This is a genomic window from Geodermatophilus sp. DSM 45219, from assembly GCF_900104025.1.
Lineage (GTDB): Bacteria > Actinomycetota > Actinomycetes > Mycobacteriales > Geodermatophilaceae > Geodermatophilus.
In genome coordinates, this window is record NZ_FNIQ01000004.1 from 113,775 (window position 1) to 170,008 (window position 56,234).

Annotated in this window: 58 protein-coding genes, 1 tRNA gene and 1 pseudogene (2 of these 60 cut by a window edge); 30 read left to right on the plus strand and 30 right to left on the minus strand. The window is 71.9% G+C overall.

The genetic code is table 11. From position 1 onward, the window contains the following. On the minus strand, positions 1-24 hold the 5' end (the start) of the coding sequence (gene pepN / locus BLR12_RS13470; protein WP_091378904.1) for an aminopeptidase N. 2,529 nt of this gene lie to the left of the window's left edge; the window shows 24 of its 2,553 coding nt (coding positions 1-24); it begins with the start codon at positions 22-24; the stop codon falls past the left edge of the window. Positions 25-178: 154 nt separating this feature from the next. Here pepN and BLR12_RS13475 point away from each other — a divergent pair, with 154 nt between their 5' ends. Further along, a complete protein-coding gene (locus BLR12_RS13475) occupies positions 179-841 on the plus strand; it encodes a mycothiol-dependent nitroreductase Rv2466c family protein (RefSeq protein WP_091378907.1) in 663 nt (220 codons plus the stop codon). Here BLR12_RS13475 and BLR12_RS13480 read toward each other — a convergent pair. Both BLR12_RS13480 and BLR12_RS13485 read right to left on the minus strand, forming a co-directional pair. After that, positions 828-1,595 (minus strand): MBL fold metallo-hydrolase, encoded by a 768-nt coding sequence (locus tag BLR12_RS13480; RefSeq protein WP_255363483.1) that lies wholly within the window; start codon positions 1,593-1,595, stop codon positions 828-830. The genes BLR12_RS13475 and BLR12_RS13480 overlap by 14 nt on opposite strands. Beyond that, a complete protein-coding gene (locus tag BLR12_RS13485) occupies positions 1,592-2,272 on the minus strand; it encodes a DUF429 domain-containing protein (RefSeq protein WP_091378911.1) in 681 nt (226 codons plus the stop codon). Before BLR12_RS13485 ends, BLR12_RS13480 begins: the two co-directional genes overlap by 4 nt. A gap of 26 nt (positions 2,273-2,298) precedes the next feature. Here BLR12_RS13485 and BLR12_RS13490 point away from each other — a divergent pair, with 26 nt between their 5' ends. Further along, complete coding sequence (locus tag BLR12_RS13490) at positions 2,299-2,793, plus strand: ribose-5-phosphate isomerase (protein WP_091378914.1); 495 nt, start codon at positions 2,299-2,301, stop codon at positions 2,791-2,793. 12 nt (positions 2,794-2,805) lie between these two features. Here BLR12_RS13490 and BLR12_RS13495 read toward each other — a convergent pair whose 3' ends face one another. Then, positions 2,806-4,047: a GNAT family N-acetyltransferase gene (locus tag BLR12_RS13495; protein WP_091378916.1), complete on the minus strand. Its 1,242-nt coding sequence runs from the start codon at positions 4,045-4,047 to the stop codon at positions 2,806-2,808. Between the two features lie 218 nt (positions 4,048-4,265). On the opposite strand from BLR12_RS13495, the gene BLR12_RS13500 reads away from it, so the two are divergent. From BLR12_RS13500 to BLR12_RS13510, 4 genes are all read left to right on the plus strand, one after another. Then, positions 4,266-5,903: a hypothetical protein gene (locus tag BLR12_RS13500; protein ID WP_091378919.1), complete on the plus strand. Its 1,638-nt coding sequence runs from the start codon at positions 4,266-4,268 to the stop codon at positions 5,901-5,903. Between the two features lie 53 nt (positions 5,904-5,956). Further along, positions 5,957-6,346, plus strand: a complete 390-nt coding sequence (locus tag BLR12_RS24535) for a bifunctional UDP-sugar hydrolase/5'-nucleotidase (RefSeq protein WP_176832506.1) — start codon at positions 5,957-5,959, stop codon at positions 6,344-6,346. Next, entirely contained in the window at positions 6,289-6,828 is a 540-nt protein-coding gene (locus BLR12_RS24540) for a 5'-nucleotidase C-terminal domain-containing protein (RefSeq protein WP_176832507.1), read from the plus strand. The genes BLR12_RS24535 and BLR12_RS24540 overlap by 58 nt, the downstream gene beginning before the upstream one ends. 140 nt (positions 6,829-6,968) lie before the next feature. Next, positions 6,969-7,943: a sigma-70 family RNA polymerase sigma factor gene (locus BLR12_RS13510; RefSeq protein WP_091378923.1), complete on the plus strand. Its 975-nt coding sequence runs from the start codon at positions 6,969-6,971 to the stop codon at positions 7,941-7,943. Positions 7,944-8,050: 107 nt separating this feature from the next. On the opposite strand, the gene larE is transcribed toward BLR12_RS13510, so the two are convergent. Continuing rightward, positions 8,051-8,902, minus strand: a complete 852-nt coding sequence (gene larE, locus BLR12_RS13515; RefSeq protein WP_091378926.1) for an ATP-dependent sacrificial sulfur transferase LarE — start codon at positions 8,900-8,902, stop codon at positions 8,051-8,053. A 44-nt stretch (positions 8,903-8,946) separates the two neighbouring features. Then, positions 8,947-10,242: a nickel-dependent lactate racemase gene (gene larA, locus BLR12_RS13520; protein WP_091378929.1), complete on the minus strand. Its 1,296-nt coding sequence runs from the start codon at positions 10,240-10,242 to the stop codon at positions 8,947-8,949. Positions 10,243-10,391: 149 nt separating this feature from the next. Between larA and larB the strand changes: the two genes are divergently transcribed. The 4 genes from larB to BLR12_RS13540 all read left to right on the plus strand — a co-directional run bounded on the left by larB (position 10,392) and on the right by BLR12_RS13540 (position 13,039). Continuing rightward, a complete protein-coding gene (gene larB / locus BLR12_RS13525; protein WP_091378931.1) occupies positions 10,392-11,102 on the plus strand; it encodes a nickel pincer cofactor biosynthesis protein LarB in 711 nt (236 codons plus the stop codon). Beyond that, entirely contained in the window at positions 11,099-12,322 is a 1,224-nt protein-coding gene (larC, locus tag BLR12_RS13530; RefSeq protein WP_091378933.1) for a nickel pincer cofactor biosynthesis protein LarC, read from the plus strand. The genes larB and larC overlap by 4 nt, the downstream gene beginning before the upstream one ends. 118 nt (positions 12,323-12,440) lie before the next feature. Then, a complete protein-coding gene (locus BLR12_RS13535; RefSeq protein ID WP_091378935.1) occupies positions 12,441-12,668 on the plus strand; it encodes a toxin-antitoxin system YwqK family antitoxin in 228 nt (75 codons plus the stop codon). A gap of 29 nt (positions 12,669-12,697) precedes the next feature. Further along, positions 12,698-13,039, plus strand: coding sequence for a hypothetical protein (locus BLR12_RS13540; protein ID WP_091378937.1), 342 nt, complete (start codon positions 12,698-12,700; stop codon positions 13,037-13,039). 708 nt (positions 13,040-13,747) lie between these two features. Here the strand turns inward: BLR12_RS13540 and BLR12_RS13545 are convergent. From BLR12_RS13545 to BLR12_RS13560, 4 genes are all read right to left on the minus strand, one after another. Continuing rightward, entirely contained in the window at positions 13,748-15,097 is a 1,350-nt protein-coding gene (locus BLR12_RS13545) for a dihydrolipoyl dehydrogenase family protein (protein WP_091378939.1), read from the minus strand. Between the two features lie 296 nt (positions 15,098-15,393). Then, positions 15,394-16,065 (minus strand): haloacid dehalogenase type II, encoded by a 672-nt coding sequence (locus BLR12_RS13550; RefSeq protein WP_091378941.1) that lies wholly within the window; start codon positions 16,063-16,065, stop codon positions 15,394-15,396. A 244-nt stretch (positions 16,066-16,309) separates the two neighbouring features. Further along, positions 16,310-16,849, minus strand: coding sequence for a carboxymuconolactone decarboxylase family protein (locus BLR12_RS13555; protein ID WP_091378943.1), 540 nt, complete (start codon positions 16,847-16,849; stop codon positions 16,310-16,312). A gap of 333 nt (positions 16,850-17,182) precedes the next feature. Beyond that, complete coding sequence (locus tag BLR12_RS13560; protein ID WP_176832508.1) at positions 17,183-17,896, minus strand: Crp/Fnr family transcriptional regulator; 714 nt, start codon at positions 17,894-17,896, stop codon at positions 17,183-17,185. Between the two features lie 87 nt (positions 17,897-17,983). On the opposite strand from BLR12_RS13560, the gene BLR12_RS13565 reads away from it, so the two are divergent. Beyond that, positions 17,984-18,808, plus strand: coding sequence for a discoidin domain-containing protein (locus tag BLR12_RS13565; RefSeq protein ID WP_091378948.1), 825 nt, complete (start codon positions 17,984-17,986; stop codon positions 18,806-18,808). A 327-nt stretch (positions 18,809-19,135) separates the two neighbouring features. Here BLR12_RS13565 and BLR12_RS13570 read toward each other — a convergent pair whose 3' ends face one another. Beyond that, entirely contained in the window at positions 19,136-19,987 is an 852-nt protein-coding gene (locus BLR12_RS13570; RefSeq protein ID WP_143018773.1) for a FadR/GntR family transcriptional regulator, read from the minus strand. Positions 19,988-20,251: 264 nt separating this feature from the next. On the opposite strand from BLR12_RS13570, the gene BLR12_RS13575 reads away from it, so the two are divergent. From BLR12_RS13575 to BLR12_RS13590, 4 genes are all read left to right on the plus strand, one after another. After that, positions 20,252-21,733, plus strand: a complete 1,482-nt coding sequence (locus BLR12_RS13575; RefSeq protein WP_176832509.1) for an amidase — start codon at positions 20,252-20,254, stop codon at positions 21,731-21,733. 84 nt (positions 21,734-21,817) lie between these two features. After that, on the plus strand, positions 21,818-23,110 hold the full coding sequence (locus BLR12_RS13580; RefSeq protein WP_176832510.1) for a cytosine permease: 1,293 nt from the start codon (positions 21,818-21,820) through the stop codon (positions 23,108-23,110). A gap of 20 nt (positions 23,111-23,130) precedes the next feature. After that, positions 23,131-24,561, plus strand: coding sequence for an amidase (locus BLR12_RS13585; RefSeq protein WP_218120661.1), 1,431 nt, complete (start codon positions 23,131-23,133; stop codon positions 24,559-24,561). Between the two features lie 662 nt (positions 24,562-25,223). After that, on the plus strand, positions 25,224-25,559 hold the full coding sequence (locus BLR12_RS13590) for a histone-like nucleoid-structuring protein Lsr2 (protein ID WP_091378958.1): 336 nt from the start codon (positions 25,224-25,226) through the stop codon (positions 25,557-25,559). 142 nt (positions 25,560-25,701) lie between these two features. Here the strand turns inward: BLR12_RS13590 and BLR12_RS13595 are convergent, their stop codons facing one another. Next, complete coding sequence (locus BLR12_RS13595; RefSeq protein ID WP_255363484.1) at positions 25,702-25,971, minus strand: hypothetical protein; 270 nt, start codon at positions 25,969-25,971, stop codon at positions 25,702-25,704. Between the two features lie 548 nt (positions 25,972-26,519). Between BLR12_RS13595 and BLR12_RS24045 the strand changes: the two genes are divergently transcribed. Beyond that, the gene (locus BLR12_RS24045; protein ID WP_143018774.1) at positions 26,520-27,305 is read left to right on the plus strand and encodes an HNH endonuclease signature motif containing protein; all 786 of its coding nucleotides are present in this window, start codon (positions 26,520-26,522) and stop codon (positions 27,303-27,305) included. Positions 27,306-27,579: 274 nt separating this feature from the next. Here BLR12_RS24045 and BLR12_RS13600 read toward each other — a convergent pair whose 3' ends face one another. Continuing rightward, the gene (locus tag BLR12_RS13600) at positions 27,580-28,464 is read right to left on the minus strand and encodes a hypothetical protein (RefSeq protein WP_218120662.1); all 885 of its coding nucleotides are present in this window, start codon (positions 28,462-28,464) and stop codon (positions 27,580-27,582) included. Between the two features lie 171 nt (positions 28,465-28,635). Further along, positions 28,636-29,028 (minus strand): VOC family protein, encoded by a 393-nt coding sequence (locus BLR12_RS13605; protein ID WP_091378963.1) that lies wholly within the window; start codon positions 29,026-29,028, stop codon positions 28,636-28,638. Positions 29,029-29,559: 531 nt separating this feature from the next. On the opposite strand from BLR12_RS13605, the gene BLR12_RS24865 reads away from it, so the two are divergent. Both BLR12_RS24865 and BLR12_RS25545 read left to right on the plus strand, forming a co-directional pair. Next, entirely contained in the window at positions 29,560-29,805 is a 246-nt protein-coding gene (locus BLR12_RS24865; RefSeq protein ID WP_218120663.1) for a hypothetical protein, read from the plus strand. Between the two features lie 7 nt (positions 29,806-29,812). Further along, a pseudogene (locus BLR12_RS25545) lies at positions 29,813-30,121 on the plus strand (alpha/beta hydrolase fold domain-containing protein); the annotation flags it as partial. A gap of 151 nt (positions 30,122-30,272) precedes the next feature. Here the strand turns inward: BLR12_RS25545 and BLR12_RS24550 are convergent. After that, a complete protein-coding gene (locus tag BLR12_RS24550; RefSeq protein ID WP_176832511.1) occupies positions 30,273-30,920 on the minus strand; it encodes a VOC family protein in 648 nt (215 codons plus the stop codon). A gap of 345 nt (positions 30,921-31,265) precedes the next feature. Here BLR12_RS24550 and BLR12_RS24555 point away from each other — a divergent pair, with 345 nt between their 5' ends. Further along, positions 31,266-31,448 carry a hypothetical protein gene (locus BLR12_RS24555; RefSeq protein WP_091378972.1) on the plus strand — a complete coding sequence of 61 codons (183 nt, stop codon included), beginning with the start codon at positions 31,266-31,268 and terminating at the stop codon, positions 31,446-31,448. A 576-nt stretch (positions 31,449-32,024) separates the two neighbouring features. Here BLR12_RS24555 and BLR12_RS13630 read toward each other — a convergent pair. Both BLR12_RS13630 and BLR12_RS24870 read right to left on the minus strand, forming a co-directional pair. Beyond that, positions 32,025-33,059, minus strand: a complete 1,035-nt coding sequence (locus BLR12_RS13630; protein ID WP_255363485.1) for a polysaccharide deacetylase family protein — start codon at positions 33,057-33,059, stop codon at positions 32,025-32,027. Positions 33,060-33,427: 368 nt separating this feature from the next. Continuing rightward, positions 33,428-33,754 (minus strand): site-specific integrase, encoded by a 327-nt coding sequence (locus BLR12_RS24870; protein WP_218120664.1) that lies wholly within the window; start codon positions 33,752-33,754, stop codon positions 33,428-33,430. A 68-nt stretch (positions 33,755-33,822) separates the two neighbouring features. Here BLR12_RS24870 and BLR12_RS13640 point away from each other — a divergent pair, with 68 nt between their 5' ends. Beyond that, positions 33,823-34,014, plus strand: a complete 192-nt coding sequence (locus BLR12_RS13640) for a hypothetical protein (protein WP_091378978.1) — start codon at positions 33,823-33,825, stop codon at positions 34,012-34,014. On the opposite strand, the gene BLR12_RS24560 is transcribed toward BLR12_RS13640, so the two are convergent. From BLR12_RS24560 to BLR12_RS13665, 6 genes are all read right to left on the minus strand, one after another. Then, positions 34,003-34,064: transfer RNA gene (locus BLR12_RS24560), tRNA-OTHER, on the minus strand. The genes BLR12_RS13640 and BLR12_RS24560 overlap by 12 nt on opposite strands. Positions 34,065-34,563: 499 nt before the next feature. Beyond that, complete coding sequence (locus BLR12_RS13645; protein WP_091378981.1) at positions 34,564-36,351, minus strand: thiamine pyrophosphate-requiring protein; 1,788 nt, start codon at positions 36,349-36,351, stop codon at positions 34,564-34,566. Continuing rightward, the gene (locus tag BLR12_RS13650; RefSeq protein WP_091378984.1) at positions 36,348-37,025 is read right to left on the minus strand and encodes a DsbA family oxidoreductase; all 678 of its coding nucleotides are present in this window, start codon (positions 37,023-37,025) and stop codon (positions 36,348-36,350) included. Before BLR12_RS13650 ends, BLR12_RS13645 begins: the two co-directional genes overlap by 4 nt. Positions 37,026-37,132: 107 nt before the next feature. Then, positions 37,133-37,294: a zinc ribbon-containing protein gene (locus BLR12_RS13655; RefSeq protein ID WP_091378987.1), complete on the minus strand. Its 162-nt coding sequence runs from the start codon at positions 37,292-37,294 to the stop codon at positions 37,133-37,135. A gap of 39 nt (positions 37,295-37,333) precedes the next feature. After that, complete coding sequence (locus tag BLR12_RS13660; RefSeq protein WP_091378989.1) at positions 37,334-37,516, minus strand: hypothetical protein; 183 nt, start codon at positions 37,514-37,516, stop codon at positions 37,334-37,336. Between the two features lie 86 nt (positions 37,517-37,602). Further along, a complete protein-coding gene (locus BLR12_RS13665) occupies positions 37,603-38,817 on the minus strand; it encodes a zinc-dependent alcohol dehydrogenase (protein WP_091378992.1) in 1,215 nt (404 codons plus the stop codon). 181 nt (positions 38,818-38,998) lie between these two features. Here BLR12_RS13665 and BLR12_RS13670 point away from each other — a divergent pair, with 181 nt between their 5' ends. Further along, positions 38,999-40,054 carry an NAD-dependent formate dehydrogenase gene (locus tag BLR12_RS13670; protein ID WP_205730236.1) on the plus strand — a complete coding sequence of 352 codons (1,056 nt, stop codon included), beginning with the start codon at positions 38,999-39,001 and terminating at the stop codon, positions 40,052-40,054. Positions 40,055-40,094: 40 nt separating this feature from the next. Here the strand turns inward: BLR12_RS13670 and BLR12_RS13675 are convergent, their stop codons facing one another. Together BLR12_RS13675 and BLR12_RS13680 are read right to left on the minus strand one after the other, a co-directional pair. Continuing rightward, positions 40,095-40,508: a PPOX class F420-dependent oxidoreductase gene (locus tag BLR12_RS13675; protein ID WP_091378997.1), complete on the minus strand. Its 414-nt coding sequence runs from the start codon at positions 40,506-40,508 to the stop codon at positions 40,095-40,097. Between the two features lie 76 nt (positions 40,509-40,584). Further along, a complete protein-coding gene (locus BLR12_RS13680) occupies positions 40,585-41,727 on the minus strand; it encodes a glutathione-independent formaldehyde dehydrogenase (RefSeq protein WP_091379000.1) in 1,143 nt (380 codons plus the stop codon). A 162-nt stretch (positions 41,728-41,889) separates the two neighbouring features. On the opposite strand from BLR12_RS13680, the gene BLR12_RS13685 reads away from it, so the two are divergent. Both BLR12_RS13685 and BLR12_RS13690 read left to right on the plus strand, forming a co-directional pair. Beyond that, a complete protein-coding gene (locus BLR12_RS13685; protein WP_091379003.1) occupies positions 41,890-43,485 on the plus strand; it encodes an alpha/beta hydrolase fold domain-containing protein in 1,596 nt (531 codons plus the stop codon). Then, on the plus strand, positions 43,482-44,591 hold the full coding sequence (locus BLR12_RS13690) for a major royal jelly family protein (RefSeq protein ID WP_240619657.1): 1,110 nt from the start codon (positions 43,482-43,484) through the stop codon (positions 44,589-44,591). Before BLR12_RS13685 ends, BLR12_RS13690 begins: the two co-directional genes overlap by 4 nt. Positions 44,592-44,761: 170 nt before the next feature. On the opposite strand, the gene BLR12_RS13695 is transcribed toward BLR12_RS13690, so the two are convergent. Continuing rightward, complete coding sequence (locus tag BLR12_RS13695) at positions 44,762-45,169, minus strand: four-helix bundle copper-binding protein (protein WP_091379006.1); 408 nt, start codon at positions 45,167-45,169, stop codon at positions 44,762-44,764. A 386-nt stretch (positions 45,170-45,555) separates the two neighbouring features. Between BLR12_RS13695 and BLR12_RS13700 the strand changes: the two genes are divergently transcribed. The 3 genes from BLR12_RS13700 to BLR12_RS13710 are packed head-to-tail and all read left to right on the plus strand — an operon-like array spanning position 45,556 to position 48,955. Further along, positions 45,556-47,814 carry a molybdopterin oxidoreductase family protein gene (locus tag BLR12_RS13700; RefSeq protein ID WP_218120665.1) on the plus strand — a complete coding sequence of 753 codons (2,259 nt, stop codon included), beginning with the start codon at positions 45,556-45,558 and terminating at the stop codon, positions 47,812-47,814. After that, positions 47,811-48,293, plus strand: coding sequence for a hypothetical protein (locus BLR12_RS13705; RefSeq protein ID WP_091379009.1), 483 nt, complete (start codon positions 47,811-47,813; stop codon positions 48,291-48,293). The genes BLR12_RS13700 and BLR12_RS13705 overlap by 4 nt, the downstream gene beginning before the upstream one ends. Positions 48,294-48,295: 2 nt before the next feature. Next, the gene (locus BLR12_RS13710; RefSeq protein WP_091379011.1) at positions 48,296-48,955 is read left to right on the plus strand and encodes an acetate uptake transporter family protein; all 660 of its coding nucleotides are present in this window, start codon (positions 48,296-48,298) and stop codon (positions 48,953-48,955) included. 81 nt (positions 48,956-49,036) lie between these two features. Here BLR12_RS13710 and BLR12_RS25660 read toward each other — a convergent pair whose 3' ends face one another. Next, positions 49,037-49,780 (minus strand): SDR family NAD(P)-dependent oxidoreductase, encoded by a 744-nt coding sequence (locus BLR12_RS25660; RefSeq protein ID WP_218120666.1) that lies wholly within the window; start codon positions 49,778-49,780, stop codon positions 49,037-49,039. Between the two features lie 991 nt (positions 49,781-50,771). Between BLR12_RS25660 and BLR12_RS13720 the strand changes: the two genes are divergently transcribed. After that, the gene (locus BLR12_RS13720; protein WP_091379013.1) at positions 50,772-51,083 is read left to right on the plus strand and encodes a hypothetical protein; all 312 of its coding nucleotides are present in this window, start codon (positions 50,772-50,774) and stop codon (positions 51,081-51,083) included. 16 nt (positions 51,084-51,099) lie between these two features. Here the strand turns inward: BLR12_RS13720 and BLR12_RS13725 are convergent. Further along, positions 51,100-52,259, minus strand: a protein-coding gene (locus tag BLR12_RS13725) for an IS3 family transposase (protein ID WP_255363486.1) whose coding sequence is annotated in 2 segments (ribosomal slippage) — positions 51,100-52,010 and positions 52,010-52,259 — 1,161 coding nt in all. Because the reading frame shifts where the segments join, the coding sequence is not laid out codon by codon here. Between the two features lie 199 nt (positions 52,260-52,458). Between BLR12_RS13725 and BLR12_RS24565 the strand changes: the two genes are divergently transcribed. Continuing rightward, positions 52,459-52,605: a hypothetical protein gene (locus BLR12_RS24565; protein ID WP_176832512.1), complete on the plus strand. Its 147-nt coding sequence runs from the start codon at positions 52,459-52,461 to the stop codon at positions 52,603-52,605. Positions 52,606-52,690: 85 nt separating this feature from the next. Then, positions 52,691-53,374, plus strand: coding sequence for a DUF6766 family protein (locus tag BLR12_RS13735; RefSeq protein ID WP_091379019.1), 684 nt, complete (start codon positions 52,691-52,693; stop codon positions 53,372-53,374). 35 nt (positions 53,375-53,409) lie between these two features. Here the strand turns inward: BLR12_RS13735 and BLR12_RS13740 are convergent, their stop codons facing one another. Together BLR12_RS13740 and BLR12_RS13745 are read right to left on the minus strand one after the other, a co-directional pair. Continuing rightward, on the minus strand, positions 53,410-54,147 hold the full coding sequence (locus BLR12_RS13740; RefSeq protein WP_091379022.1) for a GAF and ANTAR domain-containing protein: 738 nt from the start codon (positions 54,145-54,147) through the stop codon (positions 53,410-53,412). 360 nt (positions 54,148-54,507) lie between these two features. Next, positions 54,508-55,692, minus strand: a complete 1,185-nt coding sequence (locus BLR12_RS13745) for a PP2C family protein-serine/threonine phosphatase (RefSeq protein ID WP_255363487.1) — start codon at positions 55,690-55,692, stop codon at positions 54,508-54,510. Between the two features lie 315 nt (positions 55,693-56,007). On the opposite strand from BLR12_RS13745, the gene BLR12_RS13750 reads away from it, so the two are divergent. Beyond that, positions 56,008-56,234: the 5' portion of an STAS domain-containing protein gene (locus tag BLR12_RS13750; RefSeq protein WP_143018775.1), read on the plus strand. The gene runs 151 nt beyond the window's last position; the window shows 227 of its 378 coding nt (coding positions 1-227); the start codon lies at positions 56,008-56,010; the stop codon falls past the right edge of the window.

Sequence of the window (56,234 nt, forward strand, 5' to 3'; positions counted from 1 at the left end):
GCGGGTCAGGTTGGGTACAGCCACGCGGGGCAGCTTCCCACGGCGTCCCGACACGCCCGGGGCCGGACCGGAGGGTCCCCAGCTGCGGGAACAACGGTCGTCGGAGCCGGCTTGGCACCGGCAGGGACGACGCCCGGCGTGCAGCAGCCGGGTACGGACGACGCGAGGAGCAGAACGCATGACCGAGGCAGTGCAGAGCGCGCCCACCAAGGCCCGCGTGGACTTCTGGTTCGACCCGCTGTGCCCGTGGGCGTGGCTGACCAGCCGCTGGGTCCTGGAGGCGGCGAAGGTCCGCGACATCGACCTGCACTGGCACGTCATGTCCCTCGCGGTGCTCAACCGCGGCCGGGACCTGCCGGAGGACTACCAGGAGATGATGACCAAGGCGATCGGCCCGGTCCGGGTCGCGATCGCCGCGGCGCAGCAGCACGGCGACGAGGTCCTCGGCGACCTCTACACGGCCATGGGCACGCTGCGCCACCACGAGGGCGTGGAGCTCGACGAGCTGGTCGCCCCGGCACTGGAGCGGGTCGGCCTGCCGGCGTCGCTGGCCGAGGCCGCCACCTCCACCGAGTACGACGAGGCTCTGGAGAAGAGCCACCACGCGGGCATGGACCCGGTCGGCGACGACGTCGGCACCCCGGTCATGCACATCGACGGGGTGGCGTTCTTCGGCCCGGTGATCAGCAAGGTGCCCACCGGTGAGGACGCCGGCAAGGCCTTCGACGGCGCCGTCCTGCTCGCCAACCTGCCCGACTTCTGGGAGCTCAAGCGGACGAGGCTCTCCGGCCCCGACATGGACTCCGTGCCGGCCGACGCGCTGGAGATCACCCGCCGCTGAGTCGGGAGGCGGCCACGCGCATCGTCGCCGCGTCGTAGGGGCCGGCGTCGAGCCGGCCGGCGCGCAGCGACGACAGGACGGCGAGGAGTTCCTCCCGCTGCGCGCCCACGAACGCGGCGTCGACCACGGCGCCGTGCCCGGGGACGACGGGACCCCGGGCCAGCGCGTGCAGCCGGCCCAGCGTCGCCGGCCACTCGGCGGGGAAGGCGTCCTCGAACGCTGGCGGGCCGCCCTCCTCGACCAGGTCGCCGGCGAAGACGACGCCGTCCTCCACCTCGACCACCAGGTCGTGCCCGGTGTGCCCGCGGCCGAGGTGCCGCAGCACCACCTCCCGACCGCCGACGTCGAGCACCGCGACCTGGTCGACCAGCGCGTCGGGCGGGTCGAGCGGGGCCCGCCGCACCCGCTCGGCGGCCTCGGCGTCGCCGCCGGCCAGCAGCTCGGCGACCCGCGCCGCCCGCTGCGCCTCCCCGGTGGCGAGCAGGTCGGCCGCGCACCCGCGCGACCCCCACACCGTCGCCGGCCGGAACGCGGCGTTGCCGAAGCAGTGGTCGTAGTGGGCGTGGGTGTCGACCACCATCCAGGGGTGCGGGGTGACCCGGCGGACGGCGGCGGCGAGGTCCGCGGCCTCGCCGAGGTCGGAGCGGGTGTCGACCACCAGGCAGGCGTCCTCGCCCACGACCAGGCCGCAGTTGAGGTCCAGGGAGGCGTGCCGGCGGACGAACACGCCGTCGGCGACCTCGCGGAAGGTCACCAGCAGATCCGCATCGGCCGGCCGCGGGCGTCGGTGGCGCCGTCCCCGACGCACTCGGCGGCGCCGTCGGCGATCCGCCGGGCCGACCACGCGGCGGCGCAGGCGTCCAGGGCGTCGACCGCCGGCACCCGCGGTGGGGCGTCCAGCAGAGCGGCGTCGACGTCCATCACCCGGCGCAGGGCGACGAGCCGCTGGGCCATCCCGCGCGCGGTGCCCTTGGGATCCCGGACGGCGGGGTCCATCCCCAGCCGGAAGGCCAGCTCGGGGTGCACCTCCACCACGCGGTCGGTGGGCGGGTCGCCCAGCATCTCGTCGAGCGAGCGGATCGCCTTCACCAGCTGGAACGACTGCGCGGACGGCGCGCGAGGCGGGTCGGTCGCCGCGCGCGACAGCGTCCGCGCCTCGGCGTAGTCGTCGGTCGCGAGGACCGCGCGCACCGGTGTGGGGAAGACGGTGCTCGCGGCGCCGTACCGGCTCAGTGCGCGGCGGGCCTCGACGTCGCATGCGCGCACGCCGTCGTCCGACAAGCCGATGGGCATGTCGATGCCGACCACCTCGACGTCCTCCACGGCCAGGACGGCGGCCGCGTCGGACAGCGCCAGCAGCTCGACCGACCGTCCGTCGAGCCGGGCTCCCACCCAGGCGCCGCGCCACCCGTCGACACCCAGCACCGCCACCCGGGCAGCCTGACAGACTCCCCGCCATGCGCGTCTTCGTCGGGACCGACCACGCGGGCCTGGAGTTCAAGGAGCACCTCAAGCAGGCGCTGACCGAGGCCGGCCACGAGCCCGTGGACTGCGGGGCGTTCGAGTACGACGCCCAGGACGACTACCCGCCGTTCTGCTTCGAGGTCGGCGAGCGGACGGTCACCGAGCCCGGCAGCCTCGGCGTGGTCATCGGCGGCTCCGGCAACGGCGAGCAGATCGCGGCCAACAAGGTGCCCGGCGTGCGCGCCGCGCTGGTGTGGAACCGGGAGACCGCGGAGCTGGCCCGCCAGCACAACGACGCCAACGTCGTCTCGATCGGCGCCCGCCAGCACAGCGTCGAGGAGGCCACCGGGTTGGTGCTGCACTTCCTCGCCACGCCGTTCAGCGGCGACGAGCGGCACGTCCGCCGGATCGGCCTGATCGGCGACTACGAGCGCGACCGGCACCGCCCCGCCGGCGGGCTGCCCACCCGGGAGGACCCGGCCGTCTGAGCCCGCTCCGGCTCAGAATTCGTCCGGGCACCACGGGGTGACCGGCCAGCGGAACGCCGTCGCGGCCTGGGTCACCGCCCCCGGGCTCACCTCGGTGACCCGGCCGGCCGCCTGCAGCGTCGCCAGCGACACCCCGCCGAGGTAGGCCGCCGCGAGCGCCTCGACGTCGAGAACCAGGTCGGGGTCGGCGTCGGTCAGGGCGCAGAAGGCGCCGGCCGGGTGGCCGACCAGCGACCACCGGCCGTCGTTCCACGGGCAGAACGGGTCGCGCACCTCGAGCACCAGGTTGACCCGCGCCGGGTAGCGGCGGGCGGCCAGCGCGCGGCCCACGTCGACCAGCCGCACCCACAGCGCGTCGAACGGCTGCGACCGCAGCGCCCGCGGCTCGGCGAGCAGGAGCCGCAGCGGGTCGTCCGGCGAGGCGGTGGGCGCCCGCATCGTGCGCACCAGGTCCAGCGACAGCAGGAACTGCCAGAGCGCCGCGTACGCCGGCGTGGTGAGGGCGCGCACCTCCTCGACGACGACGGTGCCGTCGGGCTGGCCGTCGTCGGTCCACGCCGAGCGCACCCGGTACGCCGCGTAGCCGGTGACCGTGCCGTCGGGCTCGACGTGCTGCAGGAACCGGCGCTCGGTGGCGCCCCGGCGCTGGGTGGGCTCGTCATGCAGGCCCCGGTCCCACCAGGGGGCGGTGCGCGCGAGGTTGCCCGGGACGAGCCGGCGCACCCGGTCGTGCAACCCCACCGCGGCCGCGCGGTGGTCCTCGACGCCCACCTGGCGCACCGCCCCGGCGCCGAGGTCGACGCCGGGCCGCAGCCGCAGCCGGGCGACCTCGCCGGAGAGGTTGCCCCGCCAGGTGGCCGGCGCGTAGCCGAACCGGCCGTAGATCGAGGACTCCGAGGCCCACAGCGCCGCCACCGGCTCGCGGTCCTGCTCGTGCAGCTCGGTGAGCTGGCGCCGCATGACCGCCGTCAGCACGCCCTGGCGGCGGTGGCTGGGCGCCACGCTCACCCAGGTCACCCCGGCGCACGGGACGACGGCGCCGGGCACCGTCAGCTCCCGGCTGTAGACGCCCGAGGTCGCGACCACCCGGTCGCCGTCCCACAGGCCGAGGGTGCGGTCCAGCTCCGCGTGCGCCGGCACGCTGTCGACGAAGGACGCCGGCGCCTCGTCGCCGAACGTGGTGAACACGGCCCGGCTGAAGGCCGGCCACTCCTCGGCGGTGGCGGGGCGCAGCCGGTCGGCGATCTCGGTCACCGGAGCTGTCTACCCGGCGGGTCCGACGTACGGCGACCGGGTTCCCGCTGCCCGGCCTGGCGACGGCCGGTGGACACGGGGGTTGCCTCCACACGGCCGGTGACCGCCGCGGGCGGTCGCCGTGACCCGCGCCGACCCGCGGTTAGGGTCGCCAGGTGCCGGGCGCGCCCACGCCGTCGTGCCCCGTGCGACCTCGGGCCCGGCAGGGGGAGGGAGCTGTGCGCGCTCCGACGGTGCCGATCGCCCTGACCGCCGTGCTGCTGGCCAGTGGCTGCGGCGCGGCCTCGGGCGAGGACGCCGAGGACGCCGCCGGCGTCACGACCTCGGCCCCCGACGCCCGGCTGACCCTCGTCGCCGACGAGGACCCGGTCGCCTCGGCGGCATCGGCCAGCCGGGCGCTGTTCGACACCGCGGACGTCGTGGTGGTGGCCCGCGACGGCGACGCGGCGGGGACGCTGCTGGGCGCCTCGGCGGCCACCGGCCTCGGCGTGCCGCTGCTGCTGGAGCCGTCCGGAGCCGGGGCGGCCGACGCGCTGACCACCGAGCTGGAGCGCCTGGGGACGACGACGGTGCTCGCCGTCGGGGAGGCCGAGGGCGGGGGCGGGGAGGGCGGGCCGGAGGTGGTCGCCGTCCCCGCGGACCCCGACGCCGTCGCCGGGGCCACCGGCCTGGAGCTCGGCGAGGTCCAGCAGGTGGACGACGGCGCGGCGACGGCCGCGGTCGCCGAGCTGGACCCCGGGCAGCCCGCCGCGCTGCAGCCCGCGGGGGCCGCGCCGGCCGCCGCCGGGGAGGACGCGGGGGAGCTGCCCGCGGTGGAGCGGGCCGAGCATCTCGAGGACACCCTGGTGGTCACCACCGGGGACCCCGGGGCGCTGGCCGGTGTGGCGACCGCGCGGGCGGCCGGGGCGCGGGTGCAGCTCACCGGCGGCACCGACCCCCGCGGGTCCGCGGAGCTGGTCGAGCTGATGACCGAGCAGGAGCCGCAGACGGTGGTCGCGCTGGGTGCCGGGTTCGCCGCCGAGGAGGGCCTGGACTGGAAGCTGGACGCCGCTGCCACCGGCGCCCAGCTGCCCGGCGGGGGCCAGCTGCTGTTCCCCGGGCGGATGATGGTCGCCCTCTACGGCAGCACGGAGGGCGCGGCGCTCGGCGTCCTCGGCGAGCAGGACCTGGAGGCGTCGATCGAGCGGGCCAGGAGCACGGCGGCCCCGTACGAGGAGCTGGTCGACATGCCCGTCGTCCCGGCCTTCGAGATCATCGTGACCGTGGCGTCGTCGGTCGCCGGGCCGGACGGCAACTACTCCACCGAGCAGCCGGTCGAGGCCGTGCGGCCGTGGGTCGAGGCGGCCGGGGAGGCGGGGCTCTACGTCGTCCTGGACCTGCAGCCCGGGCGCACCGACTTCCGCACCCAGGCAGAGCAGTACCGCTCGCTGCTGGAGCTGCCGCACGTGGGGCTGGCGCTGGACCCGGAGTGGCGGCTGCGCCCGGACCAGGTGCACCTGCAGCAGATCGGCCAGGTGTCCATCGACGAGGTCAACGAGGTGGTCACCTGGCTGGCCGACCTGACCCGGGCGAACGACCTGCCGCAGAAGCTGCTGGTCCTGCACCAGTTCCAGGTCCGGATGATCCCGGAGCGGGAGCGGCTGGACACCTCCCGCGACGAGCTCGCGCTCATGGTGCACGTCGACGGGCAGGGCCCCCAGCCGGCCAAGCAGGACACCTGGCGGGTGCTGCGGCAGACCGAGCCCGACGAGGTCGCCTGGGGCTGGAAGAACTTCTACGACGAGGACCTGCCGATGCTCACCCCGGAGCAGACGGTCGCCGTCGAGCCGCGCCCGGACTTCGTCAGCTACCAGTAGCCCGCCGGTCACCACCCTCGCAGCTCGTCCGCAACGAGACCACCGGGGACGACGTGCTGCTGACCCAGCCCTACCGCTGGGGCAGCACGGTGTCGCAGGTGGACGTCGGCCTGCGCAAGGTCCGCGGCCAGTGGGACGTCGTCGGCACCGAGGCCACCGCGCTGCGGACGAAGGACCTCCCGGAGGACCCCGACGTCCTGGCCGCGACCGCCGAGGCGCACGCGACCACCGTCTACTACGTCGACCAGGTCGTGGCCACCTCCACCGAGGAGCTGACGACGGCGACCAGCTGGTACCAGGACACCCCGATCCTCGACTTCATCCAGCACGTGCAGACCGAGACGGTCGACACGCGCTGGAGGGCACCGAGCGGGCCGACCTGCCGGTGCTCTCGATCGCCGCGCCGTTCAGCCGGGAGGCGGTCTTCCCGCAGGGTGAGGTGACGATCCGCGACATCGCCGGCCTCTACGTCTTCGACAACACCCTGGAGGCGGTGGAGCTGACCGGCGCCGAGCTGCGGGCCTACCTCGAGGAGTCGGCGTCCTACTCCTCCCAGGTGCCCGCGACCGGCGAGGTGACGCCGGCCGCCCTGGCGCCGACCAAGCCGGACTACGACTACGACACGCTCTCCGGCGTGGTCTACGACCTCGACGTCTCCAGCCCGGAGGGCGAGCGGGTCACCCGGCTGGAGGTGCCCGACGGCACGGTCGTCCAGGACGCCGACCGCTTCGTCGTCGCGGTGAACGACTACCGCCGCGGCGGCGGCTTCCCGCACGTCAGCGGGGCCGAGGTGGTCCACGACGAGCAGGCCGAGATCCGCCATCTGCTCATCGACCGGGCCCAGGACCGGCAGGTCATCGACCCGGCCGGGTCCGCCGTCGACAACTGGCAGCTCGTCCGCGCCGGGGAACCGCTCTTCCCGTGAGAAGGCCCCCTGCTCCCCGTCCGGCCCGCCCGGGCGGACGGGGAGCGGGGCGGGCGGGATGCGACACGGAGGGGTGCCGCGCCTCCCGTTGTGTCGGTGTCCTGTGGTGAGCTGTCGCGGCCCGCGCAGAGGAGGACCCCGTGACGACCGTGCTGACCGACGAACTGGACCCGCGACTGCTCGAGCACCGGCGGGAGCTGACCGGCTACTGCTACCGGATGCTCGGGTCGGCGTTCGACGCCGACGACGCGGTGCAGGAGACGATGGTCCGCGCCTGGCGCGGCCTGGGCGACTTCGAGGGCCGCTCGGCGCTGCGCTCCTGGCTGTACCGCATCGCCACCAACGTCTGCCTCGACCAGCTCTCCGGCCGCCAGCGGCGGGCGCTGCCGATGGACCTCTCCGGCTCGCCGTGGCAGCCGGTGCCGGCCTCGCTGGCCGGCCGCCGTCCCGGCACCGCCTGGGTCGAGCCGGTGCTCGACCGGCAGGTCGTGGCCGAGGACGCCGACCCCGCCGAGCAGGCCGTGCAGCGCGAGTCGATCCGGCTGGCCTTCGTCTCCGCGCTGCAGCACCTGCCGCCGCGCCAGCGCGCCGTGCTGCTGCTGCGCGAGGTGCTGCGCTGGCGGGCCGAGGAGGTCGCGCAGCTGCTGGACACCACCGTCGCCTCGGTGAACAGCGCGCTGCAGCGGGCCCGCGCCACGATGGCGGCCGTCGGCGGGGAGGCCGACACCGAGCCGCTGGACGACGTCCACCGCGCACTGCTCGAGCGCTACGTCGACGCCTTCGAGCGCTACGACGTCGAGGGTCTGGTGGCGCTGCTGCACGAGGACGCGACCCAGCACATGCCGCCGTTCGAGATGTGGCTGCGTGGGCGGGCCGACATCGGCACCTGGATGCTCGGGCCCGGCGCCGAGTGCCGCGGCTCCCGCGTGCTGGCGACCACCGCCAACGGCGCACCGGCGCTGGCCCAGTGGCGTCCCCGCGCCGGCGGCGGGTTCGAGCCGTGGGCGCTGCACGTGCTGGAGGTGCGCGACGGCCGCGTCGCGCACATCTCCAGCTTCCTCGACCTGGACAAGGACCTGTTCCGCCGGCTGGGCCTGCCCGCCGAGCCGGCCTGACGGAGGACCCCTGCCCCCACCGCTCGGCCCTCTCCCGGGGCCTGCCGCGAGCTTGCGAGCGGTGGGGAGGAGAGGGTCCTCTCACCGGCAGGGGCCACCGCACCGGCTCAGCCCTCGCGGACGCCCACCAGCGGCAGGGTGAAGGCGCCGGACTGGATGCCGGCGAGGTCCAGGGCGAGGAACCGGAAGCCGGCTGCCCGCACCACCCGGATCGCCTGCTCGCGCAGGGGGTCCGAGACGAGCGCCGGCAGGTCCTCGACCGCGACCTCGAGGCGGGCGACGTCCCCGTGGTGACGGACCCGCAGGTCGCGGAGCCCGAGTCGCCGCAGCCCGGCCTCCGCCTCCTCCACCTGGGCGAGCTTCTCGGGTGAGACCTCGCTGTGGTGCGGGATCCGCGAGGCCAGGCACGGCGCCGCGGGCTTGTCCGCGCAGGGCAGGTCCAGCGCGCGGGCGATCCGGCGCACCGCGGCCTTGTCCAGACCGGCGTCGGCCAGCGGGCGCAGCACGGCGTGCGCGGTGGCCGCGCGAGATCCGGGGCGGTCCGGTCGCCGGGCGTCGTCGGCGTTCTCCCCGTAGGCGACCGCGGTCAGCCCGTACCGGGACACGACGTCCTGGGAGATCCGCTCGAACAGCTCGTCCTTGCAGTGGAAGCAGCGGTCCGGGCCGTTGCGCCGGTACTCGGGCCGGTCCCCCTCGAAGGTGGGCACCTCCACCACGGGCACCCCGACGTGCGCGGCGACCCGGTGGGCGGCCTCCCGCTCGTCGGACGCGAGGCTGGGTGAGACCCCGAGGAGGGCGAGCACGCGGTCCGGGCCGAGGGCGTCGACGGCGAGGGCGAGCAGCACCGAGGAGTCGACGCCCCCGGAGAACGCGACCCCCAGCCGCGCCGTGCCGGCCAGCCCTTCCCGGAGGCCGTCGACCGCCCGGCGGTCCTCCGGCCGGAGTGCCGTCAGAGACACGTGCTCTCCCGTTCCTCGCCCGTACGGACCGTGCGCGCTGCGACTCAGCTGATCTCGGCGAGCAGCTCGGAGCTCACGTACGGGATGGTCTGCGGCCCCTCGGGCAGCACGCACACCCGGGCGTCGGGCCCTGCCGCGTCGAGCAGTTCCCGGACCGTGGCGCCGATGTCGTGGGTCTGCTCCAGGTGCGCCGCCTCGAGGGCGTGGTCGGAGAGGTAGGCGGTGTGCATGATCACCCGCGCCCGGCTCTGGATCTTCGCCTGCACCTGGACCTGCCACTGGTCGGGCACGGTCTTCGGCCGGTTCTCGATCAGGTCGAGGAGCGCCTGGGGGGACTCCGCGGACTCGAGCACCTCCCGGTAGGAGCCGTGGTTGGGGAACCCGTCCCGGCACTCCGCCGCGCACACGATCGCGCCGCCGTCCTTCACCACCGTGGCCGCCGCGGAGATGCCCTTCACGGCCTGGTACAGGTTCTGGTCCAAGGGGTAGCCGGAGTTGGTCGTGACCACCACGTCGAACAGCTCCGGCACCGGGGCCATCGCCAGCTCCCGCGCCGCCTCGCGGGCCGCGGCGTGCATGGCGAACAGCTCCCCGGCGAACGCGCCCACGATCTGCTGGTCCCGGTTGAGGGTGACGTCGAAGCCGAAGTGCACGCCACCGACCGCGGCGACGACCGCGCGGATGTCGTCGTGGACGGGGTTGCCCTCGCAGACGCCCCACACGGCCCGGGGGGAGCCGATGCGCTCGGCGTCGTGCAGGGTGAGCACGGTCTCCAGGCCGGCCAGCCCGGGGACGGCCAGCTTCGGGCCGCCGCTGAACCCGGCGAAGAAGTGCGGCTCGACGAACCCCGTGGTGATCCGGACGTCGGCCTCGACCCAGTGGCGGTCGAGCCAGACGGGCACGCCGTTGCCGTGGGTGCCCATCCAGACCAGGGAGTCCTCGTCGCGGGCGTCGTGGTTGAGGACGTGCACCCGGTCGACGACGTCGTCGCCGAGCATGCTCCGGATCTCGGCCTCGGTGTTGCCGCGGTGGGTGCCCGTGGCCACCAGGACCACCACGTCGTCCAGGGAGACGATCCCGTCGAGTTCCTCGAGCACGGCCGGGACCATGAGGTCACGCGGCTGGGCGCGGGTGCCGTCGCAGACGGAGATGGCCACCTTCTGCCCCGGTCGCACGATCTCGCGCAGCCGTGGCCCGGCCACCGGTGCGCGCAGGGCCGACCGCAGGACCGCCGCGGGATCGTCGGCGCCGGGCACGTAGCGGGGCTCGACGACCGTCGTCCGGTCGTCAGGCAGGTCGACGGTCAGACCCTGCTCGCCGTAGGCCAGTTGGACCCTCATCTGATCACCCGTCCTGCCGTCCGGTCGGTGGAGCCTGCTCGGACCCTAACCGGGACCGCCGGTCCCGGCGCCGCCGCGGGCCCACCAGGGGCGGACCGCCTGCGCGGCCCCGCTGTGGGCAGCCGGCCGCTGCCGTGCAGGATGCCGCTGTGGACGGCGAGGGACGCGACCCGGGGTACGTCGACCTCGGGTTCGCGCGGGTGGACACCGATCGGCTGTCCCGCACCGGGGACCCGGAGGTGGTCTACGCCGCCGGGAAGACGCCGGAGGAGGTCGTCGCCATCGTCGGGACGCTCCGCGAGGCGGCTCCGCACCGGCCGGCCCTGGTCACGCGGGCGGACCCGGCGACGGTGGCGGCGGTGCGGCTGCGGTGGCCCGGGGCGCGGGTGGAGGCGACGACGCTGGTCGTCGGGGACCTGCCGCCGGCCCGGGGCCTCGTCGCGGTCGTCACCGCCGGGACGTCGGACGCGACGGTGGCGGCGGAGGCCGCGACCACGGTGCGGGTCTTCGGCGCCGACGTCGTCCGGGTGGTCGACGTCGGGGTCGCGGGGCTGCACCGCGTGCTCGACGCCCGGCCGGTGCTCCAGGACGCCGACATCGCGATCGTGGTGGCCGGCATGGAGGGCGCGCTGCCCAGCGTGATCGGCGGGCTCGTCGGCACACCGGTGGTGGCCGTGCCGACCAGCGTCGGCTACGGGGCCAGCTTCGGCGGTCTGTCCGCGCTGCTGGGGATGCTCAACTCGTGCGCCGCGGGCGTGGTCGTCTGCAACATCGACAACGGGTTCGGAGCCGGGGTCTTCGCCGCGCGGATCGCACGGAGCATCCACGCCGGCGGCTCCGGCGTCGGGGAGCGGCGGTGACCCGGGTCGGGTGGCTGGACCTCGGCAACGGCGTGGCGGGCGACATGCTGCTGGGCGCCGTCGTGGGGGCGGGCGTGCCGCTCGCCGACATCGCCGCGGCACTGGAACCCCTGCAGCTGCCCGTCACGCTGCGCGCCGAGGACGTGCGGCGCGGCGGGCTGCGGGCGGTCCGGGTGGTCGTGGACGCCCCGGAGGCCGGCCAGCCCACGCGCCGCTGGTCCGACGTCCGCCGGCTGCTCGGCCGGCTGCCCGAGCCGCTGCGCTCGCCGGCGGTCGAGGTGTTCGGCGCGCTGGCGCGGGCCGAGGCGGCGGTGCACGGCGTGGCCGAGGAGGACGTGCACTTCCACGAGGTGGGCGCGCTGGACGCCGTCGCCGACGTCGTCGGGGTCTGTGCCGGGTTGGCCGCCCTGCGCCTGGACCGGTTGCTGGCCTCGCCCATCGCGCTCGGGGGCGGGACGGCGCGGACGGCGCACGGGACGATCCCGGTCCCCGGACCGGCCGTGCTGGCCCTGCTGGAGGCGGCGGGGGCACCCGGGCGGGGCGGCCCCGACGAGGTGGAACTGGCCACGCCGACCGGGGTCGCACTCGCCACCGCTCTCGCGGACGGGTTCGGTCCGATGCCGGCGCTGCGCCCGACGGCCACCGGTACCGGCGCGGGCACCCGGGATCCCGCCGGCCGGCCCAACGTGGTGCGCCTGGTCGTGGGCGAGGTCGAGGAGACGCCGGCCCCCTCCGGCGCCGTCGGGGGTCTCGACACGACGACGGCGGTGGTCCTCGAGGCCAACGTCGACGACCTCGACCCGCGCGCCTGGCCGGTGGTCCTCGCCGCCCTGCTGGACGCTGGCGCCCTCGACGCCTGGCTGGCCCCGGTGCTCATGAAGAAGGGCCGTCCGGCGCACGTCGTCGCGGCGCTCGCCGGTCCGGCCGAGGTGGCCCGGGTCCGGGACGTCCTCCTCCGCGAGACCACGACCCTCGGCGTCCGCGAGACGACCGTCGTCCGGCACGCCGTCCGGCGCTCGTTCGACACCGTCTCCGTCGACGGGCACCCCGTCGCCGTCAAGCTCGGGTGGGGGGCCGACGGCTCGGTCGTCAACGCCATGCCCGAGTGGGAGGACGTCGCCCGGGCCGCCGCCGCGCTCGACCGACCGGTCAAGCAGGTGCTGGCGCAGGCCGTCGGGCTGGCCGAGGCGCTCCGGACCGGCCGTCGTCCGGGGGGGTGACCGCCGCACCGGGTGGGCGCTTGCCGGGACCGTCGCCGGGGCGGTAGGTGTGGGTCCCGCTGTCTCAGGCACCGTCCAGCCGCGACCACCCCGTCCGACGACCGCCCGGGAGCCCACCGTGCCGGAGACCGAGTTCACCGAGGGACTCCACGAGGAGCGCCACCGCGACGGGTCGCTGCGCGCCCGCGGGCCGGTCGTCGCCGGACGCCCGCACGGCTGCTGGGAGTGGTTCCGGCTCGACGGCACGCTGCTGCGCTCGGGCTCCTTCGAGCAGGGCCGCCAGGTGGGGGAGTGGACCACCTACGACAGGACGGGCACGCCGTACAGGACGACCACCATGGGCTGAGGGGCGCCGGCATCGCCCGTGAGCTCTTCATGAGCCTCCGCCTGGAACCGGAGGGGCTGGACCGGGGCTTCGACCTGTTCACCGCCGTGGTGTCGGCCGGTCAGCTGGTGGGACCGGCACTGGGCGGCGCGGTCCTGTCCACGGCGCCCGGCGAGCTCGCCACGGTCACGGCGCAGGCGCTGCTCGCCGCCGCGGCGCTGTGTGCCGCCGCCCTGCCGGTGGCGGCCTGGACCGCCGTCCGGCATCGCGTCCCCCGGCCACGGCAGGGCCGCCCGGTGCGGCGACGCCCGTGTGGCAGATCCTCCGGCTGCCCGGCGTGCCGGCGGGGGTGTTCACCAGCCTGGTCCTCGCCGCAGCGGTGGACCTGCTGATCGCCTACCTCCCGCTGCTCGGCGAGAGGCGCGGCATCCCCGCCGTCGACGGTGGGGCTGCTGCTCAGCATCCGGGCCGGTGCCACGGTCGCCTCGCGCCTGCTCGTGCCGGCGATGCTGCGGCGCGTGGGCCGGCCGCGGCTGGTGCTGCTGAGCACCGCACGCCCCGGGGACGCCGCCCGCCGGACCGCGGCAGGAGCCCGTCGGCGGATCCCCCCAACGGGTGTTCGCGGCCAGCCGCGGGCTCGTGTGCGGGCCCGGGTGCGCCGATCCCCTCGTGACAGGGAGACGAGGGAGTTCCCAGCTCCCCCGGATCCGACCTCGATGGTCCCCCGGGAAAGGCCGGGGATGTCAGACCCCCCCGCTACAACGGAGGCACGGATAACCGGCGGGGGTACACCCGACCAGGAGAGAGAAGCACCGCCATGACCGACCGCGCCCGCTGTCTGCGTCACCACGTCTGGCTCGCCAGCTGTGCAGACTGCACGACCTGGCACCTGACCGCCCTCCACGTCCGCCCCGCTCGGGGTGTCGAGCCCGCTCGGGGTGTCGAGCCGGTGCAGGCCCACCACGCATCCGGCCGCGCACGGCCCGTCGCCGCCTGATCGTCCGCCTGCCGGCCGCCGGTCGTCGTCGGGGCTTCCGGCCCTGTCCACGCCGCGAGCACTGCTGCCACGGGCTGTCGCGGCCAGGCATCTGGCAGGAGCGCTACAGGTCCAGGGCCTCCAGGGCGGTGAGGAAGCCCTCGGTGTAGGTGGGGAACTGCGCGACCTGGTCGAGCAGGGTGTCGATGGGGATGCCGGCGCGAATGGCCAGGGAGGCCTGGTGGATCCACTCGCCGGCCTGAGGCGCCACGGCCCAGGCTCCGAGGAGGACGCGCCGGTCGACGTCGGCCAGTAGACCCAGATGACCCCGCGGGTGCTGCTCGAAGGTCCACGGCCGGGCGATCGACTCGGCCAGGTCGACCTCGACGGCCGCGGTGCGCAGCCCTCGGGCGTCGGCTCGGGCCTGGGTCAGCCCCGCAGCGGCGATCTCGGGGTCGGCGAAGACCACCCGCGGGATGCCGTCGTAGCGGGCGGGACGGGCGCGACCGAGGATGGCATCGGCGACGATGCGGCCCTGGTACTTGGCCACGTGGGTGAAGGGCAGGACGCCGGTCACGTCGCCCAGGGCCCAGATCCTGTCCGCGGCCCGGCAGTGCTCGTCCACGAGGACTTCACCGCGCTCGCCCAGGCTCACGCCGACCTCTTCCAGGCCGAGACCGTCGCTGCGCGGCGCGCGGCCGGTCGCCATGATCACCACGTCACCACGCACGGAGGTCCCGTCGTCGAGCTCGACGACCTGATCGGCGCCGTCACGCCGAGCCCGCCTCGGGGTGGTGCCGACGCGGATCTCGACGCCGGCTCCTCCCAGTGCGGCGCGTGCCAGGTCCCCCACCCGTGGGTCCTCCCGGCTGAGCAGCCGCCCGCTGCGCTGGACCAGCGTGACGGCCGTCCCGAAGCGGGCCAGGAACAGCGCGGTCTCGACGCCCACGGCGCTACCGCCGATGACCACCGCGCGAGCCGGCAGGTCGGCGGCGGTGTAGGTCTCGCGGTTGGTCCACACCGTGACGTCGTCCAGACCCTCGATGGGCGGGATCACGGGAGCAGACCCGGTGGCGATGACCACCTGGTCGGCGGCGAGCTCACGCCCGTCGACGTCGACCACTCCGGGGGCGGTCAAGCGGGCCACCCCCTTGACCACCCGTGCACCTCGGTCGACGTAGCCGTCCACCTGGGCCGAGTCGTCCAGGTGGCGGGCCATCTGATCGCGGTGGTCCCGCGCTGCGGGCCAGTCCATCCGTGCGCCGTCGACCCCAGCGACCCGGTCCACCTCGCCACTGACCTCCGGCGGGCGCAGCACGGTCTTGGACGGGATGCAGGCCCAGTACGCGCACTCCCCACCGATCAGCTCGCGCTCGACGACGGCGACGGATCTGCCTCCGTCGAGCAGCCTGCTGGCGGCCACCTCCCCGCCAGGGCCCATGCCGATCACGATGACGTCGAAGTGCTCACTCATCGGGTGCTCCTGTCCGGGGGTCCTGCTCTGCGGGTGCGGTGTGGCCGATGGCGCCGGGTCGAGGCGTGGGCGTGTCGTGATCCGGATCAGCACCCAGCCGGACTCCACGACGGTGGCCACACCGAGGTCGAAGACCAGGTGCGTGATCCATCGCGGGTGTGGGTGACCAGCGGGCAGTCCGGGTCGGAAGACGAGAACCTGAACGCCGGGATCACCAGGTCATCGGCGATCGGGGCGACGGTGGGTACCGCCGTGGTGCCGATGGACGGGGGACAGGTCGCCCAGCCGGCCGGACATCAGGCGGCGAGGCGATCGGCCAGTTCGGGCAGCTCGGCGATCGTGTGCGTCGGCGCGGTGAAGTACTCCGGGTAGGGCCGACCGTCGCGGTTGATCCAGGCGGTCGCCAGGCCGGCCCGGTTCGCGCCGTCGATGTCCCACGGGTGCACGGCGACGAGGATCATGTCGGCCGGCTGCACGCCGCAGGTGCGGGCGGCGTAGGCGTAGGAGCCGGGCGCAGGCTTCCACACGCCGGCGTCCTCGACCGACAGCAGGTGCTCGAACTCGTCACGGATGCCGGCGGTGCTCAGGAGCCGCTCGGCCACGCCGGCCGAGCCGTTGCTCAGGGTGACCAGCCGCCGGCCGGACTGCTTCAGGGCGCGGACGCCGCCGGGCACGTCGGGGTGGACGTCGAGGGCGGTGAAGCCGCTCATCACGTGCTCGACCGCCGCATCGAGTTCCCGGGTCAGCGGCACGCCGGCGAGGATGCTCCGGAGCCCGGCGGTGGCGAACGTCGCGAACCGCTCGGTGCCTCCTGCTGCGGTCAGGGCGAAGGCGTCCCGCAGCAGCGATGCGAACCACACGCGGTCGGTGAGTTCGGGGGCGCCGACATCTCGGAACCGGGCGGCCAGCGGGGCCATGTCCGACAGCGTCTCGTTGACGTCGAAGACGACGACTTGCGGTGCAGTCACGTGTGCTCCTCGGGTGGGCGGGGCGGGGCGTGTGGGCAGCAGCTCGTCGGTGGCGGTTGCGATGACGTCGGGTGGTCCTCGGGAGGAGAGTGCTTGCTGCCTTCGATGCGGGCCAGCGGGGGTGCCGAGGTCGGCGGCCGCTCCTGAGGCCACGTAGTGCTGCCTGTCGTCTCCTGGTCGGGTGGACTCGTGCCTGGTTCCGCTCCGACACCCCGGTGGACCCGCGGTGCCGGAGCGGAATCTCTCAGAGGGCCGGCGCGGCGGGCAGGTCCAGGTCGGTCCGGACCAGATGGTTGAAGTAGTTCGTGAACAGGTTCAGCGCGACATGGGCCGACGTCTCGGTCAGCTCGGCGTCGGACCAGCCGGCGTCGAGCGCCGCCTGCCACGTGCTGTCCTGGACCGAGCCCACGTGGGCGGTCTGCTCGCGGACGAGGGTGAGCAGCGCGTTCAGCTTCGGGTCCTCGACCTGGCCGCGGCGGATGTCGATCGTCTCCTGGAGGCTGAGCCCGGCTGCCTTCCCGCCGGCGGTGTGCGCGGCCTGGCAGTAGGAGCACTCGTCGACGTTCGCCACGGCGAGGGCGATGGCCTCGCGGGTCCGCCCGTCGAAGGTGCCGGTGTCCTGCATGACCTGCTGGACGGCGGCGTAGGTCTGCAGGACGGCGGGGGAGTGCGCCATGGCGCCGTGGATGTTGAGGACCTTGCCGAACTTGGCCTCGAGCGCCTTCAGCGCGTCACGGCTGCCCTCGGGGGCGGAGTCGACGGTGTGCAGGGGGATGCGGGTCATGGTGTCGCCTTTCCTCGGCGGTTCGTGGACGGCCAGCGGCCGCCGGAGGACGACAGCACCGGCCGGTGCTGCGCTCTGCCCGATTGGTCACCTCGGTGACCGTGTTGGGCCCTCCGCGGTCGGCCGGCCAGGGCCTTCACCGTCTCCCCTCGCTGATGAGCACGGCGCCGGGGCTGTACCCGGCGGCGGTCAGATCAGCGGCGTGGCCGTCGGCCGGACCGGGGTGCTGGGCCGCGGCGGTGCCGTCGTACGCGACGGCGACCCCGGCGCCCGAGGCGACCGCCGACCGTCACCTGGACACCGAGTCGGCGGGTGGGCGACCGGGTCCTCCCGTCACGGGAGCGGCTCGCTGCCCATCACCTCGCGCAGCCCGCCAGGGTCGCGGATGACGGTGTACCCGTACCGGGAGTCCACGAGGCCGTGTCCCTTGAGCTGCCCGACGACTCGGGTGACCGACTGGCGCCGAGCGCCCAGGAGGTGCGCGATCGTGGTGTGGCTCAACCGGACCACCTGGTCGCCGGCCGGCCCGTCCTCCGCGAGATCCAGCAGGAGGTAGGCCACCTGGCTCACCAGAGGCTTCGAGGTCACCACCACCAGTCGCCGCCGGTCGTCGTCGAGCCGTCGCGCGATCGAGGTCATCCAGCGCAGCGCGAGGTCCGGTGAGCTCCTCAGCAGTTCGGTCCACCGGCCCCGGGACAGCGCGATCAGCTCGGTGTCGCGGCTGGCGATGGCGTCGAAGGGCATGGGCGCGTTCAGCAGCAGCGGGATGTCGGCGATGACCCCGCCCGTGCGGACCACCGCCATGGTCGCCCGGCCCTGGTCCAGCCGCGCCCGCAGTTCCAACTCGCCCGTGCCGACGATCTGGATCTCGGTCACCTGGGAGCCGGCGGCGGCCGCCACCGTGCCCGCGCTGGCGTGCCGGACGGTGCCGAGCATCCGCAGCTGCGCCAGTTCGCCAGGCCGCAGCAGGCCCAGGTTCCGCTCGGCGGATCCCGCGCTGATCCACCGGCCGCGTACTTGTCGGTCCTGGACACCGTTCGTCGTCACGGTGGAAGCATCACCGAGGACGGCAACCTGCATGACAGTGGGTCACCGCGGTGGAACGGTCGCCGTCGACCGGCCGTTCGGGCGGGCATGAGCTTCCGAGCGATGCGCGCGCTGGCGGTGCCGACCCTGGCCGCCCTGGTGCTGGTCGGCTGTGGCGGAGCGGGGACGTCCGCCTCCGGCGACCCGCCGGTGCTCGCCGCCGAGCAGGTCTTCGTCGACGACCCGGTGGTCGTGCCCGACGCGGCCGGCACGTCGGCCGTCCTGCGGGTCACGACCGAGCTCGACATGGCCTGCGCGGTGGTCTTCGGGCGGGACGAGTCCCTGGGCGGTGGGATCGCGACGGACGCCGACATGGGTGGCGGGGCGCACACCGACCATCAGGCCGTCATGAGCGGGCTCCAACCCGACACCGAGTACTTCTACCGGGTGCAGGGTTCGGGATCGGACGGCAGCCTGTACCGCAGTGGACTCAGGAGCTTCCGGACGCCCCCGGCCGACGACCCGGAGGCGCCTGGCCGGAACGCGGCCGTCGGTGCGCAGGTCGTCGACGTCAGCTCCGAGTTCTCCGACGACTTCCGGGCGGACGCCGCCGTCGACGGCGACCTGGCGACGGAATGGTCCAGTGCCGGGGACGGCGACGACGCGTCGATCACCCTCGATCTGGGCCGCCCGGTGCACGTGGTCGGGGTCGCTCTGCGCAGCCGCTCGATGAGCGACGGCTCCTCGGTGGTGGAGACCTTCACCGTGACCGTCGACGGCGGACGGACGTACGGTCCGTTCGACGCCGGCACCGCCTCCGTGGTCAACGAGGTGGAGTTCACCGGGCAGATCCTGCGGATCGACGCCGAGCGGACCAGCGGCGGCAACACCGGCGCCGCGGAGATCGAGGTGATCGCCCTCGACGACGAGTAGCGCCGGTGACCTGACGTCGATCCGCCCGGCGACGTGTCCGGCCCGTCCGGAGGCCCGGCGATGAGGGTTTCGTCTGCCAACTCGCGCGTCGCGGCCGCGAGCCCGAGGCAGCTCGGGGCGACAGCGGTTGTCCGCGGCGAGCCCAAGAGGCGATAGCGACTTCGCCCCGGAAGTGCGGGCCCGTCCCAACGACGTCTCTCGCGGTGCGTCACTCCAGGAGTCGTCACCCGCCCCGAAGTCGAATCGGTCCCGAGGCGAGCACGGGCGGGTACACAGCTCGCGCGGCCACGCCGAGGGCGGCGCCGAAACAGGCCAGGAGTAGCGGCGTTACCGGGCAGCGTCCTGGTGGGCGTCCCCGAACAGATGGGGCGTCGGTCCAGTCTCTCCGGGGATGTCCAGGACCGGCATCGTTTCGGCGTCGGCATGGGCGTCGGCGAGCACGCGCTGCTGCATGTCCCGGAGGTAGGAAAAGTGCCGCTCGAAGGCCGCCGTCGCGGCCGCGACGTCGCGGTCGCGAATGCCCTCGTACATGGCCCAGTGCTGGTCGGCGATGCAGTCCCGGCGAAGCTCCTTGAGCAGGAGTCGGTTGGTCCGAGGCCGCACCAAGTGGACAGCGGTCATGGCGAGCTCGAGGATGCTGTTCTTGGCCGACTTGCTGACCGCGGTGTGGAACTCGACATCGGTGGTCAGCCACGCGTCCTCGCCGAGTCCGGGATCCCGTGAGATCTCGATCGGCCGCCGCATGGCGCTGAGATCCTCCTCCGTCCGGTTCAACGCCGCCAGCGCCACGCACTCGCGCTCCAGTACGTGGCGCGCGTGCTGGACCTCGGCCAGGGAGATGTTGCCGGCGCGGAACCACAGGCCGAGTTGTTCGCCGATCCGTTCGGCCAGCTCCCCTGCCTGCGGGGTGGTGACGAAGGTGCCACCGGCGGCCCCCCGCGTCGAGGTCACCAGGTTGCTCGCGGCCAGGGTCCTGATGGCCTCGCGGACCGTTCCCCGGGAGACCCCGAAGTCCTGCGCCATCTGCTGCTCGCTCGGCAGGCGATCGCCCGCTCGTAGGCGGCCGTCGATGATGGCAGTGCGTAGCTGATCCACCACCTGGCCGGCCGCGGTCCGCATCATCACCGGGCGGACTGCGAGCGGCGGGGTCGCGCGGTCGGCATCCCGGGCGGGGTCCATGGCTTCCACGGTAGCAGCGCCAAAGGTAGAACCTTTGACCGTAAAGGCTTGACGTATGTCGCTCGTCACACCTAGCTTCGCTGCGAACCGTGGCCGGAGGGAGTACGCCGTGGCATTCCGTGGGTCAGGACTCGCTTCCCTGGCGGGCGCGGGTCTGCAAGCGCGGAGGAAGCGGGCACCAGTGCCCCGCGGTGAGTCGTGACCACCGCGCTCGACGCCAGGATGCGCCCATGTCCGTCACCGCACCGCCACGGGACCAGGTCCATGTTCCCGGTTGAGCAGGCCCCGTATGCGTCGATCGACACGCTCCATGGTGGCTACCGGAGCGGCGAGCTGACTGCCGAGGCGCTCGTCGAGACGTGCCTGGCACGGGTCGACCGCTTCGACCAGCGGAAACCGGGCATCAACGCGCTCACGGCCCGGAACACGAGGGCGCTCGAGGTCGCCCGCCGGCTGGACGACATCTTGCGCAGCGGTCGGTTCACCGGGCCGCTGCACGGGATCCCCGTCCTGGTCAAGGACCAGATCGAAACGGCAGGGATCGAGACCACGTTCGGCTCGATGGCCATGCGCGGCTACGTCCCGGATCGGGACGCCACCGTGGTGAAGCGGCTCCGGGCCGCCGGCGCCATCGTGCTGGCCAAGACCACCATGCCCGACTTCGCGGCGTCCTGGTTCTCGCTGTCCTCACGCAGCGGCTACACCCGGTGCCCGTGGAGCCTCCAGCGCGATGCCGGAGGATCGAGCAGCGGGTCAGCGGCCGGAGTTGCCGCGGGGTTCGCGCCCGTCGCCATCGGCGAGGACACCGGGGGCTCGGTCCGGATCCCGGCGGCCTACAACAACCTGGTCGGTCTCCGGGTGACCACCGGGCTGGTGAGCCGGTCGGGGATTGCCCCGCTGGTGGCGAGCCAGGACACCGCCGGCCCGATCACCCGCACGGTCGCCGACACCGCCACGCTGCTGGACGTGCTGGTGGGCTTCGACCCCACCGACCCCGCCACATCGGTGTGCCGGCGCCGGGGGGTGGCCGTGGGCGGTTATCGGGCGGCGCTCCGGCCGGGAGCTCTCCACGGCGCTCGGATGGGCCTGCTGACCGAGGCGCTCGCGGACGGTGACGACGAGAGCACCGGACCGGTGAGCCGCGTCCTCGGCACTGCGCTGTCGACGCTGGAAGCCTGCGGAGCGAGTGTGGTCCCCGTCTCGATGGCGGATCTCGCCGACCGGCTGCGCGAGACGTCGCTGTACCTGTCCCGCTCGCGGTCGGACATCGACGCCTTCCTGTCCCGCCGGCCGGTCCGGCTTCGGGACGTCGCCTCGATCGTCCGGCAGGGCCTGTTCGACCAGAGCCTGGATCTGCTGCGCGCGATCGCCGAAAGCGAACCCGATCCGGGGGAGCTGCCGAGGCGAGAGGGCGCGCAGCACGACCTGCGGGCGCGGCTCGTCGGGCTGATGGAGACCCACGCGCTCGACGCTCTCTGCTTCCCCACGACGCCGGGGATCGCCCCGACGCCGGAGGAGCTGCGGATGGGGGAGGTGCAGACCCAGACGTTCCGCACCAACACGGTCATCGCCGCGCAGTCAGGCCTGCCCGCGGTCACCGTCCCCGCCGGTCTCACGGAGCTGGGGACGCCCGTCGGCCTCGAACTGGTCGGCCGTCCCTTCGGCGAGCACCGGCTGCTCGATCTCGCGGCCGACTTCGAGGCCGCGACGCCATCGCCCGTCGTCCCACCCACCACCCCCTGCTAGTCGGACCGTCGGAGGCCGTTCATGTCCACGTCCCCATCACCTGATCCCAGCGTCAACGAGGAGTACCACTCCACTCCCGTGCCCATGGCGGCCCGGCTGGGCTTCGGCCAGCCGGCCTGGGTGTGGTCGGGCTTCGGGATCGCCTTCATCTGCGCGGTGATCGGCGGCACGATCCAGCAGGGCCTGGGCACGGTGGACGCGATCCTCGCCATCATCGCCGGCAACGTCATCCTGTTCGTGTACGCGTCGGCCCTCGGCTATGCCAGCGGCAAGTGGGGGCTGAACTTCCCCCTGACGGTCCGTGCGGTCTTCGGCGGCCGGGGCTCGGTCATCCCGATCGTCATCCTCGCCGTCCTGGTGACCGGGTGGTTCAGCTTCCACACCTGGCTCACCGCCGACATCATCCGGGCCGCCTTCGCGATCGAGTCGGGCGTGGCCGTGGCGCTGATCGCGCTCGTGGTGGGGGTGATCTACGCCGTTCCCGTGATCTTCGGTATCAAGTCGATGGCACTCGTGCGTCAGATCGCCATTCCGGCGATGGTGCTGTTCGTCATCTACTACCTCGTCACGAAGGTCTTCCCGGCCGGGTCGGCCCTGTTCGAGTCCACGGGCGACGGTTCGATGTCCTTCCTGACCGGTGCCGGGATCGCCTGGGCGACGTACGCGGTGAGCGGCACCATGACCGGTGACATCGTCCGCTACACCCGCACGGGCGGTCAGGCCATCGGCGTCACCGGGATCGCATTCCTCTTCAGCAACGCGCCCTTCATGATCCTGGGCGCCTTGTTCGCGGCGGCGATCGACGACCCGACCGTGCCCTACTTCCTCGACTCCGACAGCCTGTCGGTGCTCATTCCGCTCGCGGCCATCGCGATCCTGAGCACCTGGTCCACCGCGGACGCCTGCCTGTACAACGCCGCAATGGGTTTCTCGAACAGCCTGCCCAACGTCAACTGGCGTCGGGCCGCCATCCTCGGCACCGTCCTCGGGATCATCGCCGCGATGACGGGCGTGATCGGGAACGTCACCAACCTGCTGATCACCATCGGTCTCATCGTGCCCCCGGTCGGCGGCGTGATCATCAGCGACTACTTCCTGGTCCGGGGGCGGCACGGGTACGGCTTGGACCGCCGATCGCCCGTCAACTTCGCCGCGATCATCGCCGTCGCGCTCGGCATCGGTACCGGCCTGCTCATGTACTTCGCCTTCCCGAACTTCATCTTCGGCATCCCGGGGATCACCGTCGCGCTCGTGACTTACGGGCTCCTCACCAAGACCGTCGGTCCGTCGCTGGGAGCCGAGGAACCGTCTGTCGTCAACGCCGCGGAAGCGGAGGGCATGACCAAGCCGGCGGCCGCGCCCAGCGTCGCCGCCTGATCGAGGAGGAGATCACGACCATGACCGACATCTGCGCCATGCCGGCGACCGACCTGGCCGCGGCGGTCAAGGCGGGCGAGCTCTCGCCCGTGGACGTCGTCCAGGCGGTGAGCGACCGGATGGATGCCGTCGAACCCGTGCTGCACGCGTTCTGCACCCCGACCCTCGACCTCGCCCGCCAGCAGGCGGAGGACCTCGCACGCCGCATCGCCGCTGGGGAGCGGGTCGGTCCGCTGGCGGGCGTGCCCGTCGGCATCAAGGACCTGGTGGCGACCAAGGGTATCCGGACGGCGATGGGTTCGAAGGCCTACGAGGACTTCGTACCCGACGAGGACGACATCGTCGTGGAACGCCTCAAGGCGGCCGACGCCATCATCATCGGCAAGACCAACGTGCCAGAGTTCGGTTACAGCGGGGTCGGGCACAACCCGGTCTTCGAGACGACGCGCAACCCGTGGAACCCCGCGATGACCCCGGGAGGCTCCAGCGCCGGCTCCGGAGCCGCTGTCGCGGCCGGCATGGGCCCCATCGCCGTCGGCAGCGACGGTGGCGGATCGGTGCGCATCCCGTCGGCCCACTGCGGCCTCTTCGGCATGAAGGCGTCGATGGGACGGGTTCCGCTGTACCCGGGGTGCCGCGACGAGCGGTTTCCCGGGGTCTCGAGCTGGGAGTCCCTGGAGCACATCGGTCCCATGTCGCGGACCGTGGCCGACAGCGCCTTGATGCTGTCGGTGATGGCCGGTCCCGACCCCCGCGATCGACACACGATCCCGACCTCGGACGTGGACTGGACCGGTTGCCTGTCCGGCGACATCCAGGGGCTCCGCGTGGCCTTCAGCCCCGACCTCGGCTACGCCGCGGTTGACCCCGAGGTGCGCGAGACCGTCCAGCGCGCCGTCACCGTCTTCGAGAAGGAGCTCGGCTGCGTCGTGGAGCAGGCCGACCCCGGCTTCGCGGACCCGTATGCCGCCTTCTGGGGCATCGTCGCTCTCGACACGGATCTGCGGGGGATGCGACGCCTCGCCGCCGAGCACGAGATGTCCCCACACCTGGTGGAGTTCCTGGCCCGACCATGGACGGCCGAGGACCTCACCGACGCGGTGATGACGCGGAAGGCGGTGAACAACAGGATGTGGCGGTTCATGGAGAACTACGACCTCCTCCTCACCCCGACGCTCACCGTTCCGCCGTTCCCGGTGCACGTGCAGGGGCCGGAGAAGGTCGACGGCCGGATGGTGCCGTCCTTCCAATGGCTGTCCTTCACGCTGCCCATCAACATGACCGGTCAGCCGGCAGCCACCGTTCCGGCCGGCTGGACGAAGGACGGCCTGCCCGTCGGCCTGCAGATCGTCGGCCGGCACCTCCAGGACGAGTCCGTCCTGCGCGCGGCCGCGGCGTTCGAGGCGGCTGCTCCCTGGCACGACCGGTGGCCCGCTCTGGTGCGGAGCTGACGTCCCTTGCTGCGTCGACGGGGCGTCGTCTGCCCCGTCGGCGCAGCCCCCGCCGCACGTCGCCCGTGACGGGTGCCCGGCTCGAACCCTGTACCCCTGTCCGACGACACTCGAGGTCATCGATGGCCGGTCGTCATAGGTGAGCGCGGCGAGCAGTTGCCGCACCGAATCTGGGCAAGGGCGTCGGTGGCGGGACGCGAATGTGTACCAGCCCGACTGAACTGACCCCCGTCAGACGGCCCCCATGTTGCAGGTCCGATCCGCAGTTTCGTACGTGACCCACAGGCGGCGGCCGAGCGGTCCGCGGTGCCGGCAGAGGGGATCGCCCGGCGGATCGCCGCCCGCTACGGCCTCAAGCTCACCCCGTGACCAGTTGTGGTCGTGGGAGGAGGGCGAAGAAGGGCCTCTACCTGGCCGTATGAGCGCGCCCGGCCTAACCCATTGATGATTGATGGAGCGGAGAACAAGGGTCTCCAGGGGCCCGAAACGGCCCTTCTGCAGGGTCCTCCAGACTTCATCAGCACAGCTAACAAGCCGCTCGACCTCCGGCTTTGCGTGGAGCGGGTGCAACTCGTGGCTACTTCCATCACAAGGTCGACGTGTCTCACTCTTCTGTCGCTTCCTTCTTGACATCCGGATCACAGCTCTGGACCCTAGGGCTCGTGGCTACTAGAACCGAGGTTGTACTGGTCGATGACCTGAATGGCGATGCGCTGGCCAGCACGACCGTGCAGTTTGCCCTCGACAAGACTGAGTATGAACTGGACCTGAGCGACGAGAACGCTGCGGCGATGCGTGAGGCGCTCTCCCGCTACGTGAAGGCCGCCCGGAAGCTCTCATCTGGTGGAGGCCGTCGCGCCGCTGCCGCGAAGCCGGCCTACTCGGGTGTTGACCCGGCTGCAGTGCGCGCCTGGGCTGCTGGGCAGGGCATCACGGTGTCTCCGCGCGGTCGGATCAAGGCCGACGTCGTCGAGCGGTACCGAGCCGCCGGCAACTGACACCCCCGCCTCCGAGGTTTCACGCTTCTCGCAGGGGAAGCAGCCGACAGTCAGGTCAGATGATCGGCGACATACGCCCGGCGTTGAGCAGAGGTACTCCTTGTACACCGAATCACTCCTGGATTCGGTCGTGCATGAACTCCTACCGCGCCTGGTCTTCCGGACCGCCGAAGAACTCGCTCACGGCCAGCATGTCGCGATGCACGGCGGCGACGTCGACGCGGTCGGAGATGAACGCCGTCTGCAGGCGCGTCAGCGCCCGGGACGTGGCCGCCGCATCCTCGGAGGTGTCGGGCCACCGGTTCGTCAGCGCCCAGCCCAGGTCCACCCACTGCTCGACGACGTCCCCGGGACTGAACTCGATCGGCTCCTGGGTCAGCGGCTGCAAGTCCTCGGCGAGGTCGGCCAGCAACAGCGCAGGTACTCTTTCCAGGCCTCGAGGAACCGGTAGACGTTGCAAACTTGTCCGTCCACGACCTGATTGTGCGGGTAGTGGGTCTAAAAGAAGAACGGCTCCGCAGGGCTGATCGCCTGGAACCTTCGGGCACCAGCTGGACGCGAGAAATCCACCTCCGCACCGGGGCTGTTCCGCCAGCTTGCGGTACCACTCGCCGTCGGTCACTCCGGCGTACACCTTGATGAAACCCAATCTGGAGAGCCCGCGCTTCCTGCCCTGCAGGCGCGTGTTCCGCGCTGGGTGACCCTCCATCAGACCCCGGCGCCCCGGCGGGAGAGCGTGGGGACTCTCCGGCTGCCCAGGTGAGATGTCGAGCCCCCGCAGGTCGGCGAGCAGTTTTACGCGTTGCCACAAGGCGAGACTGGGCGAAGTGTGGGACGGCAAGCCTTTATCGTTTGCGGCGACATGGCAGGTCTTCTTCGCTCAGAGGGGCCACGTTGGATCAGTCCCGTGCTGACGACCTTACTCGTTGGACCGCTTGACCTACCCGATGTAATGAGCGGGTGAGCCGCAACTACACTCTGCCCACCATCAAGACACTGTTCGGCGAGGCGAGCGCATGCGCCTACCCCGGCTGTGGCGAGCCGCTAATCTTCACTGACCGAGGCAAGAAGACGGCCATCGCCGAAATCGCGCACATCCGCTCCGAGCTGCGCGGTGGTCCGCGACACGATCCTGACTACACCGGAGACGTGAATGGTCCTGGCAACCTCCTGCTGTTGTGCGGAAAGCACCACAAGCCAGTCGACCGTCATGAGAGCACGTACTCGGTCGCCGAACTTGAGCGGTGGAAGGTGGCCCAGCGGGCGAGTGCGCGCGGCGGCACGGAGCTGACGGGTACCGATCTCCGGTCCTACTCGGCCATCGGAAGCGAAGACCGACGAATAGTGACGGACATCGCGCGCCTAGCGCAGAGAGCGGCGGGGTTGAACAGAATCGCTCAAGCCGCGATCTACGGCGTAGAGGACGAGGATGTGCAGGACAGGTCGCTGATGTGGGCCAAAAGTGTTGGAGTCACAGGCGCTCCTCCTCCTGCGATCGAGCTATCCGAGCCTCATCGGGACAAGCTTGACGAAGTCCTGGGAAAGTTGGAAGAAGAAGTTGCGGTCCTTGACATGACATCTCCGGGGCCAGTGGCGGACGCGGCGAAGGATGTGATGGTGCATGCCTTCCGGGCCGGAATCTTGCCGGACCATTTAAAGGAACGAGCCGGCAATCTGAGAGTCTCGCTTCGGCGACTATGGAAGGTCGCCAACGGAGAAATTGAGCCCGGGGGCGGCTGGTACTAGGCCGTGAGGGAATCCAACTCCGGCTCTCCCTCGAGCATGACCTCGGTTGCCGCCCACACAAAGGCGTTCATCTCGTCAGGGGAGTCGCCGGACTCGGCCGGTTACCGCACCGTGGTCGTGCCCGGGGAAGATGCCGGTGAAGAGGATGGCCTGGCGGACGGGCTGCCCGGCGCCGGTGCCAGTGACAGTGACAGCCCGGACGACAAGGGATTGACTGCTCAAACCCTACCGCTCGCTGCTGAGCTGGATTCCTGGCCTCGGCCTCCCAGCGGCGTCAGTCCTCGCTAGGAGCGGAGGTACCGCTGGACCGGCGGATCAGGTCCGCCACCAGAGCCCGGTGCTTGTTCAGGTCCGCCTTGCCGTCTACCTGGATCCGGTACCGGCCCCACCGGGTGTTGTACGACAGCTCCTCGACCCCAGACTGCTCGATCAGGGCGGTCACTTCGTCGCTTTGTGGAATGCGGAACTCGACGATCAGGTGCTTCTTCCGGGGCCGGAACTGCACGAAGTTGTCCGCGAGACCGTCGCGAGCGAGGCCGATGTAGAACTTGTTGTACTTCAGGTCCAACTTCGCGCCGGTGATCTCGTTGACCATGCCGAGGATCTCGTCGGCGAGCGCGACCATCGTCGGGGATCCCTTGTCGGTCCAGTAGACCCGGTCGGTGGCTTGGCCGGGTTCGTCCTCCTCCTCGGTGCCGAGCCGGACGATGTCCAGCACAGTCGTGGCGTTGATGGTAACCACGCCGTCGGCGACTTCCAACGCGCGCATCTGGACGGCGACGATGGGGATCGCCTTGTTGAACAACGCGACGACGTTGAGGAAACGACTGGTCACGTCCTCAGCGACCAGAACGGCGACGTGCTCGTACTGCGGGAATCGGGTTCGCTCCAGATCCCAGTATTCGATGGTCCGGATGATGTGGGCTTCGTCGGTCGCGCCCAACTGGACCTCGACTTCGTAACGCGTGTTCGCTTCAGGGTCGCTGAAGAGCAGGTCGAGTCGCCCGGCGCGAGGCTGACGCCGCTCGGCGTCCTTGAGGACGAGACCGTCGCCGAGGCCGAGCAGGCTCGGATGGTCAGCGAGGATCGCCTGGAGCCATTTCTCGTTCAGCGTCGGATGCGCCTTGAGGCTGACGACCTTGGCCTTCCGGAACTCCACCAGGCGTACTCCCTCCCGGCGCGCAGGGCACCGCCCAAAGCGTCTGGACCCTCGTCCCGCTCACGATCATGCCTGAGCCCAGCGGCGAGGACCGGCGACCTCAGGGACCCGGCTGCGATCGCCACAGCGGTTGCCACGGTCCGGTGGTCCCAAAAAGCGCCCGGGCACCGCTTACCAGGAGACACCGGGCTCATAGGTCCCGAAGCTCCACTCCTGACCGCCAGGGTCCAGGATTCGCGCCCGCCGGGTGTGGAAGGGAGTGTCCTCCGGCGAAATGACCGGCTGGGCACCGGCGGCAACGGCCCGCTCGAACGCCCCGTCGACGTCCTCGACGCGCAGGTAGAGACCGCGTCCAGTGGACCGTCCGATCAGCGGCGGTACCTGGTAGTCGGCGTCGTCACTGCTCACCATCAGGGCGACATCCCCCCAGCGGACCTCGGCGTGCGTCACCTCGCCGTCCGGCCCCTGCTGACGCCGGACCTCCGAGAAGCCGAGCGCGGCCAGCCAGTCGAGCGCGGCCGGGGCGTCGCGGTAGCTCAGGTACGCGAACAGCTGCGAAGTCACCCGGTCGAACCTAGGGACTCCCGCTGCTCCCGCAAAGAACGGAGGCGCCGCCTCCGCGGACCACGGCGTCGATACGTCTGACGCATGGGGTGTCCGGCTGGTCTGTCCGGAGAGCGTTGAGCGACTGGCAGGTGGAGGTGTGTCCTGATCGTGACATCGACCTGCCGCTGGCGCCGCCTGTCGTACTACATTGCGCCGTCCCGCCCGGGCTCTCGGTTCAGTCGCGGGGCGGCGTCCTCGCGGTTGCAGTGCAGGACGAGGCCTCGGGTGACGATGTAGCGGTACGAAGCGGGAGCGCATCGACCAGGACGTCCTGCATCGCCGCGCTCAGGTTGCGGTGCTGTCCGGTCTGGCAGCCGGCGACGACGGCTCCGACCTGATGGCGGCAGCGGCTCTCAGTCACGCGCCCGGCCGGCGCCGAGCCGCTGGCGTATGAGGGACTGCGAGAGCGCTACCTGCCGGAGGTGACGTTCCGCAGCCGTGTCGGACACCGCAACAGCCAATACGCCCTGTGCGCCGCCGCGTGCATGCGTGGCCGGCCTGCAGCCCGACCTGGTGAGCGATGTCGGCTGGTGGGAGACCCCGCTGTGGCAGTACGCCGTCTACGCCGTCGTCAACTACAGCCGGGCGGCGGCAGAGCGCACGGCGGTTCCAGTCGCGCAGATTGCTCGGCGGTCGCCGCCCGGCACGGCCTCGAGCTCATCGGGTGACCAGTCGTGGTCCAGAAGAGGGGCACACGAGGGCCGCTATCTGGCCGTATCGCGCCGAGCGGCGTGACCCGTTCATGACCCACGCAGCGGAAAACAGGGGTCATCAGGACCGCAACACTTGCTCCAGCTACGCCGAATGCGGACAGGGCTTCGGCCTCGTCCACCAGGACGGGCTGTCCTACTGGGACCACAACCTCGGCCCCGACGGTGACCCCGCCTCCCCGGACGCCTCCCCGATGCGCGCCACGTCCCTGGCCGGGCTGCCGCCGGCCTACGTCCTCACCGTCGAATACGACGTCCTCCGAGACGAGGGTGAGGCCGACGCCCGGGCCCTACATGCTGCCGGCGTGCCGGTACAGCACCGGCGGTGGAACGGTCACCTGCACGGCTTCCTCGGTGACCCGGCCACCTTCAGCGACGCCGAACCCGCCCTCGCCGAGATCGCCGCCGCTCTCCGCTCGCCTGCACCACCGGCGGTAGAGCCGCACCGTCCCACTGAGCGATCGATCTGCGGGACAGGGCCTGATCCGACGGTCAGTGCACGGTGCAGATGCAGAACCGGTTGCCGTCGGGGTCGGCGACGACGACGAAGGAGGGGGCGTGGGACGGGTCGAGCGTGCGGCCACCCGAAGCGCCGACGGCGGCGACGACCTCGCCCTGCAGTTCGTCGGCGACGTGCACGTCGAGGTGCAGCCGTGACGTGGACGGCGAGTCGGTTCGCTGGAACCACACCGTCGGTCCGCGACCGAAGGGGTCCGTGACCTCGTCCTCCTCTGGCCCCACCTGGTAGCCGAGCGCGGCCGCCCAGCTGTGTGCCAGCGCCGCGGGGTCGTCCGCATCCACGCCGATCTCGTAGGAGCGGGCGGCTGCCGGCACCGCGGGGATGCCTCGCTCGCCGGCCAAGGCGCTGATCCGGGCGGCCAAGGCGGTATCGCGCTCGGTCACGTGGTTTCCGGCAGCGCGCGTCGTCGTCCGTACGAAGACGTGCCGGTAGCGCCAGTCGACATCGGGATGGTGGCCGGTCTCTTCAGCGACGACCCCGATGGCCGCTACCAGCTCCAGCGCGGCCGGCACGCTGCCGGCCTCGTACGCTGTCGCTAGCGCTCGCGGGTGCCGCCGCCAGTCGACCAGGTCTTCGAGTGCGACCGCGATCTCTTGCGGCTCGAGCGCGGTGAGGGCCATGCAGCCGAGCATGGCAGCTGGCAGCACTCGCGCATCCCGGGCGCCCCGTTTTCCCATCCTGTTCCGGCGGGGAGGCGATTGGCCTCGGTGCTGTAGGTCAGGTGTCTTCGGGGTCGGCGCCGCGGGCGGCGCGGCCTCCGTCCACGGGGATGGCGGCGCCGGTGATGAAGCTGGCGGCATCGGAGAGCAGCCAGGCCACCCGCCCGGTGAGGATTCCCGCACGGGGGCGCTGACTGCGGCTCTCGCCAACGGCGGACGTCGCCGTCCGTCGAGACGTGTGAGCCACGTTGACGTGCGAAGGCGGGGCTGCTCGCCGCTCACCCCGCTCGAGATGCACTCACCCCAATGGCGATCCCCAAGGAGGTGTCGCCGCACCTGGAGTACGCCGCTTCCGTTGATCGCTCCGTCACCCTCTCGTTGCGGGATGCCGAGCGTCTGTCGGACGTGGCGAGCACAGGGCAGTGTGTGCCAGCGGAGTTCGTCCACCACGGTCCAGACAGGTTCATGTTCGTACTGTTCGCGCCCTGAGCTGCGGTTCTGGACGGTGATGACTCACCAGGGACTACACCCCCTCGAACTCGAAATTGGTCCATACGGACAGGGTGCAGATGTCAAGGAAGTCCGCGATGACGGGTGACCTGGCGAGGGGCCCTGCCGCTTGATGCTCAAGCGTCCCAACTCGTGCTCGGGGAGTGGCACCTGCCGTCGTCCCCGGAGGGCGCCCGGGCGGGACCCCGTCATGACGCAAGTAGGGCCCTCGTCGTGCCTCAAGCAGCGGTCAAAGCCGGTGGTCAGCGGTCAGCAGGGGTCTGCCTCACTGAGGCACAAGAGCGGCACCGACGCCCTGCTGAGCTGGGAAAACGAGGCATACGACCTGGTCAGTGCGTGGAGCGGGTGACCGGGATCGAACCGGCATGGCCAGCGTGAAAGGCGGGACTCGCCAATTTGTCTGTGCTGGTCAGTCGCTTGTTCCGCTGTCCGGAGGCCCACGCGTGACCCATGTGTGACCCACTGGCACCAGGCTCGAGTTCGGACCCCGTCCGTGACTCCGCCCGCGAGGATCACTACGCGGCATCGTGGGCCCTGATGGGCCCCACGCCATGATCAGGACGCCAGGAAGATGGGCCATCCGTCGGGAGGTGGTTGCCCCGGCGAGAGTGTCCGCAGCCGGGCGAGCGTGGTCGGGTCCTGGACCTCCAGCCAGGCGACGAGTTGGCGGAAGGACACCAGGCGCACGTCAGGCTGTTCGGCCATCTGGCGCAGGGCCTCCTCGACGGCGTCCATGTAGATGCCGCCGTTCCACTGCTCGAAGTGGTTGCCGATGAACAGCGGCGCCCGGTTGGTGGTGTAGGCGCGTTCGAAGCCCGCGAGATAGGCGTCGCGGGCCTGGGCTCGCCAGGTCGGGTACATGCCCGGGTCGCCGTCCGTGTCGCCGTTGGTCTGCTTGTACATGATGTTGTAGTCCATCGCCAGGGCGTGGCGGGCCTTACCAGCGGGGGCGTCGGGGAACGGCACAGCCTGCAGTGGGAAGTCCCACAGGCCCAACCGCTGGTCGGGCCAGATCTGCACTCCACCGGGTGAGCTGGCGTCGTACTTCCAGCCCAGCGCAGCGGCGGTGGGCAGCAGCCCCTCCTGGCCCTGCAGGCAGGGGGTGCGGCCGCCGATGAGCTCGCGCTCGTAGTCGAAGGGGAGCGGCGCCACGTCGGGTCGGCCGGTCAGCCCGGTGGTGGTCTTCCAGGTCTGCACGAACCGCTTGGCCTGGGCGATCTCCTCGGCCCAGTCGGCCGGCGTCCACAGCGAGACCCCGTTGTCCCCGCAGAAGTGCCCGTTGAAGTGGGTGCCGATCTCGTGGCCGTCCAGCCAGGCGGCGCGGACCTCGCTCATGGTGGCGACGACCTCGGCGGTGGACAGGAAGGTGATGTCCGAGGCGCCCACCGGATGCCGTGGCGGGGCGTACTGCATCCGGTGGTCGGACGGCAGGGCGTAGATGCCGCTGAGGAAGAAGGTCATCGCCGCGCCGTACTCGGCCGCCAGCGAGCGGAACCGCGGGAACAGCCCGGTCTCCAGGTTGGCGGCTCCGTCCCAGGAGAAGACGACGAACTGCGGCGGCGTCTGTCCTGGCTCCAGTCGCTCGGGCACCGGCTGGTGCGGCTGGGGACCTGTGTCGGCGGTCGACCCGTCACCGATGAGCCGCTCGGTTCTGCCTCTGCTCTCAGCAGCTGGGTCGTGCCTGGTCAAGCCACGACCCAGCCCGATCCCCAGCACTGCTACCGACGCATACTCCAGGAACTCCCGCCGAGACAACCCGCTCATGTGGCAGAGCCCTTCCGCTCGTGGACGAAGCGGTCGCGGGCCCATCGTTCACGCGCTCCAGGATTCAGCCGGTGGTGACGCGCCGAGCATCTGAACGACTGTCCGCGAACCCCGTCACGAGGTGCCCTCATCGAGATGGGCTGTTCATGGACGCGTGTTGGCCGCGTCGTCTCAGAACGCGCCTTGGAACTCGCTCACCGGGCCAGCCGGCGGGACAGGGTCATGACCATGGCGAGGTGGAGCATCGCTGCTGCGTGCCCGGGCCGGGTCTCGTAGTCGCGCACGCAGCGGCGGTGCTTGCTGATCCAGGCCGGGGTTCGTGCCACGACCCAGCGGCGGGGGAGGAGTGGGCCGAGCCGGCGCATCAGCTCCTTGGTGGTCGCGCCGGTCGACGCGGCGAGGGTGGCGCCGGAGTGACGGAGCTCGTGCGGCCGGACCGCTGGCAGGCCGATGGCGTCGGCGGCGCGGCGGAAGGTCGAGTTCCAGTTGCTGCGGGCGAGGTAGCCGCCGGAACTGGACAACTCTCGGGGACCTGGGTCCCGGCGATGTCCTGCTCAGCCCCAGCGGCCCACCGGTCACGGTCGCGACCGTGAGCGCCCCCTACTACGCCGACGGCTGGCGGGTGACACTGGCCTCCGGGGAGACCTTCAACGTCCCCGGGGGCCTGCGTCTCACCGACGACGGCCTCTACCTGGCCGGCCGCGGTTTCGTCCCCGTCGGCGACTCCCGGGCGCCCATGAAGACGTCCGGGTTGACCCGCACTCATGCGTGGAGCGGGTGACCGGGATCGAACCGGCATGGCCAGCTTGGAAGGCTGGGTCCCTCCACCCGTGTCTTTGCTGGTCCTAGCCTAGACCGCCAGCGTTCGTGCCTTCCGTGTGCCTTGTGAGCGCGGCGCCCGATTCGCTGGTCAATGCCTACGGTGCGCCGTTCGGCCGAGGTGCATGGGCGGCGCCGGGCGCTTGGCTCGGTGAAGAGTGTGGGAGGGGTCGTCACCCACTCCTCGCTCAGCCATGGGGGCTCGACGTAGCGCGAACGACACACGGGCGTCGGGGCCTACAGGCCGTCGAGCGGCCCGGTCGCCTGTGAGCCAGCGAGAATGAGCTGCCGGCCTCGGCGCCGTGCGGGTTGAAGTCAAAGCACTGCGCGTAGTGGCCGGCCCGATCTCTCGGGGGAGGTCTGCTCGGACGGTCACACCGCTGCCGAGCAGGTCCGGGCGGTCCCGCACCGCTGTCGAGCGGACCGCAGACACGACCCGCTCTGTCCGGGCTCCGCGCCGTTCCGACCACGCCGCACGACGGGTCGAGCCACCTTGCGAGGCCGCTGCCGGTCAGTCCTCCGAGCCCTCCTGCTCGGCGTAGGTGTCCAGCAACGCGCGGGCGCGGGCACCCGCAGCGCCCTCCTGATCCAGTGCAGAGCGGAACGAGTCCAGCTTCTGCTCGCCTGCCGGGAAGGGAGGCAGCAGGGGGACGTCGGGGTCGGTGCGTACCTCGACGACGACAGGCCGGTCGGCGGCCAGCGCTCGGTCCCATGCCGGCCCGAGATCGGCGGGATCCTCGACTCGGATGCCGGTGAGCCCCAGCAGGTCGGCGTAGCCGGCGTAGGGGAAATCGGGCAGCGCCTGGCTGTCGTCGAAGCGCGGGTCTCCCTCCATCTCCCGCTGCTCCCAGGTCACCTCGGCGAGGTCGCGGTTGACCAGGACGCAGACGACGAACCGCGGGTCGGCCCACTGCCGCCAGCGGTGCGCGACCGTGACGAGCTCGGCGTTGCCGAGCATCTGCATGGCGCCGTCGCCGGAGAGTGCGACGACCGGCCGATCCGGTGCGGCCAGCTTCGCTGCCACTCCGTAGGGCACCGCGCAGCCCATGGACGCCAGGGTGCTGGACAGGTGCGCGGGCACACCGCGGGGCAGCCGCAGTTGGCGGGCGTACCAGTAGGTGACCGAGCCGACGTCGACGGCGATCTGGGCGTCGACCGGTAGCCGCGGGCTCAACTCGGCGACGACCGCCTCGGGGTTGACCGGCGTGGCCGGCGTCGCTGCCCGCTGCGCGGACAGCTCGTGCCAGGAACGGACGGCGTCCTCGACCTCGGCCCGCCACGGCGACCCGCTGCGGTCCTCGAGGAGCGGCAGCAGCGCCCGCAGGGTCTCGGCGGCGTCACCGGGCAGCCCGACCTCGATCGGGTAGCGGTCCCCCAGGTGGCGGCCGTCGACGTCGGTCTGAACCGCCCGGGCCTGGCCAGGCGCGGGGTAGAACTCGGTCCACGGGTCGTTGGTGCCGACCATCAGAAGGGTGTCGCAGCCGCCGAGCAGGGCGGCGGACGCCGTCGTGCCCAGGTGGCCCATGACCCCGGCGGCGGCCGGGTGCGCCTCGTCGACGTAGGGCTTGCCGAGCAGGCTGGTGGCGATCCCGGCACCCAGCCGGTCGGCGACGGCGACGACGTCCTGCTGGGCGCCGCGGGCGCCCTGGCCGACCAGCAGGGCCACCCGCTGCCCGGCGTTGAGGACGTCGGCGGCGGCGCGCAGGTCCTCCTCGGCGGGCAGGTGCCGCCCGCGCCGCCAGGTCGGCGCGGTGACGACGACGCCGTGCTCCTGCTCCGGCTCGGGGGCCGGCTGCTGCTGCACGTCGTGCGGCAGGACGACGACGGTGGGGGAGCGGGTCTCCAGCGCGGTGCGGAAGGCGCGGTCGAGCACCAGCTGCGCCTGCTGGGGGGCGGTGACCGTCTGGGCGAACTGGGCGGCGACGTCCTTGACCAGTGAGAGCAGGTCGATCTCCTGCTGGTACTCCGCGCCCAGCACGGTGCGCTGCTGCTGGCCCATGATCGCGACCACGGGCGCGCTGTCGAGCTTGGCGTCGTAGAGGCCGTTGAGCAGGTGCACCGCCCCCGGCCCCTGCGTGGAGAGGACGACGCCGACGCCGCCGGTGTACTTGGCGTGCCCTACCGCCATGAAGGCCGCGGCCTCCTCGTGCCGGGCCTGCACGAACGCGGGGTCGCCGTCGGCCCGGCGCAGCGCGCCCATGACCGCGTTGATGCCGTCGCCGGAGTAGCCGAACACCCGCGGGACGCCCCAGGCACGTAGCCGCTCGACGACCAGGTCCGCGACCAGCCGCTCGCTCATCGCGGCATTCCGGCCGCGCGCCGCACCAGGTCGTCGTAGACCGACGGGTCGTCGGAGTCCACCACCGGGTAGCCGGCAGCGGAGGAGTGCTGCTCGGTGCCGGGGTTGTGCACGTCGGAGCCGTCGGCGAGGAAGAAGTGCGGGCTGCCCTGCACCTCGCCGGCGTGCGCGCGGTAGTCGGCCATCATCGGCCCGCGGGCGCGGCCGTCGTCCAGCGCCGCGGCCAGCGCGCCGGCGTCCACGGCGTCGCAGCCGCGCGCCACGTCCAGGACCTCGTGCAGCATCGAGATGCACCGGCTGTCGCGGAAGAAGGCCAGCCGCAGCGCCATGTCCAGCTGCTCGGCAGCGGCCGGCGACTGGGTCTTGGCCGCGTGCACCGCCTCGTTGGCCAGCAGCACCGTCACCGGCCAGTCCGAGGGCTGGCCCTGCCACGGGGTGATGCCGAGGTCGGGCTCGAGCTGGCCGACGACGGGCAACTCGGCGTTGAGCATGCGCATGGGGATGGCGAAGGAGTTGACGTCCTCCAAGAGGAAGAGCCGGTGGTCGATCCGGACGGCGCCATCCAGGCCGAGCCGTGACCGCGCCGCGTAGAAGCGGTGCAGCGCGACGGTCGACCACGCGCAGACCACGTCGGTGTACACGGCCACGGTCCCGGGGGTGACGTCGACGGTCATGGTTGCGCCCTACCCGCGTGACGTCGCGGCACGCACCCGGCGCACCTTCCCCGGATGACGCCCGAGCGGCGAGGTGGACGTCGCCGCGCGTGGTGAGGCCGGGCGGATCAGCTCTTGTTCCCCGGCTCGTTGCGACGGGTCTCGAAGGTCTTGTGCCCGTTGGGGCAGGGCGGGATCTCGTCGCCCTGCTGCACGTGCACCTTCTCGCTGCAGTGGGCGCAGTAGAAGTCGCCTGTCTTCTGGGCCTTCTCGCCGGCGTGGGCGGCCATGGATGCCTCCTGGGTGGGATGGGGGTGGGAGATGGGCGGTCAGTGCAGGGCCAGTCCGCCGCCCTGAGCTCGGCTGTCCGGGTCGATGCCGAGTTCGCGGAGGAGGTCGGCATCGCGCACGGTGTCGACCTCCACGTCGAGCTCGTCCGCTGCCCGACGGGCCTCGTCGATACGGCCGCCTGTCCGCAGCACCTGGACGACGTGCGACCTGTCGATGTTCACGCGGTACCTCCTGTTCCCGGCGGATTTCCGGGTGCCGGTGTGATCGGACGTGCCGGCGGTGACCGCCGTGATGCGGTGTGACTGGGTCAGGACGACGGGTCGAGGGCGACCTTGGTCCAGCCGGTCTGCCGCTGGTCGAAGGTCTCGTAGGCGTCGAGCACCGAGGGCATGTCATCGACCTGGGTCAGCACCGTCGAGGGGTCGATCGCGCCGGTGCGCACCAGGTCGAGCAGGTGCGGGATGTAGCGGCGGTGGTTGCAGTTGCCCATCTTCACGGTGAGGTTCTTGTTCATCGCCGCACCGGTCGGAAAGCTGGTCATCTGCGGCGGGTAGACGCCGATGATCCCGATGCTGCCGGCCTTGGCGACGGCCTCGACGGCCCACTGCAGCGACTGGCTGGGCGCGTCGCCGGGCACCCAGGTGTCGCCCTGCGGGTTCTGCTCGGGGGCCACCTGCGAGCGCTCCTGCTCGAACTGCCCGGCCTGCTGCTCGGCCGCTTCGGCCGCCGGCCCGCTCTTCGGGCGCTGCGCGTCCACGCCGACGGCGTCGATCACCCGGTCGACGCCGATGCCACCGGTCAGCTCCTTGACCACGGCCACTGGATCCTCGGCGTTGAAGTCGATCGCCTCACCGCCGCGGGCACGGGCCTGGTCCAGCCGCGAGCCGATGCCGTCGACGACGAGCACCCGCCCGGCCCCCTGCTGGAAGGCGCTGGTGACGGCGAACTGGCCGACCGGCCCTGCGCCGAGCACCAGCACGGTGTCGCCCTGGCCGACCTCGGCCAGCCGGGCGCCGAACCAGGCCGTCGGGTAGATGTCCGACAGCATGATCGCCGCGTCGTCGCCGACCTCGTCGGGCAGCCACACCGGTCCCACATGCGCGAAGGGGATGCGGGCGTACTGCGCCTGCAGGCCGTCGACCGGGCCGGTGGTCTGCGGCCCGCCGAAGAAGCAGGTGCCCGCGTCGGCGCCGTTGGGGTTGGCGTTGTCGCACTGGGCGTAGTAGCCGGCCCGGCAGTACGAGCACGTGCCGCAGGCGACGGTGGAGGGGATGACCACCCGGTCGCCCGGCCGCAGGTTCCGGACCCCCGACCCGACCTCGCGCACGACGCCGACCGCCTCGTGGCCGAGGATCGTGCCCTCGACCATCCCGCTCATCGTGCCCCGCACGAAGTGCAGGTCGGTGCCGCAGATCGCGCTCGCGGTGATCTCCACGATCGCGTCGGTCGAATCCTGGATGGTCGGATCGGGGACGTCGTCCAACCGGATGTCCCCGACGCCGTGCCACACCACTGCCTTCACGTGTCCTCCTGGAACGAGCATGCACCGCGGACCTGGGCTCGATCGCGGCCGTCGCCGTTCGCGCCCTACCCGGTCGGACGGCGCTCACCCGTCCCCGTCGCGATGCGTCCCGTCGAGGAGAGGCGGGTAGGGGCGCCCTGCTCGAGCAGCCGGGCGCCGCAGACCACCGGCAGGAGCCGCCGTGAAAATCGTCATGTCCCTGTACCCCGCGCCCGAGAGCGGCGCCCCGCCAGAGCTGCTCGGCTGCGCCGAGAACGCGCTCGGGCTGCGCGAGTGGCTGGAGGGCGAGGGGCACCAGGTCGTCTCCACGTCGGCCCGCGAGGGCGAGGAGCTCACGAAGGAGCTCGCGGACGCCGAGGTGCTGATCACCACGCCGTTCTGGCCGGTCTACGCCGACCGGGAGCTGCTCGAAGCCGCTCGTGAGCTGAAGCTGGTGCTGACCGCCGGCGTGGGCTCCGACCACGTCGACCTGCGCGCCGCCGCGGACCGCGGCCTGCTCGTCGCCGAGCAGACCGGCAGCAACGTGGTGAGCGTCGCCGAGCACGCGGTCATGCAGCTGCTCGCGCTCGTGCGCAACTACGTGCCGGCCTACCAGCAGGTCGTCGACGGCCGCTGGGACATCGGCGAGATCGCCGCCCGCTCCTGGGACCTGGAGCGCAAGACCGTCGGCATCTACGGCGCCGGCGCCATCGGCCAGCTCATCGCGATCCGGCTCAAGGGCTTCGACGTGGAGACCCTCTACTACAAGCGCACCCGCCTGGAGCACCCGCAGGAGCAGGTCATCGGGGCGCGGTACGCGCGGCTGGAGGAGATGCAGGAGCGCTGCGACGCCATCGTCATCACCGCGCCGCTGACGCCCGAGACCGAGAAGCTGTTCGACCGCGACGTCCTGTCCGGCATGAAGAAGGGCGCCTGGATCGTCAACGTCGCCCGCGGCGGCATCGTCGACACCGAGGCCCTCGTGGAGGCGCTGGAGTCAGGGCATCTCGGCGGCTACGCCGGCGACGTCTGGTACCCCGAGCCCGCGCCCGCCGACCACCCGTGGCGGCGGATGCCGAACCACATGCTGACCCCGCACGTGTCCGGGACGACGCTCGACGCCCAGCGCCGGTACGCCGCCGACACCCGGCTGTGCCTGGAGGCCTACCTGGCGGGGGAGCCGCTGGAGAAGGACCACGTCATCGTCCAGGACGGCGAGATCGTCGGCGGCGCCTACAAGGCGGCCTTCTCGGGTTGATCGGCCTGCCGGCCAGGTCGCCCGCGACCGGGCCGGCACGTCACCCGGCGATCGTCTGCCGTTCGGGCTCGATCCAGACGATGACGCGCTCGGTCTTGATCTGGTCCGGGGGGTACGGCTTGCCGTCGTACTTCTGCGACAGCTCGTCGATCTGGTCCCGCGCGGCCTGACCGCGCTCGGTGCCCACCACCCGGCCCCGCACCTCGGCGTACCGGTAGGGGTCCGCCTCGTCCCGGATCGCCAGCGTGACGCGGGGATCCCGCTCCAGGTCCTTGAACTTCTGCCGGTGCGGCTCGGTGTTGACGTACAGCCGGTCGCCGTCGGTGCCCACCCAGATGTACTGGGTCTGGATGTGGCCGCTGGGCATGAGCGTGCTGATCGCGGCGTAGTTGGGGCCGTCGGCCAGCTCGCGGGTCACCGGGTGCAGTTCTGGTCCGTCCTGGGTGTCAGCCATGCGGCTCGGATACCCGTCGCGCGGTGGCGTACTCCCGCGGCACGGCCTCGCTGGCGTGCCGCGGGAGCAGGGCAGATCAGGCGGCCGGGTGCAGCAGCACCTTGGTCCAGCCGTCCTCGCGCCGGTCGAACCGGTCGTAGCCCTCGACGGCCTGCTCCAGGCCCAGTTCGTGGGAGACGATGAACGACGGCGTGGCCCGCCCGGTGAGGATCAGGTCGCGCAGCTGCCGGTTGTACCGCTTGACCGGGCACTGGCCGGTGCCCATCGACTGGCCCTTGGTGAAGAACTGGCCGTACTGGAAGGGGATGCGGCCCTCCTTGGCGAGGTCGGTGGCTGCACCGGGATCCTGGGGCATGTACACACCGACGACGCCGATCCCGCCGGTCGAGCGCACGACCTGCACCAGGTTGTCGAGCACCAGCTCCGGGTGCTCCTGCCCGGAGGGGTCGTGGGCCTGGTAGCCGACCGCCTCGACGCCGCGGTCGACCCCGCGCCCGCCGGTGGCGTCCATCAGCTGCTCCACCGGGTCGCCCTGGGAGAAGTCGACCGGGGTGGCGCCGATGCTCCCGGCCAGCCGGAGCCGGTCGGGTTCCTTGTCGACGACGAAGACCTCCGAAGCGCCGCGCAGCAGCGCGCTGTGTGCCGCCATGAGCCCCACGGGACCCGCGCCGAAGACGGCCACCCGGTCGCCGGGCTGCTGCCCGGAGAGCTCCACGCCGTGCCAGCCGGTGGGGAAGATGTCCGACAGCATCGTGAAGTCGTTCTCGTGCTCGGTGCCCGGTGGCAGCCGCAGCAGGTTGAAGTCCGCCCACGGCACCCGCAGGTACTCGGCCTGGCCGCCGTCGTACGGGCCCATGTTGGCGTAGCCGTAGGCCGCGCCGTCCATCCCCTCGGTGGGGTTGGCGCGCAGGCAGAACGACGTCCATCCGGTGGTGCAGTTCCGGCACGTGCCGCAGGCGACGTTGAACGGGACGGAGACCCGGTCGCCCACCGTGATGCGGTCGACGCCGGGACCCACCTCCTCGACGATCCCCATGTTCTCGTGGCCGAGGACCTTGCCCTCCTCGACGCCGGTGCGGCCCTCGTACATGTGCAGGTCCGACCCGCAGATGTTCGTCGTCGTGATCCGGATGACGGCGTCCGTGGGGGACTGGATGGTCGGGTCGGGCACGTCCTGGATCGCGACGTCCTTCGGGCCTCGGTAGACGACGGCCTTCATGTGCTTCCTCCTGGGAGCTCGGGGTCCCCGCCCTACCCCCGACCGGTTGGCACACGCATCCACACGGGGGTGTACCGGTGAGGTCGCCGGGTAGGTCGCGGACGACCAGTCGTCGACAGGCGATCCCGATCCCGATCCCGATCCCGAATCCGAGGAGTTCCCGTGGCCCTGGACTATCCGACCCTGCCCGGCGACATCGACCACCTGATCGCCGACGACCATGCCGCCGTGGACCGCCAGTTCCAGCACCTGGAGGCCGGCCGCGGGAACCGGCGGGTGCTGGTGGACCAGATCTCCTTCCAGCTCGCGCTGCACGCCTTCGCCGAGGAGACCGTGCTCTACCCGATCTGGCCCGAGATCGGCATGACCGACGAGCACGACGACGCCGAGCACGAGCACCAGCAGATCAAGGAGCTGCTCGTCACCCTGGGCCGCACGGAACCCGGTCAGCCGGAGTTCGAGGACGCGCTGTCGAAGCTGATCGCCGTCACGCGCCACCACGTGGACGACGAGGAAAAGGACGAGCTGCCGGAGTTCCGGCAGAAGGCCGGCGCGGAGCGGATGGCGCAGCTGGGCAAGGAGTTCCTCGCGGCCAAGCGCATGGCGCCCACCCGGCCGCACCCGCACGCCCCCGACGAGGGCATCGCAGAGCGGATCGCCGGGATGCTCGCCAAGCCGCTGGACCACGTTCGTGACCTGCTCTCGGGCAAGCAGAAGGAGATGGCCACCGACCCCTCCGGCCTGCTGACGCCGCAGGCGCAGGCCATCGTCGACGCGCACTCCTCGCTGGGCCCGCTGCCCTTCGAGATCCTCGAGCCCGACCAGGCGCGCAAGCAGCCCGGCCCGGACGACGCGGTGAAGAAGGTCATGGCCGACCAGGGCATCGAAGGCCCGGAGGCGGTCGGCTCGGTGGAGGACCTCGTGATCCCCGATGCCGCCGGCGGGCAGATGCGCATGCGCGTCTACACGCCGGCCGGCGCCGGTGCCGAGCCGCTGCCGGTGATCATGTGGATCCACGGCGGTGGCTGGGTGCTGTTCGACATCGACACCTACGACGCCTCGTGCCGCGGCCTCTGCAACAAGACCGGTGCCATCGTGGTCAGCCCCGAGTACCGGCGCGCCCCCGAGGCGGTGTTCCCGGCCTCGCACGACGACGTGCTGGCCGCCTACCGGTGGGTGCAGCAGCACGCCGCCTCCTTCGGCGGCGACCCGACGCGGATCGGCATCGGCGGGGAGTCCGTCGGCGGCACGATGACCGCCGCCACCGTGCTGCAGCTGGCGCGGGCCGGGGAGCAGCCGCCCGCCGCCGCCGTGTGCGTCTACCCGCTCACGACCGGCGAGCAGTTCGGGGAGTCGATGGAGGACGCCGCCGACGCGCGGCCGGCCAACCGGGCGCTGCTCAGCTGGATGGCCATGCACGCCTTCCAGGGCGTTCCCGAGGGCGCACAGGACCCCCGCGTGAACCTGCTGGGCTGGTCCCGCGACCAGCTCGCGGTCATGCCCCCCACCCTCGTGATCACCGCCGAGCGCGACCCGCTGCGCAGCCAGGGGCAGCAGTTCGCCCGCGACCTCGACGCCGCCGGGGTCCCCACCACGCACCGCCACTACGACGGCGTCATGCACGAGTTCTTCGGCGCCGCGGCCGTGCTCGACGAGGCGGAGCAGGCCCAGCAGGAAGCGGCCACCCACTTCACCCGCGCCTTCGGCGCCGCCCGCGCGACCGCTGGTGCCGCGCCGCTCGGCGGGACCTCCCGGTGACGGCGGCGCTGCGGCCGGCGGTCGACGAGACGATCGGCGGGCTGGAGGTCGTCCACCAGTTCACGGGTGCCATGCCCACGGGCGTCACGGTGTCGCACGGCGGACGAATCTTCGTCTGCTACCCCAAGTGGGGCGACGACGTCGGGTTCACCGTGGGCGAGCTCCGGGACGGCCAGGAGGTGGCGTTCCCGAACCAGCAGCAGAACGACAACGTGAGCGACGCAGACCCCGACCGGTTCGTCTCGGTGCAGAGCGTCGTCGTCGACCCGGCCGACCGGCTGTGGGTGCTCGACACCGGCAGCCCGCTGTTCCAGCCGACCGAGCACGGCGGCCCGAAGCTGGTCTGCGTCGACCTGACCACCGACGAGGTCGCGCAGACCATCCTGTTCCCGACCGACGTCGCGCTGCCGACGACCTACCTCAACGACGTCCGCTTCGACCTCCGCCGCGGGGAAGCGGGGACCGCCTTCATCACCGACTCCTCCGACCAGGGACCGAACGGGATCATCGTCGTCGACCTGGCGACGGGGGAGTCGTGGCGACGGCTGCACGAGCACCCGTCGACGAAGGCCACGACGCCGCCGGACCTGCGGATGGTCGTCGAGGGCGTCGAGTTCCTGGAGCGGTCGCCCGACGGGAACACCTCGCCGGTGACGATGGGCGCCGACGGCATCGCGATCGCCGCGGACGGCAGCCGGCTGTACTACTGCCCGCTGGCAGGCCGCCGCTGGTACAGCGTCTCGGTGGACGCCCTGGTCGACCGCGACCAGGACGACGACGCCGTCGCGGCCACCGTCCAGGACGAGGGCGACAAGGGCTGCGTCAGCGACGGCCTGGAGACCGACGACCAGGGGCGGCTCTACGTCACCGACGGGGAGCACGACGCGATCCACCGCCGACTGCCCGACGGGACGTGGGAGACCGTCGTCCACGACCCGCGGCTGCTCTGGCCGGACACCATGTCCGTCGCCGCCGACGGCTTCCTCTACGTCACCGCCAACCAGCTGTACCGGCAGGACAAGTACCGCGGCGGTGAGGACCAGCGGCGCAAGCCCTACGTCTTGTTCCGCACCCCGATCGACGCCGGTCCGGTTCTCCTGCGCTGAACAGGCGGACGTCGGACATCTCTGCGCGCTCGAACTGGGTGGCGATGTCGGCCGTGGTGCTGCGGTAGGTGGTCAGCATGTCGAGGGGCATGCCGGCCGCCCCGCGCGGAGAACCTGGTCGCCAGATCCTGACCGCGCGGAGCAGCAGCGGCGATGGCTGGAGAGGTGCGTCAGCCCAGCGAGGCGACGAGCTCTCGGCAGGCCTGCTCGCAGCGGCGGCACGCCTCCGCGCAGACCCGGCAGTGCTCGTGCATGGAGGCGTGCTGCCCGCACTCGTCGCCGCATGCCTTGCAGGCCGCGGCGCAGGCCTCGAGGACCGCGCGGGTCAGGTTGGCGTCGTAGCCGGTGTGGCGGGACAGCACGCGGCCGGTGGCGTCGCAGACGTCGGCGCAGTCGAGGTTGGTGCGGATGCACGTGGTGAGCTCGGCGACCGAGTCCTCGCTCAGGCAGGCGTCGGCGCAGGCGGTGCAGGCCTGAGCGCACTCGACGCACGCCTCGATGCACTCCCGCAGCTTGTCGCGATCCACCCCGCCGAGGTCCTTCGGGTAGGTCTCGAGCATCTGGCCTGCAACGGTCACGGTGTCCTCCTCGAACGTGCCGGCGGTGGGCGTCGTCGGGACGCCTGTGGCTGCCGCCTGGCGCAGATCGACCTACCCCGGTCAGGCGTCCGCCGCACGGATGTCACGAATCAGTCATGCCCCGCGATGTCCTGAGATGCGCGGCGGGAGAGGGCGTGGTCGGCTCGACCGGATAGCCATGCAGCGGAGGAGGAGTGCGATGGGGCGCATCGACCGGATCGCCGAACCGTGGGGGACTCGCACGCCGTACGGGCCGGGAGAGACCTGGCCGACGCGGGTGGACTCCTACCTGGCCGACGGGCTGACCGAGGACGACGTCGACCGCTGGGTCCAGACGGCGTCGATCCTGCACTCCAACGGCGATGCCTACGACATGGCGGTCAAGGATGGGCAGATCGTGGGCGTCCGCGGCCGGGCCGTCGACCGGGTCAACCACGGCCGGCTGGGACCACGGCTGGCAGGCCAACAACTCCCCGGACCGGCTGACCAGGCCGCTGATCCGCCGGGACGGCGAGCTGGTGGAGACCGACTGGGACACCGCGATGGACGCCGTCGCCGGCCGGGCCAAGGAGTTGCTCGACGAGCGCGGCCCGAGCTCGATCGCCTTCTACACGACCGGGCAGCTGTTCCTTGAGGAGTACTACACCCTGGGCCTGATCGCGCACGGCGGGATCGGCACGAACCACGTCGACGGCAACACTCGGTTGTGCACGGCCACCGCTGCGGCGGCGCTGAAGGAGACGTTCGCCTCCGACGGGCAGCCCGGGAGCTACACCGACGTCGACCATGCCGACGTCATCGTGCTCTACGGGCACAACATGGCCGAGACGCAGACCGTGCTGTGGAGCAGGGTGCTGGACCGGCTCGCAGGGCCGAATCCGCCGCAGGTGATCTGCGTCGATCCCCGAGAGACGCCGGTCGCCCGTGCAGCCACCGTGCACCTCGCCCCGTGGCCGGGCACCAACGTGATGCTGATGAACGCGCTGCTGCACGAGATCATCGGCAACGGCTGGGTCGACCGCGGCTACGTCGACGCGCACACCGTCGGCTTCGACGAGCTGGCGAAGCGGGTGCAGGACTACCCGCCCGAGGTCGCCGCCGAGGTGTGCGACGTCCCGGTCGAGCAGATCCGGGAGGCCGCCCGCATCATCGGGCAGGCCCAGCGGCTCCTGTCCACCGTGCTGCAGGGCTTCTACCAGTCGCACCAGGCCACCGCCGCGGCCGTGCAGGTCAACAACATCAACGTCGTCCGCGGCATGCTGGGCAAGCCGGGCTGCGGGATCCTGCAGATGAACGGCCAGCCCACCGCCCAGAACACCCGCGAGGCCGGCGCCGACGGCGACCTGCCGGCCTTCCGCAACTGGTCCAACGACAGCCACATCCAGGACCTGGCCCGGGTCTGGAACGTCGACCCCATGGACATCCCGCACTACTCGCCGCCGACGCACATCATGCAGCAGCTGCGCTACATCGAAGAGGGCTCGATCCGGTTCTTCTACGTCACCGCCACCAATCCGGCGGTGTCCCTGCCTGAGCTGACACGCATCCGCTCCCTGCTCTCCCAGGAGCGGCTGTTCCTGGTCGTACAGGACCTGTTCCTGACCGAGACCGCGCAGCTCGCCGACGTCGTCCTCCCCGCGGCCACATGGGGGGAGAAGACCGGCACCTTCACCAACGTCGACCGAACGGTGCACCTGTCGGAGAAGGCCGTCGACCCACCGGGGGAGGCGCGACCGGACCTCGACATCGTGATCGACTTCGCCCACCGGCTGGACCTCCGCGACAAGGACGGCGCCCCGCTGGTGAAGTGGTCGGACCCCGAGGGCGCGTTCGAGGGGTGGAAGGAGTGCTCGAAGGGCCGGCCCTGTGACTACAGCGGTCTCTCCTACGACAAGCTGCGAGGTCGCAGCGGCATCCAGTGGCCGGTCACCGACGAGCACCCCGACGGCACCGAGCACATCTACGTCGACGGGCAGTTCTGGGCGCAACCCGACTACTGCGAGAGCTACGGCCGGGACTTGGTCACCGGGGCCCCGCTGGACGAGACCGAGTACCGCGCGCTCAACCCGACCGGTCGGGCGGTGCTCAAGGCCGCGGAGTACCTGCCGCCGCACGAACTGATCGGCGTGGACTTCCCCTTCCAGCTCATCACAGGCCGCACGCTGTACCACTTCCACACGCGCACCAAGACCGCCCGCGCACCGCAGCTGCAGGCGGCGGCACCGGAGGTGTGGGTGGAGATGTCGGCCTCCGACGCCGCCGACCGTGGCTGGTCCGAGGGCGACCTGCTTGCGGTGACGACCCCGCGGGGCCGGGTGGAGGCGAAGCTCCGGATCAGCGGCATCCGGCCGGGGGTGCTGTTCTTGCCGTTCCACTACGGCTACTGGGATCAACCCGCCGGGCACGAACCCGACGGCCACGGACGGGCGGCGAACGAGCTGACCCTCACCGACTGGGACCCATGCTCCAAGCAGCCGATCTTCAAGACCGCCGCGGCCAACGCCACCCGGCTGGCCCCCGGCGACGGCCCGGCAGCGGCACCGACGACCACCGGCTCGAGGCCCGTCGCCGGGGACGTGCCCCCGACCCGGGGCGGAGCTGCGGCCGAGGCCGTCGAGGAGCTCGCGACCGGAGGTGCGCGATGAAACTGGGACTGGCCATCGAGGAGCTGCACCGGTCGGAGAACCACCTCGCCCGGGTACTGCTCGCCGTCTCCGACCGGCACAAGGCCGACCACGAGGTCTTCTACGTCGCCCGCGACATCGCCGGCTGGTCCCAGCGGCACGTCACCGAGCTCGCCCGCATCGGCGCCGACTTCGGCGTCGACCTGGATCCCGAGCCCGAGGGCGAGCCGGGCATCCTCGAGAAGCTCCAGCAGGCGACCTCGGATCTGCTCGGTCGTCGTCCCGAACCTGGGCTGCTTCTGCTCGCCGGCCTGCGGCACGTGCACCGGGAGGCGGCTGGGGTCTCCCTGGACTGGGAATTGCTGGCGCAGGCGGCGCAGGGCGCCCGGAAGCGGGAGCTGCTCGGCCTGGCCGAGCGCTGCCACCCCGACACGTTGCGGCAGATGCGCTGGGCCAACGCAAAGCTCAAGGAGTCCGCGACCCAGGCCCTGGTGAGCTGACCATGACCACCCCGCAGACCCGCGTCGTCCTCCGACCGCTGGCCACACCGCTGCCACTCGGCTTCCTGGCCCTGGCCCTGGCCACAACGGTTTTCGCCACCGTCCAGCTCGGCTGGATCCCGCCCACCGAGGGCCGGGTGGCCGCCCTCACCGCGCTGGTCGCGACCGTGCCGCTGCAGCTCACCGCGGCGGTCATCGGCTTCCTGGCGCGCGACCCGGTGGCCGCCACCGGGATGGGCGTCCTCAGTGGCACGTGGGCGGTCGTCGGGCTCACCACCGTGACCTCCCCGCCCGGCACCGCCAGCAAGGGCCTCGGGGTCCTCCTGATCGTTGCGGGGATCTCGATGTTCGTCCCCGCGTCCGCCGGTATCTCCAAGCTCGTCCCGGCCGCCGTCATGGCGCTGGCCGGCATCCGCTTCCTGGTCACCGGCGCCTACGAGCTCACCGGGTCTGCGAGCTGGAAGACGACGGCCGGCTGGGTGGGCCTGGCCCTCGCGGTGCTGGCCCTCTACGCGGCCCTGGCCCTCGAACTCGAGGGGGCCCGCGGGAGGACCGTCCTCCCAGCCGGCCGGCATGGTCCGGCCGAGGCAGCGGTCCGCGGCGAGGGGTCGCTCGAGCCCGACGCGCTGGCTCGAGAGGCGGGGATTCGACCGCAGCTCTGAGCGAGCCGCGCCGCTGAGCAGTCCCCGGGTCTCGACCGGCACCCTGCTGGCTGCCCTGCTGCTCCGACTGCGGGACCGCCGCTACCGGGCGCATCGCCGAGGCCGAGGGCGCTTCGGGGTCGCGGAGTGGCCTGACGTCAGAGCCAGGACCGGGCTCGCCGTTGTTGTGGCCGCGATGTCGATGCACCTTCGTATCCCTACGGCCATCCCCGCTCGAGCAGTGGGGTGATGGTGACCTCGTTGAGCACCACGTCCGGTGGGGCGGACGCGATCCAGCTGATCAGGCGGGCGACCTGATCGGGAGCCAGCGCGTCGGCGGACAGGGCCGGCTCCGCGGAGCCGGCCCGATCTTCCGGTGACCAGACCCCCAGCTGGTGTCCATGGCGCCGGGATACAAGACACAGGCGCGGATGCGGTGCGGCCTGCCGTTGGCCGCGAGTGCCTGGTGAGGCCGGTGAGCCCGAACTTGGCCGAGCGGTAGGCCGCGGCGTTCGCCCCAGGCTGCGACGTCGAGCTCACCACGGGACCGGGCACATCAGTCCCGGCCGCGTTGACCAGGACGTCGACGGTGCCCAGGTCAGCGCGCACCTGGCCCATCGCCCACTCGATCGACTTGGCATCGGCGAGGTCCACCACGACCGCTCTCGCGCGGACCCCTGCAGCGCGGACCTGCTCCGCGGTCTCCTCCAGGTCCGTGGAGCCGCGGGCCAGTACCGCGACGTCGGCGCCGTCGGCAGCCAGGGCCAAAGCCGTGGCTCGGCCCAGACCGATGCTGCCGCCGGTAACCAACGCGATGCGCTCACGCAGCCCAGTTGAACTGCTCATTCCGGCCTCCGGTGTCCCCGTCACGGCCGCTGGGGCAAGCCTGCCCGCGACGGGCAACTGGTGCTGAGCAAGGTCGACGGGCAGGGGTCGTGACACCCGCCGGCGGAGTTGACTCGGCCTTGCGCCGGAACCTTCAGCAGCGAAGCCTGACGGGCATCGTCCAGCCGTTTGCCGCCACCGCGCGGTCAGCTCCGTCAGGAGGACCGCACGATGGGCCGCTCATCCGCGTCACGGGGACCAGGAATGGCGCCTTGCGCTATGCCATGGCTGCGCGGGTCCCGCTTCACCGGTTGGGGCCACGTGGGACCACGGGACATCGGATCTCCACGTCGACCCCACCGGTGGTGGCGTTGCCCCGCCGCCACGCCCCCGGGCGCGTCGAGCTCGAAGTCCGGTTGACCGCGGCGGAGGAGGGCCCTGTGCGCACGGCTGTCGAAGCGTCCCAGCTCATTCGGCGCCGTGCAGTCCGGGCCGGGTGCAGCTGTGCCAGCTCGGATGCATGCGGGAACAGACTCAGCGAGCGTCCGTTCGGCCGCTGGTGCTATTCGCGACGCTGGCCCGCAGTCGCCATCGGCCACTCTCCGGCCGGCGATTCCGCTAGCAGGCGTCCTGGTGTTCGCGGTGCGGGACCAGGCTGCAGCTGCCCAGATGCCGAAGGTTCTCGTTGAGCGTCTGGGCGACGATGTCGTGCTCAGCGTCCGACCAAGCGGCACCGCCGACCAGGTAAGCAGCGAGTGCGCAGCGCGGCTGAGCTCCAACGAGACCGGCGTAGCCCCACCACAAGTCGGTCGGCGGCAAGGCGCCCAGCCGCCAAGAGAGGACGGTCAACGGGCAGGCAGAAGTCGCACGCCCGCGCCCGGGAGCACGCAGGAGGTGCTCACCGTCCCGACGGCCCCCGACGCCAGCCGCATCACCGCGGCGGTGGCGTCGGGCACGTCGCGGCTCTCCCGCGTGGACGGCGCCGCGCCACCGACGACTTCGTGGACTCGGCGTGGCGGTGATCCGCCTGCTGATCGGTGCTTGGAGGCGGAGCGGCACGATTGCGGAAGGGAAGGACGCCCGACCGGACGAGGGCCGTTTGCCCGTCGGCCGCGAAGGGGTAGCCGCAGGCCACGCGGGCGATCACAGCCGGCGGACCTGCTGCCCGCGAGAGGAGACCGGCGTGACCGGCTCGGTGTTGGGCGCAGGGCTGGCCGCCGCGGCGGCGGTGCTGGCTCTCGGGGGATGTGCGAGCACGCAGGAGGGCGACGTTCGCGACGTCGCGGCGGCGTTCGTCGACCGGGACTGCTGCAGCTTCGGTTGACAGCGGTTGGGGCTGATCATGCTGCTACGGCAGCCTGACTGGTGAAGGCAAGCTCGTACTCGACCGGGGTGAGCTTGCCGAGGGCACGCTGCCGGCGGCGCCGGTTGTAGGTGTGTTCGATCCAGAACACGACTGCGTTGTGGAGCTCGTCGCGGGTGCGCCAGCGCCGGCGATCCAGGACGTTCTTCTGCAGCAGCGCGTGCCAGGACTCCATGGCGGCGTTGTCGCCCGCGGAGGCGACGCGGCCCATCGAGCCCTGCAGACCGGCGGCGGTCAGGACGGCCCGGAAGGATCGTGCTCGAAATTGGGATCCGCGGTCGCTGTGCACCACCACCACACCCGTCGGCTGGCGCCGGGCAACGGTTGTGCGTAGCGCGGTGACGGCCAGCTGGGCGGTCATTCGCTCGTCAAGGGCGTAGCCGACGATTCGGTTGCTGAACAGGTCCTTGATCGCGCAGCAGTAGAGCTTGCCCTCGGCGGTGGGGTGTTCGGTGATGTCGGTGACCCAGACCTGATCGGGGCGCTGCGCGGTGAAGTTCCGCTGCACGTGGTCGTCGTGCACCGCCGGGCCAGGCGTCTTGCCCGCGCCTCGCCGGCCCTTGCGCACGGTCGTCGACCACAGCTTCTGCTGGGAGCACAGTCGCCAGATGCGCCGCTCACCGGCGATCAGGCCGGCGCCAGCGACTTCGTCGGCGAGGAACCGGTAGCCGAACTCCGGGTCCTCGCCGTGGGCGTCGATGAGGGCGTTGGTGAGGTAAGCGTCCTCGAGGTCACGCTGGCTGATGGGCGCGGCAGTCCAGGCGTAGTAGGCCTGGGCCGAGTGGCCCAGCACCCCGCAGGTCAGCCGCACGGGGATGCCCTCGGCGGCCAAGTCACGGACCAGCGGGTAGCTCATTTTGGGAGGCTGCCGGCGGCGAAGTAGGCCGCGGCGCGACGCAGAATCTCGTTCTCCATTTCTAGCCGCCGCTTCTCTCGGCGTAGCTGCACGAGCTCGTTCTGCTCGGCGCTGGTCTGCCCATCGACGACGCCGTCGTCGATGTCGGCCTGGCGCACCCAGCGGCGCACCGACTCGACCGAGATGTCGAAGTCGGCAGCGACCTCCGCCTGGCTCAGGTCACCGCGACGGGCGACCCGAACGACGTCACGCTTGAACTCCGGCGGGAACTTCTTGGGCACAGCGACATCCTCTCCGCGAGACAAGGTCCCGCAGAACGAGTGTCAACTGAAGTCGCAGCAGTCCCACCCAGCCGCGACGCCGGACGCCCGGTGCGACCTCCTGGCCCCGGCCACGCGTGAAGCGCTGGAGTCCGAGGAGTCGGCGCCCTGCCCTGACGTCCTCGGAGAGCTACCGCTGGACGGCGGCACCATCGAGTCCGTGGAGATCTGGGGCGGCAACGCCCAAGTGCGGATGCCCGGGGACGCCGTGTTCCTGACCGAGACCCCCACTGGCTGGCGGGTGGTGGCGGCCGCCTGCGAGTCGCGTGGTGAGGCGCCCTACGACTGCGAGGCAGAGGGGCCATGAGAGGCGTCCACCGGCTGTACGTCATCTACCTGACGGTGATCCTCCTCGGAGTCGCCTACGTCACCCTGCTGGGGTTGATGGGGCGATGACCGGCCGCCGTGGCCTCGTCAAGGACAACGCCCTCGGCCTGGCGTTCGGCGGGTTTTTCGTCCTCACCCTGGTCGGCCAGGCGATCTCGGGGACGGCGGACTACAACGCGCAGCAGGTCGCCAACGGCCTGGAGCCGGTCTCCTTCCTGGATTACGTGACGTCGTCGTCGTTCGGAGTCGACGTGATGGAGAACTGGCAGTCGGAGTACCTGCAGTTCTTCCTCTACATCTTCGCCACGGTGTGGCTCGTGCAGCGGGGCTCAGCGGAGTCCAAGGAGCCGGGCGACGAGGGCATGGAGTCCGACGAGGAACAGCGGGTGGGCGCTCACGCTCGGGCGGACTCCCCGGCGTGGGTGCGCGCCGGCGGCTGGCGGACGACGGTCTTCTCCCGCTCCCTCGGGCTGGTGATGGGCGGGATCTTCCTGCTCACCTGGGCGGCGTCCTCGATTGCCGGCTGGGCTGCCTACAACAGCGAGCAGCTGGCCGACAAACAGGACCCGGTGAGCTGGGTCGGCTACCTCGGCGAGGCCGACTTCTGGAACCGCTCCTTCCAGAACTGGCAGTCGGAGATGCTGGCCGTCGGGTCGATGGCGGTGTTGTCGGTGTACTTGCGCCAGCGTGGATCGCCGGAATCCAAGCCGGTCGGCGCCGCGCACGCTGACACCGGCGAGACCGGGTGAGGCAGTCAGCGCTCGGCGGTCCCGACGGGTGTCGTTCAGTTTTGGTGCCTGTCCTGACCGGCGACACCGTCGACGATTCCCTGCGCGATGTCGCGCAGCTTGCGGTTGGACCGTTGTGAGGCGGCGGCGAGGAGATCGAACGCCTCCGTCGCGTCGCAGCGTCGTTGGCTCATCAGGATGCCTTTGGCCTGTTCGATGACGGCACGGGTGCGCATCGCGATGTCGAGGTTTTCGGCCAGCTCGCGGGCGCTGTCGTAGAGGTGCATGTTGTGGACCGCGACGGCGGCGTAGGAGGCGAACGTTCGGGCCGCGCCTTTGGCGTCGTCGTCGAAGGCGTGGGCCTCGACCGCGTAGAGGTTGAGGCCGCCGTGGATGCCTTCGCGCACCGGCACGGGCACCGACAGGGAGCTCAGCGATCCGCGTTCGACGCAGATCCCGGCGTAGTCGGGCCAGCGCGTCTCCTCGCGGGCGTCGGTGATCTCCCTGATCTCCTCGCCGACAGCCGCCTCCAGGCACGGGCCGTAGCCGCGGCCGTACTGCGTCTCGTCGAGGTCGAGGGCGAGCCTGCCGGTGTAGGCGGCTGTCGTGGCCTTGTCGTTGGCGATGAGGCTGACCGAGGCCTCCGCGACCCCGGGGATGACGTGTTTGGCCAGTTCCGCGACCTGCTGCAGCATCGCCTCCATCGACGTATTGTCGAAGCGGAGTCCACCCAATTGCGCGAATGCGTCGCGCGGGTCGAGGGGTGGGCGTTCGGCGTGCTGGTCTGTGCTCATCGGTGCCGGGCCCATCTGGTCGGCCGACGGCGAGGAGGTCTCGGCGACGGGAGGTGCATGGGCTCGGCTGGCCGAAGGCAGCTCAGCCAGACTCTTCTCAACCGGCGGCGCTCGGCCGGGCGGACGTGGATCCGAGTACCAGGCGTATCGCTGACCCTACGCGGGAGGCGTCCGTCAGGACAGGACGGTCCGTTGTGGATGCCGGACCTCCGCTCGCGGACGGCCGGTCGTAGGGCGTCCCCGATGAGGGGGCAGCCGTAGACTGGCCTCACCCGCCGCGGTCCCGCGGGAGAGTCCTGTCGCGCCGTGCTCGACGGCCGGTCTCAGCACACGTGGCCGGTGTCGGCGGCGCGTTCAGCGCTACGGCTTCAGCCGTGCTTCGTCGCCGGTCCGCCATTCGAGGACCACGATGCTGGCGTCGTCCTGGAGCTGGTCGGCCTGGTGGGTGAGGACGTGGCGCATCAGCCGCCGGACGGTCTCGGGGGCGGGGTCGCCGGCGGCCACAGCGGCGCTGATGAAGTCGGCCAGCCGCTGCTCGCCGAAGAACTGCCCGTCCGGGGAGCGGGCCTCGGTGATCCCGTCGGTGTACAGCAGCAGCCGGTCACCAGGTTGGAGCCGGGTCTCGCAGCAGACCGGCTTGTTCTCCTGCAGGCCCAGCGGGCGGCTGGGCGAGCAGCGCGGCGGCGGCACCAGCGAGGTACCGCGCAGGATGAGCGGCTCGGGGTGTCCGGCGTTGATCCACCGCAGCCGGCCGGTGTCGATGTCCAGGCGGGCGAGCACGGCGGTGGCGAACTGACTGCCGGCGAACTGGCTGGCGATGGCGCTGTTGACCTCGGCGGCGATGTCGGGCAGGTCCAGGGTGTTGCGGCGGGCGTGCCGGTAGGCGCTGATCGCGACGCTGGCCAGCACCGTGGCCGGCAGGCCGTGCCCGACGGAGTCGATGACCAGCAGGTCGGCCGTGCTGCCGTTGACGGCGTAGTCGAAGGAGTCCCCGCCGATGTCGTAGGCCGGCTCCAGGCCGCCGGTGATGACCAGCCGCTCGGTGCCGAAGCTCAGCGGCGGCAGCAGCTCCCACTGCATCTCGGCGGCCAGGGACAGGGTCTTGCGACGGCGCAGCCGAGAGAAGACGTCGGTGTAGGCGTCGTTGACCACGAGCAGCTCGGCGACCAGGGTGACGAAGACCCGCAGGTCACGTTCAAGGTCCGGAATCGGCGCAGCCGGCAGGTCCAGCTCGGCGACGCCCAGCCGTTCGACCCCGTCCAGCAGCGGCACCCACAGCCGGTGCGTGCCCTGCGTGGCCGTGCTGCTGACGACCTCGACCCGTCGGAAGGCGCGCCCGGCCATCGTGCCCTCGATGGGCAGCTCCTGCCGCTCTGGCACTCCGACGCCGGGCAACGGGAGCAGCATGGCCTGCTCGTAGTCGGCCAGGTAGAGCACCGTGTCCCGGACACCCATCCGCCGGGCCTCGGCGGCTGCGGTGGCGGCCAGGTCGTCCGGTGCAAGGAGGTGCGACGCGCGCAGCAGCGAGCTCAGGGAGTCCGTCACCGAGCAGGCGTTCTTCGTCGCGCTCTCATGCGCGCAGACGGTAGCCCCCGCGTCCGCGCCCCGTGTCCGTCCTCGGCACGGCGATGTCCAGAGGAGGCTTCCAGTCAGCGATCCGCTGATGCTGACTGAGCTGCTCCCGGTGCCGACATGCATCAGTCCGCGGGGCGTCGTCGCGTCGACCATCTGCTGCAGCCCGGTGGCTGATCGGCGTACGGCGGGCTAGCGTCGAGACGGGTCGAAAACGCGGCCACTCCCGCAGTGCTGCGGGCGCCGGGTTCTTTCCTCTATCGCCGGCGACCATGCTCGTCCGCCGAGGTGATCGTGGTGGCCCTTCAGTCCATGTTCCCGGCCGAGGCACGCCCCGACGACGTCCCGGAACTCTCCGCCCATCTGGACCTGGTCACCGGCCGGGTCGAGCTGGTCGGGCGGCTTGACCGCGCGACCGCGCATCTGCTCCATGACGCCGTCTCCGCGCTCCTGGTGACCAGCTGTGCGCAGTGGACCGTCGACGTCACCCGGGCGACGGTGGGTGACCACCACGG

Bases quoted from the DNA above. Each gene is read 5' to 3' on its own strand.
- BLR12_RS13475 (WP_091378907.1), top strand. From the start codon at position 179: ATGACCGAGGCAGTGCAGAGCGCGCCCACCAAGGCCCGCGTGGACTTC.
- BLR12_RS13490 (WP_091378914.1), top strand. From the start codon at position 2,299: ATGCGCGTCTTCGTCGGGACCGACCACGCGGGCCTGGAGTTCAAGGAG.
- larA (WP_091378929.1), bottom strand. From the start codon at position 10,242: ATGAGGGTCCAACTGGCCTACGGCGAGCAGGGTCTGACCGTCGACCTG.
- BLR12_RS13540 (WP_091378937.1), top strand. From the start codon at position 12,698: ATGAGCCTCCGCCTGGAACCGGAGGGGCTGGACCGGGGCTTCGACCTG.
- BLR12_RS13545 (WP_091378939.1), bottom strand. From the start codon at position 15,097: ATGAGTGAGCACTTCGACGTCATCGTGATCGGCATGGGCCCTGGCGGG.
- BLR12_RS13555 (WP_091378943.1), bottom strand. From the start codon at position 16,849: ATGACCCGCATCCCCCTGCACACCGTCGACTCCGCCCCCGAGGGCAGC.
- BLR12_RS13565 (WP_091378948.1), top strand. From the start codon at position 17,984: ATGAGCTTCCGAGCGATGCGCGCGCTGGCGGTGCCGACCCTGGCCGCC.
- BLR12_RS13570 (WP_143018773.1), bottom strand. From the start codon at position 19,987: ATGGACCCCGCCCGGGATGCCGACCGCGCGACCCCGCCGCTCGCAGTC.
- BLR12_RS13575 (WP_176832509.1), top strand. From the start codon at position 20,252: ATGTTCCCGGTTGAGCAGGCCCCGTATGCGTCGATCGACACGCTCCAT.
- BLR12_RS13580 (WP_176832510.1), top strand. From the start codon at position 21,818: ATGGCGGCCCGGCTGGGCTTCGGCCAGCCGGCCTGGGTGTGGTCGGGC.
- BLR12_RS13585 (WP_218120661.1), top strand. From the start codon at position 23,131: ATGACCGACATCTGCGCCATGCCGGCGACCGACCTGGCCGCGGCGGTC.
- BLR12_RS24550 (WP_176832511.1), bottom strand. From the start codon at position 30,920: ATGGCCCTCACCGCGCTCGAGCCGCAAGAGATCGCGGTCGCACTCGAA.
- BLR12_RS24555 (WP_091378972.1), top strand. From the start codon at position 31,266: ATGGCGATCCCCAAGGAGGTGTCGCCGCACCTGGAGTACGCCGCTTCC.
- BLR12_RS13645 (WP_091378981.1), bottom strand. From the start codon at position 36,351: ATGAGCGAGCGGCTGGTCGCGGACCTGGTCGTCGAGCGGCTACGTGCC.
- BLR12_RS13650 (WP_091378984.1), bottom strand. From the start codon at position 37,025: ATGACCGTCGACGTCACCCCCGGGACCGTGGCCGTGTACACCGACGTG.
- BLR12_RS13655 (WP_091378987.1), bottom strand. From the start codon at position 37,294: ATGGCCGCCCACGCCGGCGAGAAGGCCCAGAAGACAGGCGACTTCTAC.
- BLR12_RS13675 (WP_091378997.1), bottom strand. From the start codon at position 40,508: ATGGCTGACACCCAGGACGGACCAGAACTGCACCCGGTGACCCGCGAG.
- BLR12_RS13680 (WP_091379000.1), bottom strand. From the start codon at position 41,727: ATGAAGGCCGTCGTCTACCGAGGCCCGAAGGACGTCGCGATCCAGGAC.
- BLR12_RS13700 (WP_218120665.1), top strand. From the start codon at position 45,556: ATGGGCAGATCGTGGGCGTCCGCGGCCGGGCCGTCGACCGGGTCAACC.
- BLR12_RS13705 (WP_091379009.1), top strand. From the start codon at position 47,811: ATGAAACTGGGACTGGCCATCGAGGAGCTGCACCGGTCGGAGAACCAC.
- BLR12_RS13710 (WP_091379011.1), top strand. From the start codon at position 48,296: ATGACCACCCCGCAGACCCGCGTCGTCCTCCGACCGCTGGCCACACCG.
- BLR12_RS25660 (WP_218120666.1), bottom strand. From the start codon at position 49,780: ATGAGCAGTTCAACTGGGCTGCGTGAGCGCATCGCGTTGGTTACCGGC.
- BLR12_RS13735 (WP_091379019.1), top strand. From the start codon at position 52,691: ATGACCGGCCGCCGTGGCCTCGTCAAGGACAACGCCCTCGGCCTGGCG.
- BLR12_RS13740 (WP_091379022.1), bottom strand. From the start codon at position 54,147: ATGAGCACAGACCAGCACGCCGAACGCCCACCCCTCGACCCGCGCGAC.